This window comes from Mesorhizobium sp. dw_380, from assembly GCF_018588885.1.
GTDB lineage: Bacteria > Pseudomonadota > Alphaproteobacteria > Rhizobiales > Rhizobiaceae > Mesorhizobium.
Window position 1 is genome coordinate 1 of record NZ_JAFFIW010000047.1, and the last position, 48078, is coordinate 48078.

Consider the following 48078-nt stretch of genomic DNA (forward strand, 5'->3'; position numbering starts at 1 on the left):
AAATAGGTAGCGCGGGCTGACCGGCATTTCGCGCTGATCAGCGGGCACGATCGGACTGGGTTGTGGGACGCCGCGCCGCAGGTGCAAAACGCAGCTGCCGATATCAGGCAAGCGACCCTAATCGCTAGGTAACAGCATCTGTGCTTCCTTAGCCGCTGCGGCGAAAGCCTTCCGTATTATCTGCGGATCAATGGGATCGCCCTCCAAGGCAGAACTGCAAAGGGTCATCGCCTTATGCCATCTGGGGCCACGTTTTGCCCATTTTAGCAGTTCGTCGGCGGCTGCTTCAACGTGGTCGACCCTATGGCGCGAGCCTGGCAAATCGGACCTCACATAAACTGGAGAAACGAACCCATGCATTGCTTGTCCGCGCTATCAAAAGACCCGCCGACCTTCAGCCGGCGGGAGTCTGGAGTAGCCAGTTGTGATCTGGCGTGTGAAAACGGGCGGATAAGCTTTTTGTTGCAATTCACCGACGGAATATTAGCAGTCCCTTGACGGCCAGGATTTCCGCCCCAGAGTCTCTTTTATGGCGTGGAAAATTACGGACATCAGCATTGGCGACGAAGTTGCCATAACCGTGACCGTGCTCAGAATGCTGGATGGTGCGCGAGCAAGCGTCAGCATTCCGTCCTATGCCTTTCCCCATTCGATGTCAGCACCAAAGAGGACCGAACCGGGCGACGAACTGGAGCTTAGAGGGAAGGTCAGTCGAATCGATGCAGAATCCCAAAAGGTCACGTTGAAGGCTGGCGGTTTGATTACCGTCGATGCCGATGTGATCACTGACTGGACGCCCGTTGCGCGCACGACGACGGCCCTTCGACATGAGGCGCGGTAGCGACTCCGATCAAAGAGGAAAACATGGAAGCCCGAGCCGGGGTCAAATTGGTTCGCATGGCCATAGAACAGACCTACCCGGCTGGCGTCCTCCAAGCGAGGAGGCCACGCTTCCGCTCTTTGGTCCGAGCCTAGTCCATAAGGCCGAAGCTCTTGCCAAAGCCGTCATTGTGACTTGAAAAACCTTACCGCTAGTCGGTAGCGCTCACCTTGATCGGCCGAAAACCAAGCCGCAACAGGCGAAGTGGTGCTTCACCAGTCGAGCAGATCATCCAGAATTGTTGTCGGCCAGTCGGTATCGGAAGCGATTGCGAATGTGTTCGTTGAAATAGCGGCCCTTGGCAAAAGCGGATCGGAACTCGGCACAGGTTTCCGGCGGCACGCCCTCAAACTCATACCGTTTGCCGCTGGCCACAAACCACACAGACAGGACTCGCTTGTCAGGATCATATTCGGTTTTGCGTATTGAGGTGGAGGGCATCCGGGAACACCTATTTGTATAAACCCAATTCCTGGCACAAGGGCGCGGCGAAATCCGCGACCGATCATTCGAAAGTGCCGCATCGACAACTTCTTCGCGAAGCTCAGGCATTGGCTGCTCAAGCTGCTAAGCGAATAGTCGAAATCCGGACGACCAGGACAAGTCCCGCTCATCCTAAGATTTCAGTCCTCTCTCGCAGCACCAGACTATCCCATTGAAATCATTGAAGCCATTGACACACAACGGTTTCTGTCCATTCTGATGTTACAAATGCCGTAACAAATCGGATGGAACTGATGACAGGCCGTGTTCGAAATCTCCTGAATCGTGACGGCCGCTTTTTTGCACGGCTTGTAGTCCCGAAAGAGCTTCGGCGGTATATCGGGAAAACCGAATTGCGAACGGGGCTTGGTCCAGACTACCGGAGAGCCCTGAAGATGCTGCCCGGTGCTGTCGCCGCCCTTCAGCATGAGATTGCACTTGGCGAGCGCCGCGCCGTCGCGGCTGGCGAACAGTCCATCACTGTCGGTCGCTATCCACTTCTTCCACCACAAATAGCCAGCCGAGACTATCAAATGCGGCTGGCCGACGATGCAGAGATCCGGGCGCACCATTATCAATATGCGGGCTTTGAGGTCGACTACGAGGCTGCTAGGCGCTTTCGCGACGGCTACTCGGGAAAGCTGTCCGATGATGAGCTGGAACGGCTGGTCGGCGAGCGCCTCGAGGAGTTCAAGTCGTTCGGCAATCACACAGCCACCAAAGGTGGTGTGGAATGGCGCCTGATCGCACAGGCTCTTTGCGTCTCCGCCTATGAGGCCATGTCCCGACAACACGAACGAAACGACGGTGACTTCAAGGGCGAGCCCTCGCACCCATTGCTAACGACCGCACAGCCGGCCGAGGATGACCGCCAGCCGGTTTCCCTGAAAGGTCTGCTTGCTGACTATCTGGATGAGCGCGCTGCGGATGGGAAGGGCAGAGAGGCACGCAAGCGCTGGACGCCTGTTTTCACTGACCTATCTAAGTTCATCCGCCACAACGACGCCCGTAAGCTCACCAAGCAGAACCTTCTCGATTGGAAAGATACGAACTTAAAAACGCTCGCCAGCAAGACCGTCTCTGACGTGTATTTGGCCTCGGTGCGGACGGTCTTGAAATGGGCGGTCAATAATGATCGGCTCGAAACCAACGTCGCGGAAAACGTTCGGATCAAAGTTTCGAAAAAGCAGCGTTCGCGCGAACAAGGCTTCACCCTAGATGAGGCGGTTGAGGTTTTGAAGGTCGCTCGCGATTATCAACCGAAACACTCTGACAATCCGCGGACGCGGGAAGCACCGCAGACGACCGCCGCGAAGCGTTGGTCGCCAATTCTTTGCGCGCATACAGGGTCGCGAATTACAGAGATCACTCAGCTTCGAAAACAGGACTTCCGCTATGAAAAAGGTGTGCCGGTGGTTCGGATTGCGCCAGACGCTGGTTCTGTGAAGTCGGGCAATTATCGCGATGTCCCCCTACATCAGCAGCTGATCGATCTGGGCTTTATGGAGTTCGTGAACGCGGCTGCTGACGGCCCACTATTTTATCCAGCCTCCAAAAGAAAGGAGGGGACGCTTCCGGCGCAAACGGTGGCCGGCCGCATAAGTCAGTGGCTGCAGGCCAAGAACGTCATCCCTGAAGGCGTGAGTCCTAACCACGGGTGGCGCCATCGGTTCAAGACGGTCGGTCGCGAGATCGGCGTTGCTGACAGGACGCTTGACGCTATCCAAGGCCATGCAGGACGAACCGCGGGCGACGATTATGGGGACGTGACGATCGCTGCGAAGGCGGCTGCGATTGCACGGTTGCCCCGATATGAATTTTAGGTGTTCTGAGCCGCGGATCTCCGTTGATTAGCGCGTGTCCTAAGGAGCGGTAATGGAAAGCGCGACGCGTTGCCAAATCGGATAGGCGGGTTTTTCCCACCCAGAACCTGGGCGACCGGCTTGCGGGGGTATGAGGGAGCATAGGTGTTCGATGCAACCACTCGGGTCAGAAGACCCAATAACTTGGTCGGTGTAGACCATGCTCCAGCACCTTCACCCACCTTCCTATGCCCCCAGCTTCTCCAGCGCCATCGCCGCCCGCCCATTGAGGTCTCGTAGGCTGGGAAGCTATCAGAAGAGCCGGTGCCGACCCTAGCCATGCGTCGGATCTTGAGCCCCTTAGCCCGCAAGAACTCCTTGAGAGCCAAGCCTAGCACCCTTTCTGAACGACCGTAACCATGTCGGACTACAGCATTTCCTTGGCATCTGAGCTAATATTGCGGCTGAGGGACCCGAATTCAGCCTTGGGAGAGTTGTGTGGACGTTGCCGCTTGGTTGCGAGGCCTCGGCCTCCAGCAATACGAGCAGGCATTTCGCGACAACGCGATCGACGCGGAAGTCTTGCCGGAACTGACCGATGCCGACCTCGAGAAGCTCGGTATGCTCCTCGGTCATCGCAAGCGATTCCGCAAGGCGGTAGTGGGGCTGGGGCCGCCGTCAAGCCATCCCGACCCGAGCACCGATGAGGTCGCGGCTCAGAGCCGCACCCGGGAGCTAAGCGCGGAGCGTCGGCAGCTGACCGTTATGTTCGTTGATCTCGTCGGCTCGACGGCGCTGGCGACGCGTCTGGATCCCGAGGACCTGCGTGAGGTCATCGGAGACTATCACCGCTGTGTCGCCGATACGGTCGCCCACTTCGGCGGCTTTGTCGCCAAGTATATGGGCGACGGAGTTTTGGTATATTTCGGCTACCCGCAGGCGCATGAGAACGCCGCCGAGCAGGCGGTGCGCGCTGGCCTTGCTCTCGTCAATGTCGTTAGGTTACTCCCAGAGCCCGAGCCATTGCTGGTTCGTATCGGCATCGGCACCGGACAGGTCGTCGTTGGCGATCTGATCACCGCCGGCGAAGGGCAAGAGCGCGGCGTCGTGGGCGAGACGCCGAACCTCGCCGCCCGCCTGCAAGCTCTTGCCGAACCTGATGCGGTTGTGATCGGGCCGCAAACGCGGCAACTGGTCGGCGATCTTTTCGAATATCGCGATCTTGGCGCCGTCGAGGTGAAAGGCTTTCCCGAGCCGATCCATCCTTATCAAGTGGTTCGTGAGAGCGCCGTCGAAAGCCGGTTCGAGGCGCTGCATGGGACCGCGCCTACGCCGCTGGTCGGGCGTGAGGAGGAGGTCGACCTGCTGCAGCGCCACTGGCATCGCGCGAAAAGTGGTGAAGGTCGTGTGGTGCTGCTCTCAGGCGAGCCCGGCATCGGAAAGTCGCGCCTCACCGTCACCTTGCAGGAGCGGATCCAGAATGAGCCACACAGCCGCTTGCGCTATTTCTGTTCGCCGCACCATCAAGACAGCGCGCTCCACCCGACCATTGCGCAGCTAGAACGTGCCGCCGGGTTGGAGCGCGACGACCCACCTGAGACGAAGCTGGATAAGCTTGCGGCCCTGTTTGCCCCGGCCTCGCCGGAGGATTGGGCGCTGCTGGCCGATCTGCTGTCGTTGCCGACCGAAGGCCGCTTCCCGCCTCTCCAATTGACACCTCAGCGTAAGAAAGAGAAGACCTTCGATGCGTTGCTCCGGCAGCTCGAAGACCTGGCGCGACAAGGTCCGGTGCTGATGCTCTTCGAGGACGTCCACTGGATCGACCCCAGCTCGCGCGAGCTGCTCGACCTAATCATCGAGCGGGTGCCCCGCCTGCCAGTGCTGCTTCTCCTCACGTTCCGCCCCGAGTTTCAACCCCCGTGGACCGGGCAGTCGCATGTCACGGTTATGGTCCTCAATCGGCTCGACCGTCGTGAAGGCGCAGCGCTGGTCCAGCGGGTCGTTGGCAGCGGGGAGCTGCCGAGCGACGTTGTCGCGGAGATCATCGAGCGCACGGATGGGGTGCCACTGTTCGTCGAGGAGCTGACCAAGGCGGTGTTGGAGAGCGGCAACGCCAGGACAGTGCTCTCACGAGCTGCCGCGACGGTGTTGAACGTTCCCGCCACACTGCATGCCTCGTTGATGGCGCGGCTCGATCGCCTCGGCTCAGCCGTTAAGGAGGTCGCACAGGTCGGCGCGGTTCTCGGCCGGGAGTTCTCCTACGAATTGCTGGCAGCAGTCGCACGGCGAGATGCCGCCGAGCTGGACGGCGCACTGGATCAACTCATCGGCGCCGGTCTGGTGTTCTGCCGCGGGACGCGGCCATTGGCCACTTACCTCTTCAAGCATGCGCTCGTTCAGGACGCAGCCTATGGCACGCTGCTGCGCGCGAAGCGCCAGGAGTTACATAAGCGTGTTGCAGATGTGTTGGAGGAAAAGTGGACCGAAATCACTGAAGCGCAACCTGAGCTCCTCGCGCACCACTTCCAGAAAGCTGGGGATTGGGCGGGGGCGCTCGATCACTGGCAAAAGGCGGGAAGCGCCGCCGTGGCCAGAGCTGCCACTCGGGAAGCCGTGTCGCACTTTGCCAGTGCGATCGACTGCAGCAGGAGGCTTGGCGACGTCTCCGGCGGCGCCGAACGGATGACCCGTCTCCACCTTGCGTCGGCCAATGCCTTGATGCAGGCTGAAGGGTATCGTTCTGAGCGCCTTGGGAAGGCGCTTCAAGATGCACGTCTTGCCGCCGCGAACACTGCATCGGTCGAATTGCAATGTGACGTTGCGCTTTCACTCGCTCCATTTTTTTATGCCACCGGGCGCAATCACGATTACCTGACCCTGGCCGAAGAGCAGCTCGCAAATGATGCCAATCTCGTTCCGGCGGCCTATCTGAGTGCACTTTGGGCGGCAAAGGGGATTGCTCACTCCAACCGGGGAGAACAACCGCTGGCAGAGGAGGCCCTACGCAAGGCTTTAGCTCTGATTGAACGTGTTGAAGCAAGTCGTCGTATCTTGTTCGCCGGTGCGGATCAACGTCTCTCCGCCCAAGAGTATCTTAGCGGTTCACTGATCATATTGGGTTTCTTTGACGATGCCGTCGAACAAAAAGAGCAACTGATCCGAACTGTCGGTCAGCTCGATAAACCCTTCGACCTCGCCTGGTATCTTCTCGCTCAGTGTGAATTTTTTGCTATATTCGGTCAATACGAGGAACTACTTGAGACCGCAACGAAGATCGTCGAAATTTGCGAGCGGCATGGCTACGCCGCGCGTCGAAGCAGCGGCATCAGGTGGCGTGGTTATGCCCGCTCCCATTTAGGTGAACTGGATGCCGGCATCGATGACGTCCGGGAGAGCATGGTTCTCTGGCGTGGACAGGGCGTCGTATTTCATACCCCCGAGAAAATATGCGCACTCTGTGCTCTTCTCCTGCGGGCCGGTCGCATCGAAGACGCATCAGAAATGCTTGATGATGTCGATACCCTCGTTTTCGATACGGACGAAGCGTCCTACTTAGCCGAATGTATTCGTCTTCGTGGCCAGATCGCCGCGGATAGAGGTGACCTGAGGGGTGCCGCAAACCTATTCGAAGCAGCAATCGCGACTGCCCGTCGGCAGCAAGCGAGACTCTTCGAGCTTCGCGCCGCAACGCAACTAGCACCAGTTCTGGCACGTCAAGGCCGTGTCCATGAGGCCGCGACCCGTCTGCAAGCGGTGGTCCATACATTTAACACTAGGTATCAAATCGTCGACCTCATCGCGGCACAAAGGGCGCTGGACGCTCTGAGCCGTTGAGGTCGCACCATCTGCGTCGGCTCCGACAGCCTAGTTTGGGTTGGTTTTGATGCAAGCTTGGCTCATTGCGCACCCGAGACGTTCACGGCTGTTCCTGCGTAGGTCCGAACATCGTGCAACCTCGTTCTGGCAGATGGCCGAACGACAACATTCCACCTATCTGGCGAGTGGAGCGGGAGCCCGCTGTTTTCGACTCTGCTGCCTCGAGCTCGAGCGCGGACCCGAACGTGGAGCGCATGCTCGTCGGCTCTGGATGCCACCGTAAGGAAGCTGACGAGGATCAGCTCGGTTTCCGGGAACAATTGACTTTATTCGCAATGGGGAACACCCCAGATGCGTCGGAAGTAGAGAATGATATATAGACCGTGTAAATATCTCGCTTAGGTTGCGAGATAGTGAATATCCCCGTTGTAACCTCGCTATACATAAGAGACGATTGATCTTGTGTAAAAGAGAGCGAGAAATAAACATGAAGATATCTTCAGGTCGCCCAAATGCGAATTCAGCAATCGCGAAATTCATAGATGGTCGCATTGATAAGCTAAAAGGACGGAAAAGCCAGAAAGACGTTGCCGTCGAAGCTGGGTTCACCAACGTAAACGTGCTCTCAATGATGAAATCGGGCACTGTTAAGATCCCGTTCGACCGCGTTCCTGGTCTCGCAAAAGCGCTGGAGTGCGACCCTGCAAGACTTTTCCTCCTGGCGCTCGAGCAATACTTTGAGAGCAGCGCGTTGGTGGCGATCAAGCGAATTTTCGGAACTGTCGTGAGCGAGAACGAGGTGTCTTGGATCGAGGCGCTTCGCAAATCATCCGACAACGCTGATCCTCCCTTAACTGCCAAGCGGGCAAAGATCTTGCGCGCAATATTCGGAAAGATCGGACCTTACCCGGGTCAATGACAGCTGCCGTGTGAGCAGTCGAACGACACTTTGGGTCGAAATCTCGCCTACCGGCGGTCGCTCCCACACATGAGGATATTTTGCGCCCACTTTGGTGCCGTGGGCGGCAAAAAAGGCGGGTGAATCATGCTGGGTGACGCCAGGGTCCAGACCCAATCACTGTGAGCGACCGAGTTCGGCTCTTGCGGTCGCTCAGTCGTGATCATTGGACGACGCGATCTGACCCAAACGAGCCATTCCGGCAGGCAAGCTCGAATGTCTCGAATGTGGTGAATACGACATTGACAAAACCTCAGCCGTCGATGAAAGCGCGGAAAGAAGGGATTTGCTGAGCGCCGGTGAGGTCGGTTTCCTTTCAGAACAACTGATACTATGATCTTGCGGGGCCAGGCCAACAATGGACCGCAAGCTTGCCGCGATTCTCGCCGCCGATGTCGTGGGCTATTCGACTCTGATGGAGCGCGATGAGGCCGGCACGTTCGAGCGCCTTCGTGCCGGACGCAAGGAACTGTTTGAACCCGAAATTGCACGCCACCACGGCCATATCTTCAAGCTGATGGGCGACGGGATGTTGGCCGAGTTCGGCAGCGTCATCGATGCCGTCGAATGTGCGGCGTCGCTGCAGCGCGGGCTTGGCGAGCGCAACGCTTCGCTTCCCGAAACCGAGCAGATTCACGTGCGGATCGGCATCAACCTCGGCGAGGTGATCGTCGAGGGCGAGGACCGGTATGGTGGCGGGGTCAACATCGCAGCCAGGCTTCAGCAACTGGCGGAACCCGGCGGCATCTGCGTGTCGGGAAAAGTGGCCAAGGAGGTGGAGAGGAAACTGGCTTTCGCCTTCGAGCCGATGGGCGAGCAGAGGGTCAAGAACATTGCCGAACCAGTTCAGACCTATCGCGTGGTGCTTGATCCAGCGGCAGCGGGCACGACCCTCAAAGCTCGCCGCCGGCCGCGCGCCTGGCGCCTTCCGGTAGCGGCGGCTGTTCTCATCCTGGCGCTCGGCCTTGCCGCGGCATGGTGGCAGCCGTGGGAGAGACCTGCGCAACCTGCTGCGCCCGCGGCCAGCGAGGCGGTAGATGCCCGGCCGTCGCTCGTAGTCCTGCCCTTCGACAGTCTCAGCGACGACAAGGAACAGGAATATCTCGCCAACGGCTTCACCGAGGACCTGACGACCGAACTGGCGCGCGTGCCCGGCCTTTTCGTCGTCTCCCGCAACGCGGCCTTTGCCTACAAGGACAAGGACACGAAGCCGGCGGAGATTGCTGCGGCATTGGGCGTCCGCTATCTGCTCGAGGGTTCGATTCGCCGCGTCGGCGACGACATGCGCATCAATGCGCAACTGATCGACAGCTCGACATCCGGACATCTCTGGGCGGAGCGCTTCGACGGCCGGTGGGCGGACGTGTTCGCGCTGCAGGACAAGGTCGTCGGCAGCATTGCCGGCGCGCTCCAGCTCCGCCTGTTGAGCGTCGCGCCGGCCGCCCGCGCGGGAGGCACAAACAATCCCGAGGCCTATGATGTCTATCTCAAAGGGATGGACATCTATAACCACATCAACACCCCCGAGGAGTTTGCGCAGGCTGTGAAGCATTTCCAGCACGCGGTGCAACTCGACCCCGATTTCGGCGCGGCTCATGCCCAACTCGCCTGGGCCTATTGGGACGCGGACATCGACCGGGCCGTGGTGATGGGGCTCACGCGAGCCGAAGCCTATGACAAAGTCCACGAAACCCTGAAGCTCGCCGCCCGACATCCTTCGCCGGGTTATTATCAACTGGTCGCCGAGTTGATGGTCAGGGAGCACAACTCGGACGAAGCAGTCAGCGTTCTTCTGAAATCGGTGGCGCTCGATCCTAGCGATTCCTGGAATTATCTCTCGCTGGCCAATGCCCTGAATTTCAACGGCCGGCCGAAGGAAGCGCTGAGCTATCTCGATGCGGCTGCGCGCGTCGACCCGATCTCGTGGATGGACTACAGGCGCTACCAGGCCGGACTGGCCGAGTTCGGTCAAGGGAACTTCGAGAGCGCGGTTCGCTCCATCGGGAAGATGGACCTTGCTTCGCCCGATCCACCGGCCAACTTCTATGCCCTGCAAGTCCTTGTTTCGGCCTATGGGCATCTTGGGCGCACCGACCAGGCCGCGGCCGCCTTGGAAATGTTTAGGAAGGTTGTTGCGCGCAGAATGGAATACGGGGCGAGCCAGTTGATCACCCAGGACTACATGGTGTTCAAGAATGCGGCCGATATCGAACGCCTTTTGGCCGGCCTGACCAAGGCAGGTGTGCCCGATCTGCCGGTATTGGCAAGTGCAGGCATGAATCCGAAGGACCGGCTCACAGGCGCGGAAATAAGGTCTCTCATGTTCGGCCACGAAACGCGCGGAAGATTGGCGTTTGACAAGTTCCTGCCTATGCAGCGCACGACCTCCGTCGACGGCGCCGTCAGCGAGACCATTGGCCAGAGGACCCACTCAGGAACCTCGTGGGTGCAAGGCAATTTCTTGTGCAATGCCTTTCCGGTAGAGCTGACAAGCTGTGGAGCAATTTATCGCAATGTGTTCAGGACGCCGGGGCGCGACGACGAATACAAGGCCGTTTACCGCGGGGACCAGTTCGAGTTTTCGGTCGTTAAGTGAACTCCCAAATGCCGCAAAGGCCGAAAGTCTGCTTGCGGGATATACATGCGACCTTGTTCGCCATAACCGCATCTGCTAGATGGCCGAACGGCAACTTCCTGTCCACGTGGATCATTGGCGGCCAACTGATTTCAACCCTACCGTCCCTAAGCCCAAGCGCGGACCGCGAGCATCGAGCGCATCTTCGGTCAGTCCCGCTAGCAGCGGCGTCGGCGCACATGGCAAGCGCACCACTAGGGCAATCGGGTAGAGGCGTCGATGGTGGAAGCGCAGCGACGAAACATGCTCCGATCAGATCAAATAGCAGAGACCCAGATAGCTGCGAGGGCGCTCGTCTACGGTCTCGCACGCATGTGCATTGACGGACACTTTGCGCAGTGGGCAGTGCCTGGACAAGCTGCAGAGCGGACTGTGGAGGCGTATTAAAGCACTTCGTGACACTCATCGGAAACGTCGTGCCCTGATGGGAAGGGCGCCGATGGCAACCTTCGGAAATGGCGCTGCTCGCTCGTTTCCCTCGCCGGCACGAATGGCGCCATTCGATCTATCCGGGACAACCTGCGAGATTTTGGACCTGCTACCTCACGTTTGAGCGCGAGCCCGTGAGGACGGAGTGCATGGTCGGTCAGTCCAGCTAGTCCAGCGGGTCGGCGAAGTAGGCGCACGTTTCGAGCGCACCACTATGGCAATCGGGAGTCGGTTCTGCATGCCATGGGAGGAAGCTGACGAGGGTCACCTCGGTTTCGGGGAACCAATCGACTCTCTTCGCGAGACTGGATGAACCTGATGGAGCGAAGTCCTAGGATTGCCGTGGTGAACGGTGGGGATGCCTCTTGTTGCGGCAGCAGAATTTTCCGCCAATGCTCCGCTTTGTGCGGGAGGGAAGATGGGCCGAGTGGCAGCACGGGTTGTCGACGGGCAAAATCGACCAAAGCCGACATATTCCAGGAGCAGCGGACAGCCCATTCAGACAGATCAAACCTGTCGCGCGATCCGATGAACCGATGCCGCGTGGCGCTACTGCGGGCTTCCAGCAAGGGTGGGCGCTGGTCCGGCAGGAAGAATAGGCCAGAGCCGGACCGGCCGGAGTGGACCACCCCGCAGCATCCTTTCATCCCAGTGTGAGGGTAACGGACCGCACGCTCGAAGATGGCAGGAAATCGACTCGACGTCGGCTTGCCGCGATTTTGGTCGACCTCGCGTGCTCACCGGCTGATTGGCACATGATGCCGGCGTCCCCAATGCGCTATTGCCAAGGGTGTGCTACTGTAATCACTCGCGCAGTGTGATGCTATCCACTGGGGGGCGGTCATGGACCGAAAGCTTGCTGCCATTCTTGCCGCGGACGTGGTTGGCTACTCCAAACTGATGGAGCAGGACGAACAGGGCACGTTCGAGCGTGTCAAGGCCGCCCGCAAGGAACTATTCGAACCTGAGATTGCCCGCCACCATGGCCATATCTTCAAGCTCATGGGCGACGGTCTGCTGGCGGAATTCTCTAGCGTCGTAGACGCCGTCGAATGCGCCGTGGCACTGCAAAGAGGCCTCGGAGAGCGCAATGCGGCCGTTCCCGAGGATCAGCGCTTCGCGGTGCGCATCGGCGTCAATCTTGGCGAGGTGATCGTCGATGGCGACGACCGCTTCGGGGAAGGCGTGAACATCGCCGCCCGCCTGGAGCAGATCGCGGAGCCTGGCGGCGTCTACGTCTCCGGAAAGGTGGCCAAGGAGGTGGAGAAGAAGCTTGCCTTCGCTTTCGAGGCCATCGGCGAGCAGCGGATGAAGAACATCGCAGAGCCCGTCCCGGTCTACCGGGTGAATCTGCGTGGGCAGCCTCGGCGCCGCCTGATCAAAGCTCGTCGCTTGCGCAATAGATGGCTGATGCCGGCGGGGTTGGCTGTTGTTGTGGCGGTAGCCGCCGGTGCCGTTCTCGGCATCCAGGGCTGGTGGAAATCATCGGGTGCGACTGTCGATTACGCGTCGATTGCCGTCCTGCCGTTCGACAACCTCGGCGGTGATCCCAAATGGGAACGGATCGCTGACGGGATAACAGAAGACATCATCACCGACCTATCCCAAGAGGACCAAGTTCTCGTCATCGCACGCCACTCGACCAATGTTTACAAGGGCAAGGCCGTGGACATCCGCCAGGTCGGCGCCGACCTGGGCGTGAGGTATGTTCTCGAGGGTAGCCTGCAGGCGACCGGCGATCGCGTTCGCATCACGACGCAGCTTGTTGATACGGCCACAGGCGCCGACGTCTGGTCCGAGCGCTACGATCGATCGGACGAAGATATCTTCGCGGTGGAGAGCGACGTCACTGCGAAGATCGCAAACAGCTTGGCGTCTCAAAGCGGTATCCTTCGCAAATCTCAATTGAAACTCGCCCAGCACAAGCCACCCAATAGTCTGACGGCTTATGATACCTATTTGATGGCTGACCAGATGGCCTTTACCCCAGTTGGGGGTATCACCAAGGATGGGTTGATCGAAGCAGAGAAGCTGTTCAAAAAAGCCATAGAACTCGATCCGCAGATGGCGCGGGCCTACGTCGGCTTGTCCTACGTCTATAGCTACATGTTTGGCTATGGCTTTGCTGTTTCTCCTGCGGAGGCACTGTCAAAGCAGTTGGAGGCTGCCCAAAAAGCCGTGGAGCTGGATCCGAACAACAACAAGGCCCACGGCGCTCTTGGCCAGGCCCTCAGCTGGAATGGTCAGTGGGCGCAAGCGCTTGTCGAGTTTGAGAGCGCGGAAGCCCTTGGGCCAAACGACGCCGACACTCTTGCGCTGATTGCCAACAACGTTGCTGCGGACGACTCTGCACGGGCGGTCCGCCTTGCGGAACGAGCTGTCTTGCTGAATCCTCACTACCCGAACTGGTATAATATTGGTCTTTACTGGGGATACTTTTTTCAAGAACAGTTTGACAAGTCTCTTAAGTATGTAAGGCTTTATCAGAATCCCTCAGTAAATGAGAAATCCTTTCTTGCCATGCTGTATGGTTACCTTAACCAGCCGGACGAGGCGAAGAAAGTGGCTGAGGAGGTGCTCAAAGAGGACCCCGGGTGGACCGCAGAGAATTTTCTCACAAAGTGGTCAGTCGGCGGGGAGCACGAGACCGAGCTGGTTGCAGAAGGAGCACGGAAGGCCGGACTCCGAGCCTGCGCGACCGCGGCGGAGCTCCAAGACAACCCCAAGATGATCCACGTGAAATCGTGCGACGACGAGCGCGCTAAGGGAGCCTCGGGCTGATTAGCGACTAGTCGGAATGAAGCCGCTCCGCCAAAGCGCGAGCGAGCGCCGCCGGTCCGGGGTTCGAGGCAGGTCGGCTAGGGGGCAGAGTTGGCGCACAAACAGTCCGCGCTATGACACGAAGGTCGGCTTTGTCGTTCCGGAAGCCGCCCTTCGGCTTTCGGCCCAAAGCTTGCGAGGGTAGTTACCCCGGAGGAGGGTTAGGGTGAAGGTTGCGTCCTGTCCGGGAAATGAACCTGCTCCCTGCCGCGACACGGATACCCGCCCGACCCAACCTGGTCCGCGTTGACATTGTCAACTTGCGGCCAGATTGGCGGCGTCCCACACTCAATTCTGTCAACCAGATAGCCGTGCGTTCTCTTAAGCCGTAAGAAAACGCTTTACCCTAAGTTTACATCAAGTTGACAAACCGGAGCCCAAAGCCACATTTTGAAAGTCTGTCAACTTCGCCGGAATCCAGAAGCTGCGCCGTGCCCGGGGAGGCGGCCGCCGTGGAGGCCGAAGGTAAGGCGCTCGGGCGTTGTGATCCTTGATACAGCGGGGAAACTATTTCGCGCCTGGCCCCAATTCGGAACCTGCAGGCCCTCTAAGCCTCTGACAGGCCACATCTAAATAGATGCATTCACGTAGGCCGAATGCACGTGCCCACGAGACATAAGGGACCTGGGCGCAACGACTTCACAGTTTGTTTCCGCGGTTGGAAGTCCCAGGCGCTGCGATCTCGACCCGACGGCTTTCTCAGTCGACTCGTTCTCGATGATCGTTCATTCATCGCGCATCGTCTTTGAAGATCAGCAGAAGTCCACGAACTAACCGGTGTCTTGCGAGTTAGCGAGGTGCCATGGGGCATCAGGTTTCAGTGTGCCGAATTCGCTCACCAAGCTGTCGGGAGAGACCGTCAGACAGCGCCGTGGTGTTGTGCAGCTGAATACTTACAGCTCGGTGCTCGAGCCCTCCAGTGAGGCCCCTTGCCGTTAGCGTCCATCACACAGACCTCGGCGAAGATTGCGGGCATGTCGGTGGCATCGGCGCCCTTTGTCTCGCGCGTAAGCGCGGGCAGGAAGTGTTAGACTCCATCCACTGGCTAAACTCCTCGTCGCGAACGTGTCATCGTTCGGGACACCTCGTTTGCCCAATGCCTCCGCCCTCTAGCCGAAGAATTTGTGGTTCATTGATGTCAGGTGACGACCAGCCCAGACCGAATTCCTCCACTACTTTTTCGTTTGATGTCGTGATGCAACACATGCGCATTCATCATCCAGGCTGCCCCAAGAAGACGTGCCTCACTATGGCTGCACGGGTCAGCGCCAGGGATTGGAAAGGCCTAAAACTGGGCGCAGCGGTCGGTATCGAATTGCAGAAATATGTCCGGCATTCCTATACCAACTACGACAAGCTGCTCCTATCCAGAATGATGACGCGCGAGGAAGCGCGGGCTTTTATTGCGCCTCAGGTCGCGGACATCCTTAGGTCTTGGCGGGGGCCGAAGCTAAAACTGCGACTTGTGCAATTGAAACCGGAAGGTTGATAGTTGGGTATGGTTTCGATCAATCGCCCTTGATGGGAATATCTCGCTCCTAAACCGTGGTATGGCCAGTTTTAGACATTGCTACGCCAATAGGTGCCGTTTCGCTGCAGTCCGATATCGTTCTTGACGGCATCGGACGACAGCCAGCACGGAGACACTGTCATTGTGGCGGTCGCTTTACAGCCTGGCGCAAGAAGACATGGCTAAATATCGCGTGTTCGCATAACATCGTGAACACGTAATGAGGGGGATTCTATTTGCCGGACGCTGCTTCTATTTCAGTCAAGGAAACACTCGCGCTCTTCGACGGCGAATTCGCGGGGCTGAGCAAAGGCGCCTCGCAAGGCGAATACACTTTCTGGCTGGGGTCTGGCATATCTCGCGATCGGGTCGTTGGGCTTGACGGTGTCCTCGCCAAGCTCCTCGAATTCCTTCGTGTCCACGCTACTGCGGAAGCGAACTGCGGATATCGCCTGGCGCTCGAGAAGATCATCGACATGGCGGCTCCCTCCGCAGACGAACGCGCCGGGATCGACATGGCGCAGCAGGCATCGACCTGGCCCAGCCTGAAGAACATCCTCAAAAGGCTGTGGAAGCAATATTCGGCCGTGCTGTCGGTGGAGATACCGGGCGAGAGACTCGACTACCTGCTATGGGAGGGCGTCGACTTTCCCCACACCTTCGGCGCACAGCCCGCCGACGCCGAGCATCTAGCCATCGGCATGCTTGCTCTGGAAGGCGTCGTGACTGAACTGGCAACCGCCAATTGGGACGGCTTGCTCGAAGCGGCGATGCAAGAGCTCGGATATGACGAGACCTTCTATCGGATCACCGTGACCGGCGAAGACCTCCGCAACCCTGCTGCAGCCGCCATCCTCTACAAGTTTCACGGATGCGCCCTGCGCGCGATCGCTGACGAGGCTGCCTATCGCCCTCTACTTGTCGCGCGCACAGCTCAGATCACAGGCTGGAAGAGCAACGAGACCTTTAAGATCGTCCGCGATCAACTTGGCGCCCTCGTTCAACGCAGCCGAACGCTCATGATCGGCATGTCCGCGCAGGATGAAAACATAAAGCATCTTTTCGCCTCGATGAATGCCCAGAAAGGCTGGAAATGGACCGACCAACCGACCCCCATCGTGTTCTCCGCGCAGGAACTTGGCGACGATCAGAAGAACGTCCTCATCGGGGCCTACGGAGAGGCTGATTACGAGGCGCATCGCGACCAGATTTGCGAAGCGGCGCGGCTCCAAGCCTATGCCAAGCCGTTACTGCTGGGGCTGCTTCTCCATGTTCTCGCCGCCAAGCTTGAGGTCCTTGCCAGTGATGCGCAGGCCGCCAATCTCGACCAACCGGCCCGGGCGGCGATTGCCGAGGGGATCCGGGCGCTCCGCGACCGCGTGGCCGATGCAGGTGACGCTGACCGGCCGGCGCTTGCCCGCGCGATAGCGGCTGGGCTCGCTCGCGCACGCCACCAATTACAGAATGGCGTTAGTGCCGCAGGTGTGCAGGCCTATTTCCCGCTCGACGGCGAACCGACGCATCGCATGAAGAATAAGCTGGCCCTGAAAAGTTCGGGCCAGCGAGAGGCCGCTGTGGCCTTGGGTCTTATCGGATTGGAGGAACAGGCAGCGAATTGGGTCAGTTCGATTGACGATCCTGCCGATCCGCGAACTGGTGCACTGCGGCTCACCTCGTCGAACGCCAGCACGCGCATCTTTTTCGCCGCAAACGACGACACCGTCACCAGCTTGCTCGACGCAGGCGCAATAGATGAGACGGATGAAGACGCTGTGGTGATCTGCTCTGGACGCGTTTCGGAGCGACAGCAGCGCAGTCCGAGCGCCGCTATGCGCAGTGGCGCCCTTGGCCCGCGATATGTCGCTTTCGGTCCGATGCTCGGCAGCGCTACCGACCTGAACGAGTTGCGTGACCAGTTTCGCGGCGAGGTGGGGCTATGAGCACGACCGATCGCGTCCTCGATATTCTCGTTCGGGAGGGCGGCTACCGCCAGCTTCCGAAGCCTTTCAAAGTGGGCTCGATTTCCTTCGACTTCACGCATGCGCTCGTCGCCGGCGAACGGGCCAATGACCTCGTCATCGTCATCGAACTCAAGGGTGATACCGTCGATGACGGGGTGGTCCGAAAGATTATGGCACTTACGCGCGCGCTTGACGTGATGCGGTCGAAACGGCCCGTAACGGCGGTTCTTACTTCTGGGCAGCCGCGCACCGAAACCGTCCAATCTATCAGCAAGGTGTGTCGCGTCCTGCCGGTCGGCGCACCAACTGGACCCAACGCGATCAGCGCTGTGCGCGACTGGCTTTCCGCCCTGTTGCCGCTGACCCAGCCGCCTCCCGTCGAAATGCTGCTCGATTGGGAAGCCGACCTGCGCGCCGCTACGGCGGCGTCGGCCAACGGCGAACTCATGGACAACCTAATCAACGCAGCATCTGGCGGCAAGGAAGCAGTTGAAACTGTGCTTGCTGCCGCGATCACCAAACACGTCGATGTCGCGATCAGCGATGAAGGAGACGAGGAATGACTGGCGTTCGGCTGAAGAACCTCGTCGTCGAAAATTTTCGCAGCCTTCGTGGCAAGGTAGTCATCCCGCTCGACGCCCAGGTGGTGCTGATCCACGGCACCAACGGCATGGGAAAGACGAGCGTGCTGTCGGCGCTGGAACTCGGGCTGACAGGCAAGATCGCGCATCTTGCGGCTGAGGGGCCGAGATATCAGTCGTATCTCACTACGCTCGACACCGGCGGCGGCTCAATCTCGCTGAACACAACCGCTCCTCTCGCCGAGGGAGCGGCCATTGGCGGCACGCTAGCTTTTTCTGATGACACCTTCCTCCCCAGGCCACTGCTCGAGACCGACAACGCCCGCTTCTTCGCGGAGCGGTGCTATCTGCCGCAGGCGACACTCGGGCGACTGCTAGAAATCTATGACGACCAAAAAACGGGAACGGCGTCGCCGCTGACCTTGTTCGTCAAGGAACTGCTCGGCCTCGATCCGCTCGATGCTCTTGTCGATGGGCTCGATCACGCATTCAACGTCGCGCGCGTGCGCAAGCTTGTGCCGGAGTTTCGACGCCTCGAAGCGCTCAAAGCTTCGCTGGACGACGAGCGCCGCCAGAAGGACAAAGCGATTGATGACGCGGCGACGACGGCCGCCGAACAGCTCGCTCGCCTCAATGGGATCCTCTCCGCAATCGCCGGCGCCGACGCGTCGCCGGCGGTCACGGAGGCCACCGACCTCAGCCAGCTCAAAGCCAGGCTGGGAGCCGCCCGAGACGGGGATCGTCAGCTCACAGACCTCACCCGGACCCGCTCGGAATTGCGCGGGCTGCAAGAACGCTGGCGATCGCTCCCGTCGCGAGAGTTGAGCCGCGACCAGGCCGGCAGGGAAAGGACTGATCTGGCAGCGGGCGAGGCGCTCACCACCTGGCGGTCGACTAGCGGCGATGCCCTCGATTACGCGATCAACGCGGTTCGCGCCTATTTCTCCGACATCCCCTCATTGGAGGACGGCCCCGAGCAAGGCAGATCAGAGGCGCACCGTCGCGCGCAAGCAGAAGCCGAGCGTTGCGGAAGGCTGCTCGCGGCCCACGCCACGGCAAGTGCACAGGTCGAGACCTTGAATGCGACCGTGCAACGCGCTTCCACCCGGATCGACGAGCTCAACCGAGACCTTTCCGGCGCGGCTGCAGACGCAAAGACGCTCGCGAACGCACTCGCCGGCATCGTTCCGCATATCGACGGCGATATGTGTCCGGTCTGCAGCCGCAACTACGCCGAAATGGACGCTGGGTCGCTTTCGGCCCATGTCGCTGCCAGCATCGCATCGCTCACAAGCGAAGCCGGGCGTCTCCAGTCGCTGGCGACAGCACGGGCCGAAGAGAGTTCGCGTCTGGCCGCCGCTCAGCGCGACCTGCTCAGCGCCGCCAACGCACAGCTTTCTGCCGACGACTTCTCCGAGCTCACCGTGCGCCAGGCCCAGATGACCGATCTGGCGCAACGCCTATCCGACCTGAAGGAAACCGCCGCAGAGGGAAGCAAGTTGATGACCGACGCGGCAACCGCCCGAGAAGGGGTGGTGACAGCCCGCCGGCGGGACGAGCAATCGGTCTCGCTGCTCCCTGAGACCGAGACCATGGTGCAGGCCGTGCTGCAACGCTCCGCCAGCAGCTTTGACAGCATCGATCTCGCGCTTGCCGAGGCCCTTCGGGTCGTCGAGGAGCGCGTCACAGAAGCCGAGCGCGTCGGCGCTGTCAGGATCAAGGCCGGCTCGGAGCTCGACCTGCGCATCCGCGACGTCGCCCAGATCGGCATCCTGCGATCAGAACGCGATGAGACGCTCGCGCGCCTGGAGACCCTCGACACAGCATTCAAGGAAATCGAGGTTACGCGCGGGCGTGCGAAGAAGGTCTCTGAAGCCGCCGATAAAGTGCGCTCCGACATCGTCAAGAAGGTGTTCAACACGTCGCTCAACAAGATATGGCGCGATCTGTTCGTAAGGCTTGCCCCATCGGAGCAATTTGTCCCTGCGTTTCGTCTTCCAGGCAGTGGCGGTGGCAAGGTCGAGGCTGTCCTCGAAACGCTGCATCGTTCAGGCAAGGCATCTGGCTCGCCCGGAGCGATGCTAAGCCAAGGCAATCTCAATACCGCGGCCTTAACGCTTTTCCTCGCGCTTCATCTCTCCGTTCCGGTCCGTATGCCTTGGTTGATACTCGATGACCCTGTTCAGTCGATGGACGATGTCCACATCGCCCAGTTTGCCGCTCTGCTCCGCTCACTTTCCAAAGGCATGGACCGCCAAGTGGTAATCGCGGTGCACGAGCGCGCGCTGTTTGACTATCTGACCTTGGAACTCAGCCCAGCATTTCCGGGCGACAGCCTGATCGCGGTCGAGATCACGCGCAACTTCGACGGAGATGCGGTCGCGACACCCCGCGCATTCGCCTTCGAGAACGATCGCGCCATCGCTGCTTAATAGACGAAACCGCAATGGCGGCTATGCGAAGGCGTGAGGCGGGGAGGGGTTATCGCAGATGAGAGGCGAAAGATTGGCGTCTGAAGCCAGACCGGCGGGTGTCCACCATTTCCTCCAACTGTAGCGGCGAGTTTTCGCCGGTTGGCGTGTGGCATAGAACGCTCTGAGACCGCGACTCTCGGTCGCGTCCCGGGACGTGGTGTAGCTCGGCGGTAGTGAAGCCGTTCGCGAGCGCGCCCTCGATAGCGCTGTAGCGAGCGAGCGGCTTTGCGGTGGTCATCGACAGTTCGCCGGTAAGGTCGGGTTGCTGACACCAACCTGATTCGAAGGAACCATCGATGACCGACGACATGATGAACCTGCGTGCGCTCGTGGAGAAGACTCCAGATTCCGATCTCTTGCGCGAGATGATTGGCTTTGCCGCCGAGCGGCTGATGGAACTCGAGGTTGGGGCCGCCACCGGCGCCGCCTATGGCGAGAAGAATCCGTTGCGCACGGCCCAGCGCAACGGCTATCGCGAGCGCGATTGGGAGACGCGGGCCGGCACCGTCGAGTTGCGCATTCCCAAGCTCAGGAAGGGCTCCTACTTCCCCGGCTTCCTCGAGCCGCGCCGCATGGCCGAGAAGGCGCTGACCGCCGTCATCCAGGAAGCTTATGTGCAAGGCATCTCGACACGCTCGGTTGACGACCTGGTCAAGGCTATGGGGATGAGCGGCATTTCGAAGAGCCAGGTCTCTCGGCTGGCCGCCTGTGCGGTCGTCGGCTTCCATGTCGATGGTAACGGTTATGCGGTATTGCGTCATTCAGGCTTCCTTACTGCAGATTCGTCCAGTTCCGCCTCCAGCTGGTCACTGACAGGCTTGTTCTTTGTGGCAGCGGCGAGAGGAACGCCGTCGAAGCCCTGTAGCCAGGCGTCGGCGTGCGGCTGCCAGTATTCCGGCACTTGGCGCTCCTTGCCGTCCTTGCGGGCTTGGGCGCCATAGAGCAAGGCGTAGTTGTTGCGCTCCTGGTCCGCCTTCGAAACCGCCATGTCATGCTCCTCAATAATTGTGGACCGGTGGCGAGATCAGCAAAAAAAATGCCGGAGACAGCCATGAAGGCGCAACACCACATGCCCACCTTGTCGCCTTGCTTGAAACGCCAAATACCGCCAAACGTCGGCGCGGCGACATAGGCACCAACAAAGAAGCCCTCGATCATCGATCACCTCTGGTGTTCCGACTAATCATGCTCTTTCTCCTGCAATGCCTTCACCGATGCAGAAGGCTGGCTAAATCAGTCAATCTTTGTGCACTTACCAACCGTGATCGAAGGAGTGCCGGTTTGCTCGTTATCCTGGCCGTTGACGTAACCCTCATCGGCGACGGTTACAAACCGCAGCTTGTCGAGATTGAACTGGTAGTTCTCAAACCCTGGTGAGCAGCTGAAGTCGCCAGAGTTGATGAACACGCTTTTGGCGTGCGCGTCGTCGACCATACCGAGGATGGGCTCCAACGGTTGGCACCATTGCGACGCCCGGACCCCTGGCTTCCTTAGGGTCACCCTGTAGGCCGTCGCGCCTTCCACCGTCCCATACATATTGATAGTGGTGTCATCCTGCTTCGCGACTTGGAGGACGAAGGTGCCCTTGTCTGTGTTGAAGATCGCGCCCATCCACTGTTTCGATTGCGCCTCAAACCGGACGCCGCCGGCGGCCTCAGGGATGCAAAGATAAGCCCCTGCGTATTTCCCCGCGGCATCGTAGACCCCCTCGTCCACAGCTCCCACTCGCGAAACCGGCACAAGTGTCGCCGTCGCAATAAGAACGATCGCGCCGCTCAGTGAACGGATATTAAACATGGGATTCTCCTTAGGGCGTCGGCGTGTCCTACGGATTCAGACCGCGCTGGGCAAGCCAGTTATCGAGGAGCTCGAGGCTCGGCTTTGCCTGGTTGTTCTGGTCTCCGGGTGCGCTAGCGGCGACATAGTGCTCCGGCAACAGTTTTGAGATCTGAAAACAAGAACCCGGCGGCCTGTGGAACTGCCAGAGGCGAAGAAGGCGGCGATGCGCTATCAGAACGCCACGGCCTATCATTTCCTGGCGCCCTACCTGCTGATCTTCTCGGTCTTCTGGCTGTGGCCGAGCAGCAGCTCGTTCCTGATCTCCTTCCGGGCCGCGCGCACTGTGCCGTGGAGGTCGTGCCCGGTTTCAACTGGGGCCTCCTGATCGGCGAATCGGCCTTTTTCAACGCGCTGAAGAACACCCTGTTCATTCAGGTCATTCATGCTGGCAAGAAAATAGACCGTCGAGGCCCCGATCTAACTCGACACGCCGGCCGACTGTCCTCTACGTTCCACGTCGGAGTTTCGGCAAGGGGCATCACTATGAACGAACGCTATTCGGCCATCATACGCAGGTTGGGTTCCGCTGCGCTTAGCACCACGACACGGCGCTGGACCGCAGGGGGATTGCTCATTGGGCTCCTGGCTGTGTTTTTCATCCCGGCCATGGGATTGGCAGTAGCTGGCACTGCTATCGCAATCTGGGCCTGGGTGGCTGGAGGCGTCGTGTTTACTGGAGGCTTGATCGGAAACGCTCTTGGAGCGAACAAACAGAACCGCGCGCTTCGTAAGGAAAAAGCTCAATAGGTCTGTGGCGCAGCGCCACGGCGAGCCGATTGGTTGGTCATTTCTTGGTCCGTCACAATGTTACAAAACAAACCATAAGTCGTTGATTTTATTGAAGTGGATCAGAGTTCAATCCTCTCTAGGATTTTTCTGCAAGGATCGATTCAGCAGTCTTTTCGTCGGTGATCAGGACATCAACGACACCAAGACGCAATACGGCCCGCAGCACCGGAACTTTTTCGAGTCCACCCGAAGGCAAGATCACCGTATCGATGTCACGCAAGTTTTGAGGCGCGAGGCCGATAACGCGGCGATTGAGCGGGTGATCAACGAGCTGCCCGTCCGCGTCGATCCAGTGGCCGCAGATGTCGCCAACGGCGCCGGCCTGTTGGAGCGACGTGAGGTCATCCTCGCCCACCAGCCCGATGCGAAAAATCGTGGCGTCCTTGTGCACTGCGCCAACTGAAACAAAAGCGGCGCCGACAGCGCGGGCATGTGTGAAGGCATCTTCCAGAATGGACTGGCGCATGAGCAGATCGCGCGTGGCCTCGGTATCCGTGAACACCGGAGCCGCGATGTAGAAACATTCGGCATCGAACAGCGCCGCGAGCCGAGATGCCATATCATAAATGTTGATGGCCGACCCGCGCGTCAGCCCGCCGAGCAAAGAAACGATCGACATTCCTTTCACCGGGCGCACTGTCACAGACCGGAGGCTAAGCTGGAGCGTCCGCCCCCATCCCACGCCGACCGACATTCCGTCCCGGATTCTAGCTGATAGAGCTTCGCCCGCCGCGGCTGCAATGACCTGCGGTATCAGAGCGGGGTCGGGAGGCGTTGGGACCACGATTGGATCAGAGACGCCATAGACGTCCCGCAGCCGGTGCTCTAGGTCTATGCAGTTGGCTACTTTGGAATTGATGCGAATCTGAACTATTCCCCGCTCGCGGGCAAGCGCCAGCATCCGGTTGACGCGAAGGCGGGTTAGACCGAGAGACTTGGCGATCTGCGCCTGTGTCAGGTCACCCACATAGGCAAGCCAGGCGGCCCGGACGAGGAGCCCTTCCTCGCGATCGACGCTGACGGAATTAGCGAGGGTTTGGCGACCGTCGCGTTTCTTTCGTGGTGGTTTCTCCATTAGAAAGTCATCTCCACACGGGGCGCTACGGCAGCCGGGCGGCTCGGCGGAGCCGTGTCATCGACCTGAAGCGCTTTATGTATTCGCCTACTCACGGTGAAAACTGTCGAAAGACAATACCAGCGGAGCGTCATGGCAAATTGCTTCGACTATGGCGGCCGTCAGCGGCAGGCGATCGCGAGGAAGTACGCCACGGCCCATCATTTTCTCCAGTGTTGGGCCAAGATCCAGCGCCAGCTGCGCCCCCTCGACCGTATCCGAACTCATATGGTCGCGCTTTGCCACGGAATAAGGCAAACCGCGGCCAAGCAAGCGTCCCATGCGACCGTTGCGGCCAGCCTGGCAGGTCACATAAAGGTCGCCGGAACCCGCCAATCCGCGCACTGTCTCAATTCTTCCGCCCAGGGCCTCGACCAGGATCGCCATTTCTTCGAGGGACTGCGAGAAAAGGGACGAGGCCAGATTGTGCATGAGCGCGCCATTCGGCGCCTTGTTGTCGCGCTCAAGCAGCCCGACTGGAGCCCCAACGGCGAGCGTGTAGAAATTCTTGAAAGCAGCGCAGATTTCAACACCGGCGAGATCGAATGACGGCCGCACATGATAGAATGGGGTTCGCAGGAGGCGAGATGCCGCAGCAATACTGTCGGCATTTTGCCCTGCCACGATCACAGACGTATCGCGCTGCGCCGCCAGTTCTCCGGCAATACACGGTCCGCCGACAGCCATCATCGGCATCGACAAGGCGGTGCGCCGTTGAATTTCGCGGGCAACCACGTGCGGCAGGATCTCGATGCCGTCGTCTCCCGCGGCGAGACCCTTTGTGACCATCAAAATCGGCACGGGCGACCTGACGCTCTCGGCGATACGGTCGATCGCCCAGGGAACGCCGGCCGACGAGACACCGAGCACAAGTAGGTCGGGTCCGTCGCTCATGGCGTCAACGAATTCAGTCCACGGGTAGGCGGCAACCGCGGCAGGCAGAGTGACGTTGAGACGCGGATGGTGGCCTGTGCTGACCACAGACGCAACGATCTCCTCATCAAGATGGGTCCCGACGAGGCTGATGCGGTTATCCGCGTGAGCGGCCGGAAGCGTCATGGCAGAGCCCATGACGCCGGCACCGAGGATGACGATGTGCGCCATTTAGTTTCTTCCCTTGTCCAGCCGTTCGCCACTGCCTTGGTCAAACAGATGAATTTGGTCTGGCGCGGGCTCCAGATGGATTCGAGCCCCTGGAGAGAGCTCCATTCGCTGGTGCAGTACCGAGCAGACTGCGATGCTGCCCACGCTGGCGAAGATATGGATTTCAGGACCAGTCGGCTCGACAACGGTGACGGTCGCCGGGATGCCGCTCCCGTCCGTCACAGGTCGAAGATGCTCGGGGCGGACGCCATAGACCACCTTTTGGCCCGGACGGACGGCGGCCTTCGGCGGTAGCGGCAGGGCCAAGTCACCGATCCGCACCACGCCTGCATCGCCGTCGGTGGCCACCTCGCCATGAAACATATTCATTGCAGGCGAGCCGATGAACGAGGCGACAAAGAGATTTTCCGGGCGATCGTAGACGTCGAGCGGGCGCCCGATCTGCTCGATGTAGCCGTCTCGCATGATTACGATCACGTCGGCCATGGTCATCGCCTCGATCTGGTCGTGCGTGACGTATACTGTCGTGGTCTTCAGCCGCTGGTGGAGTTCCTTAATTTCGGTCCGCATCTGCACGCGCAGTTTGGCATCGAGGTTGGACAGCGGTTCGTCGAACAGGAACACGGTTGGATCGCGCACGATTGCGCGGCCCATGGCAACACGCTGCCGCTGACCGCCCGAAAGCTGGCGGGGATACCGTTCCAGGTAGGGAGTCAGATTGAGAACTGACGCGGCCCACGCCACCTTCTGTTTGATCTCTTCCTTAGGGCGTTTCTTCAACTGCATGGAAAAGGCCATGTTGTCGAAAACCGTCATGTGCGCATAAAGCGCGTAATTCTGGAAAACCATTGCAATATTGCGATCCTTGGGATGAAGGGTGTTGACGACATGGTCGCCTATGGCGATGCGACCGGATGTGATGGGTTCAAGACCGGCAATCATGCGCAGCAGTGTGGACTTACCGCATCCTGAGGGGCCTAACAGGACGACGAACTGGCCATCTCCGATCGAAAGGTCGAGTCCATGGATCACCTCTACGGCGCCATAGTCCTTCTTTATGTTGTTGATGGTCACAGACGCCATAAATCGCTACCCTTCAATGCTTGCTGCTGCGTTTCCACTCGCCATGCGAGCCACTGGGAGGATAAAAATGGGTCTCACCATTCGCTCTGCAGAAATTCTTCCAGGAGACCTGCATCGGCCGCCAAATTGACAAAGGACCAGCGGCCGCGGATTTCTCGCGAATAGCGAATGGCGTCGTGCCAAAGCTCTCGGGGCAAGCCTAACTCGGTGCCGGTGACCGGGCCTCCAGCAGCCTTGAGCGCTGCCTCCATGCGGCCGACCGGCATAGCCATCGGCCGAAGCTCCCGGCGCAGAGCCGGCCAGATTTCCTCGAGCTTCCGATTGAAAGCTTCTGTCGCTCTGTGGTCGAGTGCTGTCTTCCTCATTTCGGCTATGCACAGCGGTCCAAGTTGCGCACCGTAGCGTCCCAGCATCGCCGCCTCATCGATGAGCGTCGGCTTTGCCCGAGGCGGCTCTTCCATGTCCAGCAGCATCGCTTGCATACGTGCCATGACCAGCGACGCCACGCCAACCTGCTGACCGTGGGTGGTACCGGGATGATGCTCCCGCGCGAACATGTCGACCCAATGGGAAATTTGGTGCTCCCCCATGGAGCCGGGGTGCGAAACGCCGGCGAAGCAAACTCCCATCGAGCACAGCGTCAAGACGCGCTGCAGATGCCCGACGGCGGTGACATCATGGGACGCGAGGCCCGACGCGTGGGCCAGCATCGGCTCCTCGTCGCCGGCCTGCAGCCGATACGGCACGTCGGAGTAGTAGGTCCCGAAAAGCCGATGCGAAGCCCACCAGTCGAGCTGCGCAGTGGACCGGCAGAGGCTGTCGCCAAGGCCAGCAGCACTGAGCCAGCTGGGCGCCGCCGCCGACACACCAAGGTCCAGGAAGATACCGCGCGGGGCGTGCGAGGGCAGCGAGATCTTGAGCCCCGAAGCCAAGGTCACCGACGCTGTCGAGGCACCGTAGCCATTCATCGACGCTGCGGTTCCAAAGACCGCATAAGGCCGGCCGTCGAGGAAGGTTGCGTGCTTGCAGCTGTCGTTGAGGACTCCGGACCCGACGGCAACGATGCCGTCGGCATAACGCGTTTTCTCCCTGACCAACTCGACCGTCGTTTCTTCGCAGTCGAGGCCGTCGGGCAGCACGATTTCGTCAATATCGGCGACAGTGCGCAGCGCCTTAGCGACGCGTCGGCCCATTACTTCGAAAGTGTTGACATCGGACACGACAGCAATCCGGCTGCCCAGCCTCAGAGGCGCGATGAGATCTGCCTCGCGGCCCTCAGTCGTCTCAAGCAATTCGATCGTCTGGAAGGGCAGGTCAGCGGCAGCGCCGGTCTCAGAATCCTTCCAGCGTCCTGCGACAACATCCTCGATCAAGGCATTCCAGTTGATCCTCTCAGCCACGGTCAGCCTCCGTGTAAGCCGCCAGTCGCTGGTTCCAGGCCGAAATCGTTGGCCAAAGATCGGCGTGAATTGCAAGGAGTTCGGCATACCGGCCGGCATGGCCTGCATCGGGTTCGAAGGATTTGGCGGGCTCGCTGGCCATTGCAAGCGAGGCTTCGGTGATGCTGGAAAACCAGCCCACCCCCTTTGCCGCTGCCATTGCCGCGCCGAGCGAGGAGGCTTCCACAGTCCTCGAACGCTTTACGGGACGATTGAGTGCATCCGCCAGAATCTGCATCCACAGGTCAGACTTCGCTCCTCCGCCGATCGCTATAAAGTAGTCGATGTCCTGGTTGGCGGCGGCAGCGGCCCGCTGACTTGTAGCTGCCTGATGGAGCGCTATGCCCTCCAGCACCGCGCGATGGATGTCACCGCGGCGGCTCGAGCCGGAAAGCCCGGCAATCACACCGCGGGCGCCGCTGTTCCAGTGGGGATCCATGACGCCTTGCCAGTAGGGCAAGAGCATTATGCCGCCGGCGCCGATCGGGCTGGCTGCGGCCTCGGCCTCAAGCGCCTCCAGGTCCCCGTTGCAGCCATGCAGATCGACGCCAAGCATTTCGCGCGCCATCCAGTCGACGAGGAAAGTGCCGGCTCGCAGACACGTCTCGTATATGTAGCCATCCTCCGCGATGGCATTTTCGGTCCGGAAAGCCGGATCACAGACGTAGTCGGTGCCGAAACTTCCCGAGACGACCGCTGTGCCAAGGTTGATATAAGCGCTTCGCGGCTGCAACACACCGGCGCCCGTTCCGGCGCATTGACCGTCGCCACCACCGGCCACGATCGGCGTGCCCTCCCGCAAGCCAGTCAGCGTGGCGGCTTCCTGAGTAACCTGGCCCAGGACGATCCCAGGCCGAGCCAAGTCCAGCATCACATGCCGGGCGACGCCTGCCGCCTCCAGTATCTCGTTCGACCAGTCGAGTGCGCGCATGTCGAGCACACCCATCGGGTCCGCCGAGGCAGTGGACGTGATCCATCGGCCGCTCAGGCGAAAAACGAGATAGCCGTGGACTTCGGCCATTCGTTCCACCCGGGCAAAGATCTCGGGCTGCTCCTCGCGAAACCAGATCATGCGATAAAGGCAAGGGATGACGTCCAGCGGCTTGCCGGATATTGCGTGGACGCGTGCCGCGCCGAAGGTCTCGCCGAAGCGGCGTGCTTTCTGGCGAGCCCGCTCGTCCAGCCAGAGTGTCGCGGGCCGGAGCGCTTCGCCCTGTTCGTCGAAAAGGCCGAAGGTCTCGCGCTGGTTGGAAATGGCAAGGGCGGCAATGCGCGTTGGCGAAACTGTTGCAGTGACAGTGCGCAGCGCTGTGACCGTCGAGGCCCACCACTCTGCCGGATCCTGCTCGAAATACCCCGCGCGCGGGTTGGACATCGCTATCGGCGCGCGACCCTCCGCCACGACGCGTCCATTGCGATCCCAGGCAATTGCCTTGGTTGCCGAGGTCGAGGAATCGATGCCGATGACGAGGTCCGGAGCCATTGCCGCCACATTGCCAAGGGCGAGGGCGGCCGAAACCGCCATCGCCGAAATACCCCAAATACGCCGTTAAAGCCCGGCGTCCTTGACCTTGCCGTCGACAATGCCGGCGATGGCATCGAGGCATGCCTTGGCGTCGCCGCCATACTCTTGGCCAGTCAGCAGCTTGCCGAGTTCGACCGGAATGTCATTGTTCGATAAATCCGCCCAGATGGGCATGTCCGGCTCGGACCCCATTTGATTGTCAATTGTATATTTGATCGCGTCGAAATGGCGTGTCGTTCCTGGTCCAACGACGGCCTTCGCCTTCACCCGAGGATCCGTGAAGGAGGAATTGCGCATCGGCGAGGCGCCGCCGCCGAGCGTCGAGACGCGCGCCATCACGTCCTTCGAGCAGACCCACTGCATGAACAACCAAGCCGCTTCCTTGTTCTTGGAATATTCCGACAGGGAAATCGTCGAGCCACCCTGGTGACCGACGGCCGGGATTTCGTTGAAGCCGCAATCCGCGACGGCGCGGCGGCCGGGAACCTCCCTGGGCGCTGGCAAAGCCTCGAACAGGCCTTTGACCTTGGAATCGTTGGCATCGAAACCGGGGAAATCCTCACCCCAGGTGATGGCCATTGCGGCCTGCCCCTGTGTCAGGGCCTGCCCCTGTCCATCCCAGGTCCATGTCGTTGCCGATGGTGGCGAGTTCTTGACTAGTTCCTGATAGAATTTCAGCCCGGCCACGCCGCGCTCATCGTTGCCGACGAATTTCTTGTCCTTGTTGAAGATCGAACCGCCATGACCCCAAAGTGCGAAGGTCCAGTCGCATTCGAGCGAATAGTGGCCGGACTTCGCCTGGCATGCTGTGCCAAAGATGCCATTGCCCTTTTCCGCCTCGGTCAGCGCCTGCACGGCTTTGATATAGGCGTCAAGGTCTGTCGGCAAAGCGATGTTATGCTTGTCGAAAAGGTCCTTGCGATACATCAAGATGAAGATGGGAATATCGAAGGGAATTCCGCATTGCTTGCCATTGTACATGGCGATACCGTCGACCAGCGGCTTGGAAAAATCGTCCCAGTCGAAGTTGGGCATCGCCAGTGCTTTGTTCTTGTCGTAATACTCGCGTGGATCGATGACATCCTGTGCAAATGTCGCCATCCAGGACTGGTCGAGATAGTAGACATCATAGGTGCCTAGTTGGCCTTGCACGTCCTGCGTGGCCTTTGCGAGTACCTGCTCTAGCGGCACGATCTCGACCTCGACCTCAATGCCGGTTGCCTTGGTGAATTCGCCCGCGACAAGTTGGTTGGCGACAATCGTGGGCGGCGTTGCTTCCGAGGTGTAGCGAATTTTCGTGCCGGCATATGGCTTACCGACATCAGCCAGCCACTTCAGCATGTCCGTGTCCTGGGCTCGAGCCTCCTCGATCCCAAGACCCAGCATCCCCCGATTGGGGCGGCCGCCACTCAACATAGCCGATCCGAAGGCGGAAAAGCCAACGCCTGCCAGCGCCATTTTCCTCATAAAGTCGCGTTTGGTTATTCGACGCGCCGTAAAGTCGTTGCAGGTATCGGCGACGAATGTCTTCTTGTCGTGGTCTCTGAAGCTCATGATCGTTCCTCCGTTGCGTTGTCGTCGTTCTTCTCGTCCAGGCCTTACTCCTTGAGAGATCCAAGGGTGAGGCCGCGGACCAGATGTCGTTGAACCAGCAGGATAAAGATGAAGCTCGGTATGATCGCAGACGTGCCGAGTGCTGTGATGTAGCCCCATTCGGTCGCCGTCGAAGTCACAAACGTCGAGATCTTCACCGGGACAGTGCGGATCGACGTCGTCAGGAACAGTGAGAGCAGGAACTCGGTCCAGGAAAAGATGAAACATAGTACGGCGGTTGCGGCGACGCCGCCCTTCACCATAGGAAGGACCACGCGTGCGAACGTCTGCCATCGCGTCGCACCGTCAATCAGTGCCGCCTCGTCGACCTCGCGTGGAACATCGTCGAAGAACGACTTCAAAAGCAAAACCGCCAGCGGCAGATTGATCAAGCTATGGACGAGGATGAGCCCAGTGTAAGTATCGCGCAGGCCAAGGTCCCGGAACATGAAAACGATCGGTATGACGATCGCGATAGGCGGCATGAAGCGTTGCGAGAGGATCCAGAACAGGAACGACTGCTGCCCGCTAAAATGCATTCGCGACAGACAATAGGCAGCCAGCGTCGCCAGGAGCAGTGTCAGTGCCGTCGACCCGACCGCTATGATCGCGCTGTCGAGCAACGACTGGCGGGAATCGTAGGAATTGGCGCCCCCCTTGATTACCCCTGCCGCCTCGCCCCCCTGTTCCATGCCGATTTCCACCCGCGAGACGCCGAGCAGCGTCACGCGATAATTGTCCGGCGTCGGTTTGAAACCGGTATAGACCGGTCCACTGCGGTCGAAGATCGCCGAATAGGGTTTGATAGAGGACAGCGCCCACCAGGCGATCGGGAACATGAAGATCGCGACCACCAGCACGGCGAGCAGGTCACGTGCGATCATCTGGGCGCGGGAGGGTTCCATCAGAACCTCACCTTGAAAAGCTTGACGAAAAGGTTCGACACTCCGATGAGGACGACGAGCACGATCAGCGACAAGGTCGCGGCGTAGGGAAAGTCTCCCGTGAAATAGATGCGGCCCGCGTAGAACGAGAGCGTCTCGGTGGCCGTACCCGGCCCGCCGGCAGTGATGATGTAGACATAGTCGTAGATTCGAAAAAGATCGACGCCGCGGATCAGCACCGCGACAGCAATCACCTTGCGCAGCATCGGCAATGTAAGTCGCAAGAATGTCTGGATCCCGTTGGCTCCATCGATCGCCGCCGCTTCGAAAGGCTCCTTCGGCAGCGCCCGTAGGCCTGCCAGGATGATGAGCACCATGAACGGCGTCCATTGCCATATGTCCGCCAGCAGGATCGCCAGCAGTGCGGTTACCGGCTGGGTCAGAATCGGCTGTGCCGGCGAGATCAGGTTGAGGGCATAGACATAGAACGACAGGACACCGAACGAGCCGTCCTGCATCAGTAGGAACATCATTCCGGTCACCGCGGGTGGCACGACCAGCGGCAGCGTCATCAGCGCCCGCAGGATCCCGTACCCCTTACGATCGGTGTCAAGCAGAAGGGCGATGAGGATGCCGAGTGCAAGCTGAACTGCAAGCGCGATGAATGTATAGATCAGCGTCGTTTCCAACGCATGCCACATGCGCGTATCCGAAAATGCGCGTGCCCACTGGTGGAATCCGGCAAAATCAAGCTGCCGGGATACGACATTGCGTTTGTGAAAGGACAACCAGACCGAATAGGCGAGGGGATAGATGCCGAACACAAGAAGCATCACGGTGATCGGCGCGAGCCAGGGAAATGGATGCTCGGCCGTCATGAACCGGGGCAGGGCCCATCCGGACCTCTTTCGCGTGAAAGTCGCCGTGCTCACGCGCAAATCTCCGCTGGATAACAGAGATGCATCGGCCTTCTCCCTACCGGCCAGATCGTGCGGACTTGAACTTTTGTAAGTTTGTTGTGTCTTTTGTTAAGGTAACGTGTGGGACGGCCGTCGATTTGTCAAGATAGGGTTTGATGGCACCCGTGGAGTGGATCCGCACGTTGGCGATCACGTGCGAACAGGAACGGTTCTTCAAAAAACAACGGCAAGAATGTCTGCGGATACCGAGAAACCCGCATCCTCCGGCCGCTGCAGCCATGCAGGCCCAATACCGTCGCCCGTCTACTCCGCGAAGCGCGTGACAAACGCGCGACGCATCAACAAGATTTGAGAGCAGCCAGTCTCACATTAATCCGGTAGGGTGATCTGAAGCTTCACGTCGGCCGGCCGGCCTTCGACCGCGCGGTCGAAGGCTGCGATTGAGTCCTCGAAGGCAAAGGTCGCCGAAATGAGCGGCTTTAAGTCGACTCGGCCCGACCCCATAAAAGCAATCGCCCGCTCATATTGGTGTGCATAGCGGAACACAGTCTCGATGCGGACTTCCTTGGTTGAAGCGGTCGCGATGTCGAATGGCACCGGCGCCACCGGCAGGCCGACGACAACCACCGCGCCACCGGGCCGCAGCAGATCAAGAAGCTTTTCCCACGCTTTGGGCGAGCCGGAGCATTCGAACACCACGTCGGCGCCCCAGCCGTCGGTCAGGTGCTTGACCTCCCTCGTCAGGTCCTTTTCTCGAAGATTGACCGGGATCACCCCCTGGTAGCCGGCGGCAATTTCGAGCTTGGGTTGCGCGAAATCTGCGACGATTGCGCGCGAACAGCCCCCAGCAAGGGCAGCGATTGCGACCATGGTGCCAATTGGTCCGGCGCCGAGCACGACAGCTGTATCGCCGGGGGTGATTTTCGCTTTGGTCGCCGCCTGCATCCCCACGGCGAAAGGCTCCACCATCGCGCCTTCACCGAAGCTGATATTGTCGGATAGCTTGAAGGTGTAGTTGGCGGGATGGACGACATGGGCCGTCAGCACCCCGTGGACAGGCGGCGTTGCCCAGAACCTTACGGCAGGATCTATGTTGTAGAGGCCAAGCCGGCTCGCCCGCGAATTCGGGTCGGGGATGCCCGGCTCCATGCAAACGCGGTCGCCGACCTCTAGATGCTCGACGCCTTCGCCTATTTCGACAATTGTCCCGGCGGCTTCATGGCCCAGAACCATAGGTGCTTCGACCACAAAGGGGCCAATACGGCCGTGGGTATAGTAGTGGACGTCCGAGCCGCAAACCCCGACGGTGTGGATCTTGATCCGGACCTGGCCCTGGCCGACGGCCTGCGGCAGGTCTATGTCACGCAGCTTAAGATCGTGCTGGCGTTCAAGAACGAGGGCGCGAACTTTGGTCATTAGCATCTCCTTCTTCAAAACTGGCTGCCGTGTTTCGAACCGCAAGCCCTAGCCAGCTGAAATTTTCCATTTCACGGTAAATCGTGCGATTCGCACATGGGGAAATCGCCCTCCAGAAAAATTGCATCCAACTACCGACTAAATTCGTTTGCATGACAGCAACGACGGCGAGAAACTGCAGTGTGAAGACAACCTAGCCATTGGTGCAAGCAGTGCCGTGAATCGGAGGGCGCGCTGGCCAGGCAAAGGTATTCCGATGCATCGGGATTGCCGCTTCGATGTATCAGCGATTTTGACGGGATCGCCGAGGAAGAAGAAAATGGCTGAAGATCATGTGAGGGCCCGGATCTGGTCCAAGGCATCGCGTTGTCCGAGCTTCCCGATGGCAGAAAGGTTGTCGGCCATTGCGGCGACGAGCAGGTGTTGCTGGTGCGCCGCGGGGCCGAGGTCTTCGCCATCGACGCGACTTGCACACATTACGGCGGGCCTCTCGGTGACGGTCTTGTGGTGGCGGATACCATTCGGTGCCCGTGGCATCACGCTTGCTTCGATTACGCACAGGCGAGGCCGTGCGAGCGCCTGCCTTCAATCCACTCGCTTGCTGGTCGGTGGAACAGCAGGATGGCCAGATATTCGTGGGCGAGAAACTCAAGCGGACGGCGCCGCAGCCACGTGACGGAAGCGCTGGCCAGATGCCCGACAAGATCGTCATTGTCGGCGGCGGCGCGGCTGGCTTCGCGGCGGCCGAAATGATGCGGCGCCAGCAGTACCAGGGCAGCGTCATCATGATCAGCGATGACCAAGCGCCGCCCGGCACAGCTTGGCAAGGGAGCGGTGATGTTTCCGCAAGACCCCAAGAATGACGGCAATCGCAAATCTTTAGGAGATGCGATGCACGCGGCTACGGTGGCTGTTGCGCTTGCAGGGATGATCGGCGTGGCAACCGGCACCTGCCAGGCGGCGGACGCGCCCCTGGCGCAGGTGCAAACCATCCCGCTCGAAAGCGTTCGCGGCCGCATCGACCACATCGCCGTCGATGTTGCTGGGGACCGCCTGTTCGTCGCCGAACTCGGTAACGACAGCGTCGATGTGATCGATCTGGAGGCCGGCAAGGCCACTGGCAGGATCGAGAACCTGAAAGAGCCGCAAGGAATCGCCTATCTGAGCGATAGCGATTCGATAGTCGTCGCCAATGCAGGGGACGGCACAGTGCGATTCTTTCGGGCCGCCGATCTGGGCCCCCTAGGAACTGTTGTGTTGGGCGATGACGCCGACAATGTCCGGATCGACCTGGTCACAGGCAGAGTGTTCGTTGGCTACGGCAATGGTGGACTGGCAGTGATCGACGAGACCACTCGATCCCTAGTGGGCGAAATCAAACTGGCCGGACATCCGGAAGGCTTCGAAATCGACCCGAAGCCGAACCGTGCCTTCGTCAACGTGCCGGACGGACGTCAGATTGCGGTCGTGGATCTTCAATCCGCCAAACAGGTCTCTACCTGGAAATTCGCCAGTCTTGGCGGGAATTTTCCCCTGGCGCTTGCCGACTCGGGCGGGCCACTCGCTGTTGTTTTCCGCAGCCCGCCGAAACTGGTGCTGCTTAATCCCAAAACGGGTTCGGCAGAGCAGAGCGTCGATACCTGCGGCGATGCCGACGATGTCTTTTTCGACGGCAAACGGGAGCGCCTTTACGTGAGCTGTGGCGATGGCGCTATCGATGTCATTGAGCGCGACGCGAATGGGCTCCGCACGATTGGCCGCGTTCGAACATCCGCCGGAGCCAGGACATCTCTCTTTGTACCTGAACTGGACAGGCTCTTTGTCGCGGCGCGTGCCGGAGGGGTCGAATCGCAGGCTGCTATTCTCGTGTTTCGCCCGTCCCCGTGAAAGGCAGGTCGCAGTTGAATTCCACGGTGGATTTCATCGAAAGCGACAATAATGGCCAGCGAAATGAAGGATCCTCGACGAATAATCCCATTCTCGATCGCCGGCGGCATCGCGATTGCCGCGGTATTCTATGCCGTTGCAGAGTACCTCTTGGCGTACTCGGCAGCGCCGAGCTGGGCAGGGACGACGTGCCGTTGTTCAAGGCTGCTAAGCGCGCCATTGGCAGCTGGGGCGGACGGGTCATCTTGGCCGCCGCTTGGCTCGCATCACTTGATGAATTGATCAGTGACCTGCTCAGTGCTTCACGAGTGGGGCTGGCCATGGGCGAAGCGCACGAAATGCCTCGCTGGCTCGGCGAGTTGCATCCGAGCTTCAATGTTCCTCGACATGCTGTACTGGCAATCGGCGCCGTGACGTTCGTTTTGGTGCTGTTCTTCGACTTGCGACAGATCCTGCCGCTCGCGAGTCTCTATCTTTTGGTTTGATTCGCTGTCACCCACTTCGCTGCGCTCCAGCTTTCTCGCGAACAGCGCCTGACCTTGCCATTCTTTTCCTGGTTCGGACTCTTCGGCTGCCTCATCCTGGTTTTCTTCATTCCACCGATGTTGCTTGTTATCGGTGCAACCTCGCTCGGCGCTTTACGCGGCCAGGAAGGATTCTCAGGGACTCCTAATGGCGAAGTACGAAACGGGGACAACCGACGTCACGTTCGGAAGGTCTTCGGTTTGGAGGCTGAATCTGAGCTGCCGCCCCACTCGCCTCGTTGCTCGATGCTATTGAAGAGGCTCATAAGGGAACCCCAAATTAGCCTGCATGGGCCGGTTGAGGTATGACCTAAGGCAAGACCCAGACGGCACCTGGACGGGGCTCAACGTGTTCACCGGAAGGCCGGCTGAGGCGTGGGGCGCGCGTGCTGAACATCTTGACATGGGTACGCAATTGACACGGTTGGCCTCCTGAATGCCAGGACCTGAAACGAAGGGTCGTCCGTAAGGAAGCCGCCTATTGCGATGGCCTCGCCCTTCGGAGACGTAGAGGCCGGCGCGGCGGTGAGCGTTGAAAACGGGCCATGCCGGCCTACCGGACCTACGGCATCCAGCACCATCTGATGGCCTAATCCTCTTGGAATACAATGGATGGCCGACACGGGTCGGGACACTAGGAACAGGCTAGTACCGTTGAAGATGTCGGTGTCTTCGCAAAGAAGCAGAAAATCAGCCGCGCCATGAAATGGTTCGGGGCGGCGTTCGGCGGCATCCCAATCAGGGTTTTCTTCCAGCAGTGTTCGATACAGCCGGTTTAACCGGCCGGTGGCCCGGATATCGAATGAGCTTTCGCGGACCTGTTTGACAGTTGTGATGCCAGCAAGCTGGAGAAAGAAGCCGAAGTAGTTCGGGAAGTCCGCATAGGCGCAGGCGACGGTTTCGCCGTTCGTCAAATCTTCGGCTTCAAGAGTGTCGCCATCCGTGGCCAGCACGAATTTCGCCTTTGCCCTAGCCGTCGCCGGGCTGGCTTTCAGGGCGTCGAGAGTTGCCATGACTTCGCCAGGAGCGGCGACGGCGACATGGATGTTGCTGGTCTGAAGCACGCCGCCCAGATCAGACTTGTTCGACGCGCCCGCCCGCAGCTTCTTGATCGTCGTTTCCTTGTTCCCGAACGCTTGCAGGAAAGCCTACGGGAACTCGGTCGGATCAAACGCCTGCTCTGCAAGAGCCGTAATGGTTTCCTCGATCTCGACGGCGTTCAACGAGTGCCCCTCCGAAGGTCAGGAACCGCACGCGACCGCCAAACCAGGCTTCAGCCATTCGCGGCCTTGTTGCTCTTCAGTCCTACCGGCGCCGGCCCGCCGACCTTGCCTTGCACGCGATCCCATAGGCGCTGGCGCTTGTCGGCCTTGAAGGTGACGATGGCGCCGCCGGTATAGTGGCCCTTGTCAGCCATGAGCACCATGGCAGGCTTGCCCGCCTCGCGCTGCACGCCAATGATGTCCATTTCCTTTTCGGCATAGCACTTGATCTTGCGCCAGTTCATTGTCGGGCCACTGCGGTAGGCGCTTTCCTTGCGGTTCGAGACCATACCTTCAAGCCCAGCCTTGTCGACAAGACGGTAGACAGCGTCGCCCGTGCCCGGCATCGCTTCGCTGAACTGGATGTGGCCGCCGGTCGGGATCAGATCCTGAAGGATCTCCCGGCGGTCCTCCACCGGCATATTGCGAAGATCGTGTCCGTTCAGTGCAGGAGGTCGAATGCCACCAGGTACAGGTCGCGCGACAGCGCGGCTGGTGACGGCTGACTGCAGCCTGTGGAAATCGGAGAGGCCCGCCTCATTTGAGCTGATCGCCTCGCCGTCAATGATGAAGTTCTCCGCCTCGATGGCCGCCGCTTCCCCGGCAAGCTGGGCATAGCGGCCGGGCCAGTCGTACCCGTTCTTGGTGATCAGGCGGATTCCGTCCTCATCCTTGATGACCTGGGTGCGGTAGCCATCGAATTTGATCTCATGCAGCCAGTCATTGCTCTGCGGTGGCGTGTCGACGAGCTCGGGCTCCATGGGCTTGATGAACTTCAGACGCATGCACTGACTCGCAAAACCGCGATTCAATTTAGCATGCGCTAAATGGTTCCGGAACATTTTAGACAAATTGGAAGTTCCGTGGCCAACGAAGCTTTCCGAGTTCGGACCTCGAATTTCAGGCAACGGCATGGCGGCGAGCCGCCCGACGAGCGAGAGAATTTCTACCTTTGCCCGATCCGCGGGCAGCCCGTGGACTCAGAGAACGAAGCCATCAGGCGGCCAGGATGCAAGGACGCATGGGCGAACCTACCCGACCATCCTAAGGAACATTCGTCGGTTCTCAGGGTTGGGTCACTGGCCCGTGATCGAGGTGCCAACAGGCGTATCGGTGGGCTTTTGGGAGGAAGTCATGATCCGCGTCACCCCTTCAATTCAACTTTCGCGCAGACGCGCTCTGCAGTTCAGCTTGGGAGCCACCCTCGCCACCACAACCGGCGTGGCGCAAGTTTCTCGCGCCTATGCCCAGAACGAAGTGCAGGATGAAGACATTTTCCGCTTTGCGCTCAACCTCGAATATATGGAGGCCGAATATTACCTCCGGGGAACCACGGGAAAAGGCATCGAAGCAGCCGATGTCGGTTCGAAACCCGGCGACGTTGTTGGTGGAAAGAAAGTCTCCTTCGAGACGCCCGCCATCGGCGAATTTATGCAGGAAGTTGCGGAAAACGAACTCGCGCACGTCCGCTTCTACCGCAAGACGCTTGGAACCAAAGCCGTTGATCGGCCCGCCATCGATTTCGATGCGGGCTTCAAGGCCGTGGCGGAGGCCGCTAAGCTCGGGCCAGACTTCGACCCCTTCGGCAACGAAATGAATTTCGTCCTCGGCGGGATGTTGTTCGAGGATGTCGGGGTCACGGCCTATGCCGGAGCTGCGACAGTTCTAAAGAACAAGGACTTCCTCGCCGCCGCTGCAGGCATCCTTGCGGTCGAGGCCTATCACATGGGAATGGCGCGATCCACGCTATACCGGAAGGGAGAGAAGGCTTGGAAGGCAGCCAACGCCATCTCCGATGCTCGGGACAAACTTGACGGGCCGGACGACAAGGACCAGGGAATTCAGGTAGACGGAAAAGCCAATTTCGTTCCTTCGACGCCCGATGCGATCGTGTTCACCAGAACGCCGCAGGAGGTGCTCCGGATCGTCTATCTCACAGACAAGGACGGAGTGAGCAAGGGTGGCTTCTATCCGGAAGGGATGAACGGCACTCTCAAGAGCACGTGAGCTGTTGGCCAAGCATTTGCTAGCCCGCTGTGGTCGCCTGTGGGCCCGCACCACGCTTGCGGCGATGCGGGCCCGGCCGAGGTTTGCGGCCTTCAGCCAGCAGCGACCCAACTTTGGAACATGCCCCGGAATATCAGGTTCCGCCTATGCAACAAAAAGGCCCCCCGTGAGGCCGCGGGCCAATTTACCTGTGGTCGCGCACTGGATGGGAACAGTGCAATGGCCGAAGTGTTTCGGCGCAACAATGTTCCACGGGGAAAACTAATTCTGCGCAAACCCCCGAAGCGCTATCAGTGGGATGTGGCGCCAGGCCCTAACCCTCCCCCGCCGCCGCTTCCTTTCTCATCGCTCGTGCGGCATGCCGCCACGATCAATAGAGGACGGAGGCCATGGCCCGCGAAGTCGAGTTCCAGGATGACCATGTGGTGATAACATCGCGGCAATCCGCTGAAAGGCATCTTGCTGCTGATCACGGATGACGATGATGAGGTCGAGCTGCAACTCGACAAGGAAACCGCCGAGGCATTGCTGAGTGCGCTGGGAGCCTTTCTAATGGAAGGCGTGATCGGTCCCCTATAGCCAGCCGCTCCGCCGAACCCGTAGCGTTCGTTTCGGCCCGTTCTCCGATTAACCCTTTACTAACGATTAATTTGCCGTGCCGTTCGGCGGGTGCTTTTATAATAGCGCTGGAGGGGAGCACGGCTTTGTTCATTGACTATTACGAGCTTCTGGAAGTCAGCCGAAACGCCAACTCAGAAACGATAGAGCGCGTGTTTCGCTATTTTGCCATGCGCTATCATCCCGACAATCAGAGCACCGGGGATGAAGCACGCTTCAGCGAAATCGTGGAAGCACACAACACGCTCAAAGATCCCGCCAAGCGCGCGCAGTATGACATTCAACACAATGAGCAGATGAATCTTCATCGCGAGCTGGCGCAGGAAGCAGCAGACAGCAAAGGCGGCATCGAACGGGATAGCGACATCCAAGCCAAACTGCTCTCGTTGCTTCATGTAAAACGTCGAAAGGATGTCAACAATCCGGGCATTGGCGACGTGGAAATCGAACGATTGTCAGGGTGCCCTCGCGAACATCTGGAGTTTCATATCTGGTATCTGAAGGCGAAAGGCTGGATTTCGAGGATTGAAAACGGAACCATCGCGATCACGGTCGAGGGAATCGATCGCGCGAACTCCGAATATCCTCGTAGGGCCGAGGTGACCAAACTACTGGATCACGCTCATTAGACCGGCCTCCTTCGCCGCCGATGCCTCCCGCGCCTCCTGGCGGCTGCCGGACGAACACTGGACTGAAGTCCGATCCGTATGCGCCAGAAGGCCCATGGCTGAAACATTCCACCAATCTGGGTGTTGTTGTGGCAGGGACACCTGCTGGCGGCGAAAAGTGAATAACTTTGTCCGATGATCTGCACGACATACCAATGGAGTTTCACTGCCCGGCCTGTTCACATCCAATTGTGAGGCCTGGCTCCTGGCTCAGAACGATCGGAAGCTTCAGATGCGATAGCTGCAAAGCTATGGTGCGCATCGGCTATGAAAAGAAGCAGGCGATTTTCGCCCGCTATCTCAGAGGCCTGCGCACCTTACGCGCTAGCGATAAAGAGCCTCGGCCGCCAGCCGGAAGCCGGTAGGCGTCGTCGCGGCCGGACTGCAACCCCGCTTTGGGTTGCTCTCGACTCGAACTAGCCGACCCGGCGAGCGGTCATTACGCCGGCGGCGTCGGAATTGGTCGGAAAACTAAACATCAAGCGGAGCCGCCGACCGATGCCGCTGATTACCCGGCGATCATCAACCCGCCGCTTGCCGAGTGTGTCAGTTGGCAACAGCGCCGCGAGTAGCCTGAACTGCTCCTCGGTCAGCCAGAAATAATCGTGATTCATCCTTTGTAGTCTCCCTTTGCGGCGAATCCCCGTTGATTTCAAGCCTCCTTTGGACCACTGTCCCTAAATCGGGCAAAAGGCCGCGCCCGGATGAAGGATTCAGGGGAGCGCAATGCCCAACGCCTTCGCCACTCTCGTCGGCATAGAAATTCCGATTGTCCAGGCGGCCATGGGCGGAGCTACTTCTCCGCAATTCGCCGCCGAGGTGAGCAATGCAGGCGGTCTCGGGATGCTCGCCCTCGGCTGGAGTCCGCCTGAAGCGGTACGCGCAGAAATTCGGGCCACCAAGGCCCTGACCAAACGGCCGTTCGGCGTCAATCTCGTGTTGACATATCCGCAGGAGGAGCGCCTCGCGATCTGCTTGGAAGAAGGCGTGCAGGTAGTCTCATTTTTTTGGGGCCAGGCAGGTTCGCTGACGGCTGCGGCGCATCGTGGCGGGGCAAAGGTGCTGCATACGGCAGGAAGCGCCGAACAGGCTCGGATATCAGCCGAGGATGGCGCGGACGCAATCGTCGCGCAAGGCTGGGAGGCCGGTGGCCACGTTTACGGTAGAGTAGCCACGATGGCGTTGGTTCCGGCAGTTGTTGACCAGGTCGCGCCGGTCCCAGTTCTTGCCGCCGGTGGCATTGCGGATGGACGCGGTCTAGCCGCGGCGATGGCACTTGGTGCCGCGGGCGCTTGGATCGGTACCCGCTTTCTCGCGAGCATCGAAGCTCCAATCCATGCGCGCTATCGCGACCGCATCCTCTCGGCCAAGGAGACGGACACAGAATATGGGACGGTTTTCGACGTCGGCTGGCCCGACGCTCCGCACCGTAGCCTCCGCAACAAAACCATTGAAGCTTGGGAGACAGCCGGACGCCCGCCGGCGGGTGGGCGTCCCAACGAAGGCGTCGTGGTAGCAAAGTCGCCATATGGTGATGTGGTTTCATACCAATCTCATACGCCGGGATCGGGTGACGAGGGCGATATCGACGCCCTTGCCCTATGGTCGGGCCAAGGCGTCAGCCTCGTCCGCCGCGTCCAGCCGGCAGCCGAGATTGTCCGCGAAATCAGCGACGAGGCGCGGGCAATCCTCGCACGGCTTGGGAACGATCCATCTTTCTAAGGCCTGTGTGGGAAGTACCGCCGATCTCAATCGCGAACTTATGGGTCTGGACGCCCGCCTCGCGCAGCAGCGATCGCGAATGCTCGTCTTGCTCGAAGAGCTTGCTCACGCCCGAATGCTCGTTAGAGATGCCGCCGCGATCCGCGCTCACTTCAAAGGTGCCCATTTATACCAAACCGTACAGTGAATCCTTTTGGGCCATCCTGAAAATGGAGTAAAAGTTATTCTTCGCCGGAAGGGAGGCCGCGATGGGTCGTGCCCCGCTGAGTGGTGTAGCTCGGCGGGGCACGACCCGGTGCTCGGCTGCGGGATGGGCCCTGCCTGAGCTCAAACCTAGTCGTTCAACGCCTTTTTCCGCGACCGTTGGCGGAATTGCTGCCACGAGGCCCAGTTTGAACTGGCGTGTTGTTGCGGTTTTCGTCGGAGAGTTTGCGCCAGCGAGCAAGACGCTCAGGGTCCAGCGTGCCGGCGGCCAAAGCTGCCTGTACCGCACAGCCCGGTTCATGAGCATGAGTGCAGTCGCGGAACCTGCAAAGCGGGGCAAGCTCGGTAATTTCGGCGAACAGTGCGTCGATGCCGTAAGCTACATCGCTAACCTGCAGCGTTCGCATTCCTGGCGTATCGATCACCCACCCGCCACCTGCAATGGGATGCAGGGATCGCGAGGTGGTGGTGTGGCGTCCTTTGGCATCGTGTTCGCGAATGTCTCCGGTCTGTTGAGGCAATTGCTGCGCTGATCCGGCCAGCGTGTTCACCAGCGTCGATTTGCCCACGCCTGAGGAACCGACCAGTGCAACTGTTTGTCCTGCGCCGCACCAGGCGGCTAGGGCGATTGCGGCATCAGCCGTGCGCGGGTTCAACGTCACTACGATCAGCCCCCGCTGCAGTGCGGCAGATTGCTTTTCGTACTCCTGGGCGTCAGCCACGGTATCGGCCTTGGTCAGTAGGATCACTGGAGTTGTTCCGGCCTCGTTCGCTAGCGCCAGGTAGCGCTCTAGCCGAGCGGGGTTGAAATCAGCATTGCATGAGGTGACGATAAACAACGTGTCGACGTTGGCTGCGGCAAGCTGCGGCGCCTTGGCGCCCTGAGTGCGGCGTTCCAGCACTGTCTTGCGGGTCAGGCGGCGGTGCAGCAGGTGGGCATGGGGATCGACAAGGACCCAGTCGCCAACGGCGTAGTCGCCACTGTTAGTATGCGTCGGCAGTGTCAGTTCCGTTCGCCCTGTTTGAGATATGCCGGTCAGGCGGTCACGGTGCACCGTGGCAATACGCATCGGGAGTAGGTTTGCCTCATGCGGACCAAGCTGATCGCCGAAAAAATCCGTCCATCCCAGGCTCGCGAGGGACATTGATCGAGTGGCGGTGGAGTGATCCGTCACGGCTTTGACCCAAGGTACGGCGTTGCAGACATCGGACAGTATTCCTTGGCAAAATGAGGTGAGCGCCGAAAACAGCCGCTCGGCATGGGCGCGATTGTTCGAGCCGTGTATGGGCGGCACGGCGGGATTTGGCAATGCTCGTCATCCACTCTATAACTCTCGACAACGCTTCAATGCGTTGCGTGAAGAAGAAGCGCAGCGCCGACACGATGCTGTTCATCGTCGGCACGGGAACGCCGTCGTCCTGCTGCTCGATCTGGAACCGGCACAGGTCGTCGGTGGTCGCTGTGTCTGGTGAACGCCGGAGGAACGTCGCCAGGCGTCCGAGCTCCCGTGAGAAACGCCGCAAGTTCATGTCGTCGATCAGTCGCTGGCGCAACGGGCTGATCGAAGCTTCGAGAACTGGATGAGGCATGGTCAGGCCGTGAGCCCGTTCTTTATCCTATCGGGGGACAGCCAGCCGGCTAGAGCTCCGAACATCGCCGCCACAGCTTTGGTGGCCACCGCTCCCGCGATTACGTCATGTTCGTTCTGCGGCGCCAAGGCTGACAGTCAGCAACGGGCCGCCAAATCGACCGTTCACCTACGAACCCTTGCCGCGTGAAAGCCGACATCCCTGTTGAGGACGTTAGGCGTTCCGGAACTACGGCAAGAGATCCGTCACAGCGCGCCCACTACCGTCCATTGCCATAGGGAAGCTGGCGTGTTCGTGGATGATTTTCCAAGAACCGCCGATGCGCCTTAGCACGATGGTTCGCCGGCTCCAGGAGTCGACCTTTGTGCCATCGGTCTTAATGCCAGTCATGCGCGACAGCCCGAAGGCCACTGCAAGATCGCCGTCGATTATGAGCTGCGGGTCAGCCATGTGAACGGTGACGCCATTGCGCCAAGTTGCAAACCAAGCATTTATCCCTTCGATGTCGCGTGCCTGTTCGCCTCGATAAGCGAGCGGCGGCGGCAGATCGAAAACCACGACATCCGGGTCCATGGCATCGACGTTGGCGCGGGCGTCCCCCTTGGCAGTTGCGTATTCCTGGCCCCGGATGACAGACAAGACTTCCTTTTCAGACATATCGTTGCTCCTTCATTTTCTGGAACGACGAGGCCGGGGCGATCAATCCGACATCGACGCGCCACAATTCGTGACAAACATGGCGGGTCCTAGCTGCTGTTGCATCGTGGTATCAAAAGTGATGAGCCCCGGACACCGCATCATCGGGGGCTCTAGTGGCCTTCTTGGTGGGCTTCATCCACCTGTATGCCTCCTTGACGGCGGCAGCGGTCACCCAGGCCGAAAAATATTCGTTGCGTGAAGAAGGTCGACTCTAGGACCATGACGATCTGAACGCATTCCAGTTCGGCCAGGGCCTGATCGGCCTGCCGGAACCAAGCCAAGCCACGGCGAACCCAATTCGCCGCACCTCTCGGCGCGTCAATACTTACTTCTTGCGATGGAATTTCCCGGACGGTCTGGCAAGCTCGTACCGAAGGAGTTTCTGCCATGACCTCTCTCACCTGCACTCTTGCCGCCGATGCCAACGGAACGTGGCGGGTCGTCTTCGTGCCGGGGGATCTGCATCTCTATGTGGAATTCAAGCTACCCCAAGCCGGTTCAGATCCGGTGGACTGGATGAGTGTGGACGACTTCCTTGCCTGGCGCCCAAAAGGCGCGCTCCACAAAAGTGCGCGCGACCGCTTGGTTTCGGTCATTTGCCGGGCGATGAGAGATCCATAAACGCAAAAATCCGCTGCACCCGGTGGCACGGCGGGCTAGATCGGTGCCTAGACGACACATCTCCCTCAGCCGATCACTGGCTGCAGCAAGAGAGAGTCCGACGTCAGCCGCGCCGTGGGTGATACTGCCAGCGTCAGCGACGGCGAGGAAAAGACGTAGGTCGGTGAAATCGAAGCCGAATCGATATGTTTGGCAGCAAGTGAAGGTGTTGGCGTGGCGATTGTTCCAGAGACGGTAGCCAGAAAGCGCAAGCGAACGTTTTCAATTTCGATTACGCCGCTACTGGACGGCTGGGCTCGCCGACATCTCTCAGTGTGCGTCGCCGCTAACCTTGATATATCCCCGATCGCTCAAGACCTTTTCAACCATCTGAGAAGCCATGACCTGACGCCTGCTTAGTTCTGTTGACAGCGTCTGACGCGGCTATGTAGGCAGTCATCGTCAGCTCTTAATGATAGCTCTGGCGCCGGGCGTCAAACGCCTGCGACCAGCTGAAGGTTAGAGACAGATATGTGGACAAAGAATCCTCGCAACTTGCTGGATGTTGAAAAGAGCTGGATAAACAGACTCAACGACAGGTGGTCGGATGAATATCTGAGCGCAATCCAGGTGGTAATTTTCATTGTCGATAACGCTCACACAATCAGGAACGCCGCCCTCTTAAAAGGGGGCGTAAAACCGATCTCCTCCGAGCTTGCTGCGGATGGCGACGGGTCCCCAGTGGAGGTAACCCTCTACGAGGCTGAAACGGGTGATTTTGGCGAACTGGAATTCAATCGTTTGGACACTGGGCCATTGATCGAAATCCCGAAACTGATCATCTAAGCCTGGCTGATGAATGACGGAAGCCACATTATTACGGCCGCGATTGCCAAGAAAGCCGCGAACGACAACCTTGTCTTGTCATAACGCGTTGCGATTCTCCGGAACTGCTTGAGACGGTTGAACATTCGCTCGATGCGGTTGCGGTCCTTGTAAGCATTGAAGTGCCCAGGAAGGCGGGTCTTTACGGTTCGCTTTTGGCGGGATGACTGGCAAGATGCCGTGGAAAGCAACTCCTCGCGGATAACGTCGCTATCGTAACCCTTGTCGGCGAGAAATAATTTGGGCTTGGCCAGCAGATCGGGAACAGCATTGTAATCGGAAACCTCCCCACCCGTCAGGATAAAGCCAAGAGGGCGTCCCTGATCGTCCGTGCGGCCGTGGATTTAGTCATAAAACCGCCGCGTGATCGACCAAAAGCTTCCTGATAAGTCCCGCTTTTTGTGCCCGCCGCCTGCGAATGGCCCCGAACCGTCGCGCCATCGACCATGTGTCGCCAATCATCACCCTAGCTCCACAGGCGTTTCCAGCAAGGCGTCCCACACACCTTGTCTCGCCCATCGACGAAAGCGCACATAGACCGAATTCCACCTGCCATATCGTTCGTGCATATCCCGCCATGGGCAGCCGACGCGCAGAACATGCAGCATCCCATTGAGATACCGTCGATTATCCAACGACGGACGGGATTCCCTGCCACGCTCCGCTGGCAGGAGTCCGGCTATCCGCCATTCCGTATCGGTCGGGTCCCGCGCGCCAAAGCCACCTCCTAAAAGGCAGTCTTGAAACTTCGGCCGATTTTGGAATCCACTTTGTCAACAGGACCTAGGTCAATGTCCTTGCAATCGCGGTAGCTTGCATCGCGAGTGAATGGTAAACGGTGTCTCGCTAGCAGAATGAACTGGTTGAACCGTGCTGAAAATAGATAGCGGGCGATCACAAGACCCAAAAATTCTTTCACCGGTTGGGATTGCCCAGGAATGCGAGACGCGTGGACAATTGGTTGTTCAGTTCAGCAGGCCAGAAGCATACACGCCCGCGATTTTGGCGTCGCTGAACGAAGCCTGCGGGCTGGCCAAAGATCGCCTTCAAGTTCGATTCTATGGGCATTACGGGGGGCGTTTCGATGCAATGACTCTCCGTCATCTGCCTGAAATTCGTAACCTCGCAGTCGATTGTCTGACTGCAATCGACAATGAGGAGGAGATCGGGCGGCTTCCAAATTTGAAGTTGCTAAACTTCGGGGTCTTTGAGCTGGACCGCCCAGACTTTCTGAGAACGCTAGAACTTCGCGATTTGGCGCAGCTTTCGCTCGGCGAAAACCGCAAGCGGAACTTTGATCTTTCACCTTTGGCCGACTGCGAGTTGCTCGACAACCTTTTTATCCAAGGCCACTCAG

The 48078-nt window shown here is 59.5% G+C and carries 38 protein-coding genes and 6 pseudogenes; 22 read left to right on the forward strand and 22 right to left on the reverse strand.

All coding sequences use genetic code 11. The annotated features are described in order from the left end of the window. Positions 1 to 117: 117 nt before the first annotated feature. Positions 118 to 360 carry a DUF982 domain-containing protein gene (locus JT360_RS28750; protein ID WP_214476073.1) on the reverse strand — a complete coding sequence of 81 codons (243 nt, stop codon included), beginning with the start codon at positions 358 to 360 and terminating at the stop codon, positions 118 to 120. Positions 361 to 529: 169 nt separating this feature from the next. On the opposite strand from JT360_RS28750, the gene JT360_RS28755 reads away from it, so the two are divergent. After that, the gene (locus JT360_RS28755; protein ID WP_214476074.1) at positions 530 to 841 is read left to right on the forward strand and encodes a hypothetical protein; all 312 of its coding nucleotides are present in this window, start codon (positions 530 to 532) and stop codon (positions 839 to 841) included. Positions 842 to 1108: 267 nt separating this feature from the next. Here the strand turns inward: JT360_RS28755 and JT360_RS28760 are convergent, their stop codons facing one another. Next, complete coding sequence (locus JT360_RS28760; protein ID WP_352128652.1) at positions 1109 to 1432, reverse strand: KTSC domain-containing protein; 324 nt, start codon at positions 1430 to 1432, stop codon at positions 1109 to 1111. Between the two features lie 185 nt (positions 1433 to 1617). Here JT360_RS28760 and JT360_RS28765 point away from each other — a divergent pair, with 185 nt between their 5' ends. The 10 genes and pseudogenes from JT360_RS28765 to JT360_RS28810 form a co-directional block, all read left to right on the forward strand. Beyond that, entirely contained in the window at positions 1618 to 3186 is a 1569-nt protein-coding gene (locus JT360_RS28765; protein WP_214476076.1) for a site-specific integrase, read from the forward strand. Positions 3187 to 3663: 477 nt separating this feature from the next. Then, positions 3664 to 6999, forward strand: a complete 3336-nt coding sequence (locus tag JT360_RS28770) for an AAA family ATPase (RefSeq protein ID WP_214476078.1) — start codon at positions 3664 to 3666, stop codon at positions 6997 to 6999. A 469-nt stretch (positions 7000 to 7468) separates the two neighbouring features. After that, entirely contained in the window at positions 7469 to 7900 is a 432-nt protein-coding gene (locus JT360_RS28775; RefSeq protein ID WP_214476080.1) for an XRE family transcriptional regulator, read from the forward strand. A gap of 397 nt (positions 7901 to 8297) precedes the next feature. Beyond that, a complete protein-coding gene (locus tag JT360_RS28780) occupies positions 8298 to 10535 on the forward strand; it encodes an adenylate/guanylate cyclase domain-containing protein (protein WP_214476082.1) in 2238 nt (745 codons plus the stop codon). Positions 10536 to 11846: 1311 nt separating this feature from the next. Beyond that, complete coding sequence (locus JT360_RS28785; RefSeq protein WP_214476084.1) at positions 11847 to 13784, forward strand: adenylate/guanylate cyclase domain-containing protein; 1938 nt, start codon at positions 11847 to 11849, stop codon at positions 13782 to 13784. Positions 13785 to 14958: 1174 nt separating this feature from the next. After that, entirely contained in the window at positions 14959 to 15312 is a 354-nt protein-coding gene (locus JT360_RS28790; protein ID WP_214476086.1) for a DUF2293 domain-containing protein, read from the forward strand. Between the two features lie 257 nt (positions 15313 to 15569). Next, positions 15570 to 17273, forward strand: a complete 1704-nt coding sequence (locus JT360_RS28795; protein WP_214476088.1) for an SIR2 family protein — start codon at positions 15570 to 15572, stop codon at positions 17271 to 17273. After that, complete coding sequence (locus JT360_RS28800; RefSeq protein ID WP_214476090.1) at positions 17270 to 17857, forward strand: hypothetical protein; 588 nt, start codon at positions 17270 to 17272, stop codon at positions 17855 to 17857. The genes JT360_RS28795 and JT360_RS28800 overlap by 4 nt, the downstream gene beginning before the upstream one ends. Then, complete coding sequence (locus JT360_RS28805; RefSeq protein ID WP_214476093.1) at positions 17854 to 20307, forward strand: AAA family ATPase; 2454 nt, start codon at positions 17854 to 17856, stop codon at positions 20305 to 20307. Before JT360_RS28800 ends, JT360_RS28805 begins: the two co-directional genes overlap by 4 nt. Positions 20308 to 20645: 338 nt before the next feature. After that, positions 20646 to 21056 (forward strand): annotated as a pseudogene (locus tag JT360_RS28810) (transposase); the annotation flags it as partial. 526 nt (positions 21057 to 21582) lie between these two features. Here JT360_RS28810 and JT360_RS28815 read toward each other — a convergent pair. Continuing rightward, the gene (locus JT360_RS28815) at positions 21583 to 22146 is read right to left on the reverse strand and encodes a hypothetical protein (protein WP_214476096.1); all 564 of its coding nucleotides are present in this window, start codon (positions 22144 to 22146) and stop codon (positions 21583 to 21585) included. A 144-nt stretch (positions 22147 to 22290) separates the two neighbouring features. Between JT360_RS28815 and JT360_RS34270 the strand changes: the two genes are divergently transcribed. After that, entirely contained in the window at positions 22291 to 22935 is a 645-nt protein-coding gene (locus JT360_RS34270) for a hypothetical protein (RefSeq protein WP_250889144.1), read from the forward strand. 118 nt (positions 22936 to 23053) lie between these two features. On the opposite strand, the gene JT360_RS28825 is transcribed toward JT360_RS34270, so the two are convergent. The 9 genes from JT360_RS28825 to JT360_RS28865 all read right to left on the reverse strand — a co-directional run bounded on the left by JT360_RS28825 (position 23054) and on the right by JT360_RS28865 (position 34055). Continuing rightward, positions 23054 to 24052: a sugar-binding transcriptional regulator gene (locus JT360_RS28825; protein WP_214476098.1), complete on the reverse strand. Its 999-nt coding sequence runs from the start codon at positions 24050 to 24052 to the stop codon at positions 23054 to 23056. An 87-nt stretch (positions 24053 to 24139) separates the two neighbouring features. Further along, entirely contained in the window at positions 24140 to 25195 is a 1056-nt protein-coding gene (locus JT360_RS28830; RefSeq protein WP_284732025.1) for a hypothetical protein, read from the reverse strand. Then, on the reverse strand, positions 25196 to 26278 hold the full coding sequence (locus JT360_RS28835; RefSeq protein WP_214476102.1) for an ABC transporter ATP-binding protein: 1083 nt from the start codon (positions 26276 to 26278) through the stop codon (positions 25196 to 25198). 74 nt (positions 26279 to 26352) lie between these two features. Continuing rightward, positions 26353 to 27678, reverse strand: a complete 1326-nt coding sequence (locus tag JT360_RS28840; RefSeq protein WP_352128659.1) for an iron-containing alcohol dehydrogenase — start codon at positions 27676 to 27678, stop codon at positions 26353 to 26355. Beyond that, complete coding sequence (locus JT360_RS28845) at positions 27671 to 29242, reverse strand: xylulokinase (RefSeq protein WP_214476103.1); 1572 nt, start codon at positions 29240 to 29242, stop codon at positions 27671 to 27673. The genes JT360_RS28840 and JT360_RS28845 overlap by 8 nt, the downstream gene beginning before the upstream one ends. A gap of 24 nt (positions 29243 to 29266) precedes the next feature. After that, positions 29267 to 30796: an ABC transporter substrate-binding protein gene (locus tag JT360_RS28850; protein ID WP_214476105.1), complete on the reverse strand. Its 1530-nt coding sequence runs from the start codon at positions 30794 to 30796 to the stop codon at positions 29267 to 29269. Between the two features lie 44 nt (positions 30797 to 30840). Continuing rightward, positions 30841 to 31740 carry a carbohydrate ABC transporter permease gene (locus JT360_RS28855; protein ID WP_250889145.1) on the reverse strand — a complete coding sequence of 300 codons (900 nt, stop codon included), beginning with the start codon at positions 31738 to 31740 and terminating at the stop codon, positions 30841 to 30843. Continuing rightward, positions 31740 to 32651, reverse strand: coding sequence for a carbohydrate ABC transporter permease (locus JT360_RS28860; protein WP_352128662.1), 912 nt, complete (start codon positions 32649 to 32651; stop codon positions 31740 to 31742). The genes JT360_RS28855 and JT360_RS28860 overlap by 1 nt, the downstream gene beginning before the upstream one ends. Positions 32652 to 33008: 357 nt before the next feature. Next, complete coding sequence (locus JT360_RS28865) at positions 33009 to 34055, reverse strand: NAD(P)-dependent alcohol dehydrogenase (RefSeq protein ID WP_214476107.1); 1047 nt, start codon at positions 34053 to 34055, stop codon at positions 33009 to 33011. Positions 34056 to 34475: 420 nt separating this feature from the next. Here JT360_RS28865 and JT360_RS34165 point away from each other — a divergent pair. Beyond that, positions 34476 to 34589 (forward strand): annotated as a pseudogene (locus tag JT360_RS34165) (Rieske 2Fe-2S domain-containing protein); the annotation flags it as partial. Between the two features lie 17 nt (positions 34590 to 34606). On the opposite strand, the gene JT360_RS34170 reads toward JT360_RS34165, so the two are convergent. Then, positions 34607 to 34858, reverse strand: coding sequence for a hypothetical protein (locus JT360_RS34170; RefSeq protein ID WP_352128667.1), 252 nt, complete (start codon positions 34856 to 34858; stop codon positions 34607 to 34609). Here JT360_RS34170 and JT360_RS28875 point away from each other — a divergent pair. Next, complete coding sequence (locus JT360_RS28875; protein WP_250889146.1) at positions 34851 to 35942, forward strand: YncE family protein; 1092 nt, start codon at positions 34851 to 34853, stop codon at positions 35940 to 35942. The two genes, JT360_RS34170 and JT360_RS28875, sit on opposite strands and share 8 nt — an antisense overlap. 14 nt (positions 35943 to 35956) lie before the next feature. Next, on the forward strand, positions 35957 to 36427 hold the full coding sequence (locus JT360_RS28880) for an APC family permease (protein WP_214476109.1): 471 nt from the start codon (positions 35957 to 35959) through the stop codon (positions 36425 to 36427). A 677-nt stretch (positions 36428 to 37104) separates the two neighbouring features. On the opposite strand, the pseudogene JT360_RS28885 reads toward JT360_RS28880, so the two are convergent. Both JT360_RS28885 and JT360_RS28890 read right to left on the reverse strand, forming a co-directional pair. After that, a pseudogene (locus JT360_RS28885) lies at positions 37105 to 37689 on the reverse strand (type IIL restriction-modification enzyme MmeI); the annotation flags it as partial. A 50-nt stretch (positions 37690 to 37739) separates the two neighbouring features. After that, the gene (locus tag JT360_RS28890; RefSeq protein WP_214476111.1) at positions 37740 to 38642 is read right to left on the reverse strand and encodes an ATP-dependent DNA ligase; all 903 of its coding nucleotides are present in this window, start codon (positions 38640 to 38642) and stop codon (positions 37740 to 37742) included. Positions 38643 to 38862: 220 nt separating this feature from the next. Between JT360_RS28890 and JT360_RS28895 the strand changes: the two genes are divergently transcribed. Next, positions 38863 to 39735, forward strand: coding sequence for a ferritin-like domain-containing protein (locus tag JT360_RS28895; protein WP_214476113.1), 873 nt, complete (start codon positions 38863 to 38865; stop codon positions 39733 to 39735). Positions 39736 to 40439: 704 nt separating this feature from the next. After that, positions 40440 to 40982: a DnaJ domain-containing protein gene (locus JT360_RS28900; RefSeq protein WP_214476115.1), complete on the forward strand. Its 543-nt coding sequence runs from the start codon at positions 40440 to 40442 to the stop codon at positions 40980 to 40982. 536 nt (positions 40983 to 41518) lie between these two features. Here JT360_RS28900 and JT360_RS28905 read toward each other — a convergent pair. Further along, positions 41519 to 41635, reverse strand: a pseudogene (locus JT360_RS28905) (transposase); the annotation flags it as partial. Positions 41636 to 41747: 112 nt separating this feature from the next. Here JT360_RS28905 and JT360_RS28910 point away from each other — a divergent pair. Further along, positions 41748 to 42743 carry an NAD(P)H-dependent flavin oxidoreductase gene (locus JT360_RS28910; RefSeq protein WP_214476117.1) on the forward strand — a complete coding sequence of 332 codons (996 nt, stop codon included), beginning with the start codon at positions 41748 to 41750 and terminating at the stop codon, positions 42741 to 42743. Between the two features lie 341 nt (positions 42744 to 43084). On the opposite strand, the gene rsgA is transcribed toward JT360_RS28910, so the two are convergent. Then, the gene (gene rsgA / locus JT360_RS28915; protein WP_214476140.1) at positions 43085 to 44092 is read right to left on the reverse strand and encodes a ribosome small subunit-dependent GTPase A; all 1008 of its coding nucleotides are present in this window, start codon (positions 44090 to 44092) and stop codon (positions 43085 to 43087) included. 164 nt (positions 44093 to 44256) lie between these two features. Between rsgA and JT360_RS28920 the strand changes: the two genes are divergently transcribed. After that, on the forward strand, positions 44257 to 44532 hold the full coding sequence (locus JT360_RS28920) for a hypothetical protein (RefSeq protein WP_214476119.1): 276 nt from the start codon (positions 44257 to 44259) through the stop codon (positions 44530 to 44532). A gap of 233 nt (positions 44533 to 44765) precedes the next feature. On the opposite strand, the gene JT360_RS28925 is transcribed toward JT360_RS28920, so the two are convergent. Together JT360_RS28925 and JT360_RS28930 are read right to left on the reverse strand one after the other, a co-directional pair. Beyond that, positions 44766 to 45194, reverse strand: coding sequence for a YybH family protein (locus JT360_RS28925; RefSeq protein WP_214476121.1), 429 nt, complete (start codon positions 45192 to 45194; stop codon positions 44766 to 44768). Between the two features lie 152 nt (positions 45195 to 45346). After that, positions 45347 to 45625, reverse strand: coding sequence for a hypothetical protein (locus JT360_RS28930; protein ID WP_214476122.1), 279 nt, complete (start codon positions 45623 to 45625; stop codon positions 45347 to 45349). Between JT360_RS28930 and JT360_RS28935 the strand changes: the two genes are divergently transcribed. Then, positions 45624 to 45857 carry a hypothetical protein gene (locus tag JT360_RS28935; protein ID WP_214476124.1) on the forward strand — a complete coding sequence of 78 codons (234 nt, stop codon included), beginning with the start codon at positions 45624 to 45626 and terminating at the stop codon, positions 45855 to 45857. The genes JT360_RS28930 and JT360_RS28935 overlap by 2 nt on opposite strands. Before the next feature lie 33 nt (positions 45858 to 45890). Here the strand turns inward: JT360_RS28935 and JT360_RS28940 are convergent. Beyond that, a pseudogene (locus JT360_RS28940) lies at positions 45891 to 46031 on the reverse strand (helix-turn-helix domain-containing protein); the annotation flags it as partial. Between the two features lie 336 nt (positions 46032 to 46367). Here JT360_RS28940 and JT360_RS28945 point away from each other — a divergent pair. Next, entirely contained in the window at positions 46368 to 46682 is a 315-nt protein-coding gene (locus JT360_RS28945) for a hypothetical protein (RefSeq protein WP_214476126.1), read from the forward strand. Here the strand turns inward: JT360_RS28945 and JT360_RS33820 are convergent. Both JT360_RS33820 and JT360_RS33825 read right to left on the reverse strand, forming a co-directional pair. Continuing rightward, positions 46679 to 47065, reverse strand: coding sequence for an IS5 family transposase (locus JT360_RS33820; protein WP_352128665.1), 387 nt, complete (start codon positions 47063 to 47065; stop codon positions 46679 to 46681). The genes JT360_RS28945 and JT360_RS33820 overlap by 4 nt on opposite strands. Before the next feature lie 117 nt (positions 47066 to 47182). Further along, positions 47183 to 47410 (reverse strand): annotated as a pseudogene (locus tag JT360_RS33825) (transposase); the annotation flags it as partial. Between the two features lie 181 nt (positions 47411 to 47591). On the opposite strand from JT360_RS33825, the gene JT360_RS28955 reads away from it, so the two are divergent. After that, on the forward strand, positions 47592 to 48078 hold a 487-nt coding region (locus JT360_RS28955; protein WP_214476128.1), incomplete at its 3' end, for a hypothetical protein.

Coding starts and splice junctions, on each gene's coding strand:
- JT360_RS28835 (WP_214476102.1), bottom strand. CDS start 26,278: ATGGCGTCTGTGACCATCAACAACATAAAGAAGGACTATGGCGCCGTA.
- JT360_RS28850 (WP_214476105.1), bottom strand. CDS start 30,796: ATGAGCTTCAGAGACCACGACAAGAAGACATTCGTCGCCGATACCTGC.
- JT360_RS28890 (WP_214476111.1), bottom strand. CDS start 38,642: ATGCCGTTGCCTGAAATTCGAGGTCCGAACTCGGAAAGCTTCGTTGGC.
- JT360_RS28920 (WP_214476119.1), top strand. CDS start 44,257: ATGCTCGTCATCCACTCTATAACTCTCGACAACGCTTCAATGCGTTGC.
- JT360_RS28800 (WP_214476090.1), top strand. CDS start 17,270: ATGAGCACGACCGATCGCGTCCTCGATATTCTCGTTCGGGAGGGCGGC.
- JT360_RS28925 (WP_214476121.1), bottom strand. CDS start 45,194: ATGTCTGAAAAGGAAGTCTTGTCTGTCATCCGGGGCCAGGAATACGCA.
- JT360_RS28805 (WP_214476093.1), top strand. CDS start 17,854: ATGACTGGCGTTCGGCTGAAGAACCTCGTCGTCGAAAATTTTCGCAGC.
- JT360_RS28830 (WP_284732025.1), bottom strand. CDS start 25,195: ATGGCGCACATCGTCATCCTCGGTGCCGGCGTCATGGGCTCTGCCATG.
- JT360_RS28935 (WP_214476124.1), top strand. CDS start 45,624: ATGACCTCTCTCACCTGCACTCTTGCCGCCGATGCCAACGGAACGTGG.
- JT360_RS28750 (WP_214476073.1), bottom strand. CDS start 360: ATGCATGGGTTCGTTTCTCCAGTTTATGTGAGGTCCGATTTGCCAGGC.
- JT360_RS28865 (WP_214476107.1), bottom strand. CDS start 34,055: ATGACCAAAGTTCGCGCCCTCGTTCTTGAACGCCAGCACGATCTTAAG.
- JT360_RS28785 (WP_214476084.1), top strand. CDS start 11,847: ATGGACCGAAAGCTTGCTGCCATTCTTGCCGCGGACGTGGTTGGCTAC.
- JT360_RS28930 (WP_214476122.1), bottom strand. CDS start 45,625: ATGGCAGAAACTCCTTCGGTACGAGCTTGCCAGACCGTCCGGGAAATT.
- JT360_RS28790 (WP_214476086.1), top strand. CDS start 14,959: ATGTCAGGTGACGACCAGCCCAGACCGAATTCCTCCACTACTTTTTCG.
- JT360_RS28895 (WP_214476113.1), top strand. CDS start 38,863: ATGATCCGCGTCACCCCTTCAATTCAACTTTCGCGCAGACGCGCTCTG.
- JT360_RS28875 (WP_250889146.1), top strand. CDS start 34,851: ATGACCAAGCGCCGCCCGGCACAGCTTGGCAAGGGAGCGGTGATGTTT.
- JT360_RS28815 (WP_214476096.1), bottom strand. CDS start 22,146: ATGTTTAATATCCGTTCACTGAGCGGCGCGATCGTTCTTATTGCGACG.
- JT360_RS28755 (WP_214476074.1), top strand. CDS start 530: ATGGCGTGGAAAATTACGGACATCAGCATTGGCGACGAAGTTGCCATA.
- JT360_RS28775 (WP_214476080.1), top strand. CDS start 7,469: ATGAAGATATCTTCAGGTCGCCCAAATGCGAATTCAGCAATCGCGAAA.
- JT360_RS28910 (WP_214476117.1), top strand. CDS start 41,748: ATGCCCAACGCCTTCGCCACTCTCGTCGGCATAGAAATTCCGATTGTC.
- JT360_RS28780 (WP_214476082.1), top strand. CDS start 8,298: ATGGACCGCAAGCTTGCCGCGATTCTCGCCGCCGATGTCGTGGGCTAT.
- JT360_RS28945 (WP_214476126.1), top strand. CDS start 46,368: ATGTGGACAAAGAATCCTCGCAACTTGCTGGATGTTGAAAAGAGCTGG.
- JT360_RS28845 (WP_214476103.1), bottom strand. CDS start 29,242: ATGGCGGTTTCGGCCGCCCTCGCCCTTGGCAATGTGGCGGCAATGGCT.
- JT360_RS28765 (WP_214476076.1), top strand. CDS start 1,618: ATGACAGGCCGTGTTCGAAATCTCCTGAATCGTGACGGCCGCTTTTTT.
- JT360_RS28760 (WP_352128652.1), bottom strand. CDS start 1,432: ATGCCTGAGCTTCGCGAAGAAGTTGTCGATGCGGCACTTTCGAATGAT.
- JT360_RS28825 (WP_214476098.1), bottom strand. CDS start 24,052: ATGGAGAAACCACCACGAAAGAAACGCGACGGTCGCCAAACCCTCGCT.
- JT360_RS28855 (WP_250889145.1), bottom strand. CDS start 31,740: ATGGAACCCTCCCGCGCCCAGATGATCGCACGTGACCTGCTCGCCGTG.
- rsgA (WP_214476140.1), bottom strand. CDS start 44,092: ATGTCCCTCGCGAGCCTGGGATGGACGGATTTTTTCGGCGATCAGCTT.